This is a genomic window from Lachnospira rogosae (ex Hitch et al. 2025) (genome assembly GCF_040096455.1).
GTDB classification, from domain to species: domain Bacteria; phylum Bacillota; class Clostridia; order Lachnospirales; family Lachnospiraceae; genus Lachnospira; species Lachnospira rogosae.
The window spans coordinates 1-48,558 of sequence record NZ_JBBMER010000012.1 but is presented as its reverse complement, the minus strand read 5'-3'; the positions used below and the strand labels follow the sequence as shown (position 1 = coordinate 48,558).

Below are 48,558 nucleotides of genomic sequence, written 5' to 3'. Positions count from 1 at the left end.
TGTTAGTGATGTATAGTGTTACACGAAGTAACTATCTTAATAAAAATAAGATTGATAATTAATTAACAATCATTATGGCCACACTTTAACACTTATATATGCGGATGTCAATAAATTATTGCCGTTTTATAGAAAGTTTAGAAGTTAATAATTTATCAGTTCCCAATTTAGATATGGATAATCAGGTATTTGAAGTCTGAAGGCTGAAAATATAAGTTGACAGTGCAAAAATTGATGTTACAATAGTTGCAGATACAACAATTGGAGGTGCATTTTAATGCTTAAAAGAATATTTTCTTATATGAAACAGTATAAGAAATATGCCTGTCTGGCACTTTTATGTATTGCTGTTGAGGCAGTGCTTGAACTTATGGTGCCTATGATTATGGCTGATTTAATTGATAATGGTGTTGCTAATGGCGACACAGCTTATATTTATACTAAGGGCTTGCAGATGGCAGGCTGTGCGGTTCTGGCACTTATCCTTGGCATTGGAAGTGCAAGATTTTCAGCACTTGCAGGACAGGGACTTGGTGCTAATATAAGGCAGGCAGAATATGAGAAATTACAATCATATTCATTTGCCAATATCGACCATTTCAGGGTTTCTTCGTTGGTTACACGTCTGACAAGTGATGTTACGAATATACAGAATTCGGTATCAACAGGTATGAGACCATTTGGCAGAAGCCCGGTTATGCTTATATTTGCATCATCAGTGGCATTTACAATTAACAGAACGCTTGCACTTGTATTCTTTGTGGCACTGCCTATACTTGCCGTTCTTCTCATAATTATTATTATGAATGTCCGTCCACTTTATGGACGTATGCAGAATGCAATAGATTTAGTCAACAGAAGCATTCAGGAAAATCTTACTGCGATAAGAGTAGTTAAAGCATATGTAAGAGGTGATTACGAGGTTTCTAAGTTTGAGGAAGTTAATGCTAATCTTAAGAAAGAGTCAGAGAAAGCATTCGGTATAGCAGTTCTTAATATGCCAGCTATGCAGTTTGTTATGTATGGAACGATTATATCAATTCTCTTTATCGGCGGACATCTTATTAATGCAGGACAGTTAAAGATTGGTGAGCTTACAAGCTTTTTAAGTTATGTTCTTCTTATACTTAATTCACTTATGATGATGTCAAATGTATTTCTTATGATGACACGTTCTTTAGCCTCAGCTTCAAGAATTGTCGAAGTTCTTGATGAAAAAATAGACATAACAGATGAACAGGCAGAGGATATAAGTGTTAAAAAGGGTTCAATTGAGTTTGACCACGTATGGTTTAAATACAAGAAAGAGGCAAAAGAATATGTTCTTTCTGATGTTTCATTTAATATAGAAGCAGGACAGACTATTGGAATAATAGGACAGACGGGTTCAGCCAAGACAACGCTTGTATCACTTATTCCAAGATTATACGATGCAACCAAAGGAACGGTGAGAATAGACGGAATAGATGTAAAAAAATATCCTATGAGACATTTAAGGGATGCTATTGCAGTTGTATTGCAGAAGAACACTTTATTCTCAGGCTCACTGCTTTCTAACCTCTACTGGGGTAATGAGAATGCTTCTATGGAGGAGATAAATGAAGCCTGCCATATTGCCTGTGTAGATGAATTCTTAGACAGACTTCCACAGGGGTATGATACTGATATGGGACAGGGCGGTGTCAATGTATCAGGTGGACAGAAGCAGAGAATATGTATTGCGAGAGCTATATTAAAAAAGCCAAAGGTGCTTATTCTTGATGACTCAACAAGTGCGGTAGATACAGCGACAGAAGCTAAGATAAGAGAGGAACTTGCTAATAAGCTTCCAGATATGACCAAGATTGTAATAGCACAGAGAATATCTTCGGTAAAGCACGCTGACCAGATTATCATACTGGACAGGGGAAAGGTAGCTGCGATAGGCACACACGAAACACTTCTTGCCAATAACAGGATTTATCAGGAAATATATGAATCACAGAAGGAAGGGGTGGATTTATAATGGCTAAATATGTTGGATATAAAAGACCTAAAGATACCAAGAAGACATTGAAACAGTTATTCGTATATCTTGGACATTATAAATGGATGCTTATATTAGTAGCATTTCTTGTATTCATAAGTGCAGGAGCTAATGTTACAGGAACTTATCTTATTAAGCCTGTTGTCAATAGATTTATTGTTCCGGGCAATATGACAGGGCTTTTAAAGGCTGTTATAGCAATGGGTGTGATGTATGCGTGCGGAGCGTTGTCAACACTTGGATATAACCGCATTATGGTGAAAATGTCACAGAAGGTTATACAGGATATAAGAAATGATTTATTTAAGCATACACAGAAGCTTCCATTAAAATATTTTGATGCACATACACACGGCGAACTTATGAGCCGTTTTACTAATGATGTTGATACAGTTCAGGAAGCTATGAATAACAGTTTTGCTATGATAATACAGAGTTTTATTATGCTGTTTGGTACACTTACGATGATGATGGTATTAAGCATACGTCTTTCTATGATAGTTGTCGTATTTCTTATTATAATGTTCTTCTTTATCAAATTTAACAGTAAGCACAGTAAGAAATATTTTAACAGACAGCAGGAAGAGCTTGGTAAAATCAATGGATTCGTTCAGGAGATGATGGCTGGACAGAAGGTTGAGAAGGTATTTAACCACGAGGAAAAGGATTACGGGAAATTCTGTGAAATGAATGAGAATTTCAGAAAAGAGTCAACTAATGCACTGGCATTTGCTGGAATGATGATTCCTACAATAGTAAGTCTTTCTTATCTTAATTATGCAATATCAGCCTGTGTTGGCGGTATATTTACATTAAAGGGACTTATGGATTTAGGTACGCTTTCAGCATATCTTGTATATGTAAGGCAGAGTGCGATGCCTCTTAACCAGTTCACACAACAGGTTAATTTCCTGCTTTCAGCCTTATCAGGTGCAGAGCGTATATTTGATATGATGAACGAAGAACCTGAGGTTGATGAAGGCAGGGTTACATTATGTAATGTTACGAAAAATGAAGCTGGTGAACTTATGGAAGCTTCAGGTAATACAGGAATATACGCCTGGAAGGTTCCAGCGACGAAAGATAAAGCAGGCTATCTTGTTGAGTTAAAGGGAGATGTGCGATTTAAAGATGTTGTGTTTGGATATGTAAAAGAAAAGACTATTCTTAATGATGTAACTTTATATGCAAAGCCGGGACAGAAGATAGCATTTGTAGGCTCAACCGGTGCAGGAAAGACAACAATAGTTAATCTTATTAACAGATTTTATGATATCCAGTCAGGAACAATAACTTATGACGGAATAGACATTAAGGATATAAGTAAAGATGATTTAAGAAGGTCAATGGCAATGGTTATACAGGAAACACATCTGTTTACAGGAACTATTGCAGACAATATACGATATGGAAAGCTTGATGCAACAGATGAGGAAGTAAGGGAGGCAGCCGTAATAGCTAATGCAGATTCATTTATAAGAAGGCTTCCAGATGGTTATGATACAATGCTTTATTCCGATGGAAGCAATCTTTCACAGGGACAGCGCCAGCTTCTTGCCATTGCGAGGGCAGCAGTAGCCAAGCCTCCTGTACTTATTCTTGATGAGGCGACAAGCTCAGTAGATACAAGAACAGAAAGACTTATCGAGAATGGTATGGATGCAATAATGGAAGGCAGAACAGTATTCGTTATTGCACACAGATTGTCAACTGTAAGAAATTCCAAGGCGATTATGGTACTTGAGAAAGGACAGATTATTGAGCGTGGAAGCCACGATGAGCTGATAGAGCAGAAAGGAAGATATTATCAGCTCTATACGGGACAATTCGAACTTGAATAAATCGGACATTAATATAGCTTGAATTATTGTAATTTGAAATAAATAAATAAAAAGAATATAATCAAAATATAAAAAAATAGTTAAAGAGGTGTTGGTATTGAATAATCTGATTGAGTTTTTGAAGCAGGAAGGTGTTTCTGCACAGCTTGTAGAAGAAGTCCGGCATTATTCAGAAGAACATACTGTAGATGAAGCATTAAAAAAACGTATTCCTGTACCACATTTTCATTATTATGGCAATAAGGTATGGGAAGAGGCTCTTGCAGTGCTTCTGTGTGGCAGAAATCTTTTGCTGGCAGGAGAGAAGGCAACGGGAAAAAATGTGCTTGCACAGAATCTTGCAGCAGTTTTTGAACGTCCGGCATGGGATATTTCCTTCCATGTTAATATGGATGCGGCTGCGCTGATAGGTTCTGATACATTTCACGATGGCAGGGTTACATTCAGACCCGGACCTGTGTACTGTTGTGCACAAAGTGGCGGCTTTGGGATTCTCGATGAAATCAATATGGCAAGGAATGAAGCACTTGCAGTCTTACATTCTGTACTTGATTTCAGACGTGTAATTGATGTTCCAGGATATGACAGGATAGAGGTTGCAGATGATACACGTTTTATTGCTACGATGAATTATAATTATGCAGGTACAAGGGAATTAAATGAGGCACTTGCCTCAAGATTTGTAGTTATACAGATGCCGCCACTGGCAAAGGAAGATCTTGAGAGACTGTTAAAGGATCAGTTTCCTTCACTTGTTACTAAGTATAACAAACAGTTTGCACTTTTATTTAATGAACTTCAGAAAAAATGTGAAAATGGTGAACTTACAGAGAAAGCTTTGGATCTGCGTGGATTAATTGATGCTATAAGTCTTATAAAAAAGGGTATTCCAATCAGGGATGCATTGGATCTTGGAATTACCAATAAGATATTTGACAGCTATGAAAAAGAGCTTATACGTGATGTAATAGCTTCAAGGTTTCCCTTAAAGCTGCATAATACGGAGGTGTTTGAATAATGCGTACCATTTCTTATACTGCTAAGGAAAGACGGGCTGCTAATCAGGTATGGAATGCGGCGGAACGCTATAATTTTGATCCATTGTTTCTGGCTGTTGAAACAGGGGATTTAGATTCAGATTTATATATGAATCTTATAATTGGACTGGCATATAAGTATTATGGTGAAAAGGCAATCAGCACTTTATTTGGTTATTGGAACGGAGATATCAGTCAGGCTATGCTGGATGATCTGACATGGCTTTATCTGGAACATGTACTGTATACAGAGGAAGCATTAAAACGTCCGTCTATGACTGATTTACGGGTTTATTATGGAAAGGCTTTTTTTGCAGGTGAATATAAGCTGTCGAGGCAGGAGTGGATGAGTAAAAACCGGCTTGTATATAATATGCAGTCAGCCAGATGGAGCAGTGTGTCAGGGAAAAAGAAGGTTCTGCTGACACCAAATGAACAAAAGCTGTATGCAGAACTGACACCACAGATAATGCCTGAAACAGACCGGTTGATAGATGCTGTGCTGGCAATTTATCGCAAATTTAATCTTTTTGATGGCGTAAAACATGAAAAAAAAGCGTTGCGACTGCATTTTACAGGGGCATTTGCCCGGATAATGACAAGAATAATGCCTGTCAGCTCTGTAAGAAATAATCATGTAATGGTTATGCGTTCTTCTGCGGCGGACAATATGACTGGTGAAGCAGCTTACAGTAAAAAGAAAGATAATATAACATATAAGAAAGAAAATGATGACTGCTCTTATATTGAGAATTGTTTTGGAAGATCTGTTATATCAGAGCAGACTCTTATTAAAATAGAAAAAGAACTGTGTACAGGCAGTCATACAGGATGCCATTTATGGTTTACAGATGGAAAATATATAACAAAGAAAAATATACCGAAGGAATTTCTTCATTTAAGAGAACAGTCACAGCTGCAGGTTGAAAGAAATCATTCATATTATAATAAAAATGTACGGCTTTATGATAGTCTTATTGCACATATAGTCGAACAAATCCGTAATAGCGAATATATAAGTCAGAAGACAGATGTAATATCAGGTCAGAGAGGAAGGCTTGATACAACCAAAGTATGGCGTGCAGAATATATAGAAGATAACAGGATTTTTCACACATATGAAGATGATAATCAACCGTCCTTTACAGTGGATCTGCTTCTTGATGCATCTGCTTCAAGGCTTCAGTATCAGGAAATGCTTGCTGCGCAGGGAGTAATTATTTCCAAAAGCCTCGTGAAATGTAATATACCGGTCAGGGTAACAAGATTTTGCAGTGTTAGAGGATATACAGTTTTTCATATATTGAAGTCTTTTAGGGATAAGAAGTGCGACAATATTTTCAATTATTATGCTGCCGGTTGGAATCGTGATGGTCTTGCTTTTCGGGGAATTGGTAAAATCCTTGATATGAACCCGGGGGTGGCTGACAGGCATCTTGTGATTATTTTAACAGATGCTGCGCCTAATGACAGCCAGCGTATTCTGCCATCACAGGACAGCCCGTTTGGACATGATTATAGCGACGATATTTCTGTTAATGATGCAGCCGAAGAGGTACGTGCACTGCGTGCTAAAGGAATACATGTATCAGCCGTTTTTATGGGAAATGATGCGGCGGCCAATAGCGCAGAAAAGATTTATGGAAAAGAATTTACAAGAATACGTCGTATTGATGAGCTGGCAAAGGCGGCAGGAAGACTTATACAAAAAGAGATTCAGTCGTTGACAAGATAATTGCAAATGTGTATGTGATTAGGAATGGAGATAATAGGGTGTTGGTATTTTATATTTTTATATAATTGTGAAAATGTATATATACATAAAATGACAACTAATATAAAATAAAAAAACAAAAGAAATGGAGAATGTAATGTACTGTAAAAATTGCGGAATGAAACTGGAGAATGGGACTAAGTTCTGCGGCGGATGTGGAATGCCAGTCGATAATGAGATTTTTGAATGAAAAAATACTTGATTATATGGAGAGGACAATAATTAAGAAAAGAGGGTCATTATGAAAAGTAAGCAGAATGTAAGACATTACCTGTTTGACGTGGAAATGCTAAGACGAAGATTATTAAGACCATATTTTATAGAACTTGGACTGACAGTTGGACAGGGGCAGCCACGCATATTATATGAGTTAAGAAAATGTGATGGAATGAGCCAGAAAGAATTGTCAGATGCCTGCCTTATAGAGGTGACTACGATGTCAAGAACGCTTGACAGATTAGAGAGTATGGGACTTATTAAAAGACAGAATAATCCAGAGTGTAGGCGTTCGTGGATTATATCTTTAACAGAAGAAGGAAAGGAAAAAGCTGACAGGGTATCTGATATATTTGATATGGCTGAGGAAGTGTTCCGCAAAGGTATAGGCGAAGAAGAGCTTAACAGTATGTGTGCAACGCTTGAAAAGATAGAGAATAATCTTAATGAAGCTATAGAGGAGCAAAGCACGGAGGGGAATAATTAACAGGTAATAGTATCTGATAATAGTATTCAATTATATTATTTTCAAATTATATTGCAAAGTAGTATTATTTGTATTACAATAACTAATACAAATAATACTACTTTTTTATTTGCCTTATTAATAAGATTGTGAAAAGGTTATATTTGTTTAATGTAAGGTTCATAAGATATCGGTTAGGTCAATTCTATGTTGTGAATATTGTGTCAGGAAAGGAGTTAATACAATGATTATTGAATTAGATATGAATAGCAGTACACCTATATATGTCCAGCTTCGTAATCAGATTGTAATGGGAATTGGACGTGGTGAATTAAAGCTTGGCGAGAGCCTGCCAACGGTAAGACAGCTTGCACAGGATATTGGAGTTAATACAATGACAGTGAATAAAGCGTACCAGATATTAAAGACAGAAGGATATATTAAAATAGACCGCAGGCACGGAGCAATAGTATCAGATAATATTGATATGGATATTGTATTCAGGGAAAAGCTTGAAAATGAACTTGAATTATTATTAGCAGAAGCAGCTATTAATGGAATGGATAAGAGAGATTTTCTAAGTATGTGTAATGAAATATATTCAAAAATCAAAGTGTCAGGTGACAGTGAACCAAAGACAACATAAATACAAAAGTAAAAGCATTTTGGTGACTGGACGGGGAGGATAATATTATGGGAATAGCATTGTTTGTGATAGCATTGGTAAGCAATATATTTACAATTTTAATTGTGAGATTTGGATTTATAGGCAATTATGAATATAAGCAGGGAATGATTCTTGGTGTTCATATACCACAGGAGAATATTGGTGATGAAGAGGTTGCAGGTCTTATTGAAAAGACAAAGCATAATTATAAAATATTCCAGAATGTTAATGCTTTTTTGGGTATAGCAATATGTTTTGTGAATTTTCTTAATATGATAATATTTGTGCTTATCTGGTGTGTGTGGCTTATTGGTTATGCTGTAGGTATAGAATTATTGATGATTATACCACATAGAAAAATGTATGATATAAAGGTTAAGAATAAATGGGTTATAGAGAGCCAGAAAAGGATATATGCAGATACTTCCCTGTCAGCAGTCAGAGGAGAAGTTAAGTTGTATTATCATTTAATACCGATAGGTGCTGAGATTGTTACAGGTATTATTCTGTGGGTAGTAAGTGGCAGAACAAAAGATTTTAATCAGGCACTTATATTATTACTTATTACATTGCAGGTATCGCTGATATCATTTGTATTTAATGTGGCATTTAATAAAAGAGAAAGAAATGTATACAGTAAAGATACGGCTGTTAATCAGGCAGTCAATAATACTGTTAAAAAATATATATTTAAAGGAATGTTAATAACTAACATAATCAATGCTTTATCGTGGCTTTATATATTTATTGAATATATCGGACATAGCAGAATAACAGATGCAGACTATTATGTGTATATGGGAATTCAATTTATGTATACACTTGTTATTTTATGGATGATTATTATTATTGGAAAGAAGAAAGAGGAGATACTTAACAGAGATAACGAGCCGTTATATGTAGATGATGATGAGTATTGGAAAACTGGATTCTATAATAACCCTGCTGATCCTAAAGTATTAGTCAAGAACAGACTGAGTGATACGAATTATTCATTCAATCTTGGCAATAAAGCTGGAAAAGCAATAATGTGGTCGCTTGAGGCTGTCGTTGCCGGATTTATTATATGGTTTGTGGCTATTATGATACCATATATTAATGTCCATATAGATACAGAAATTAAAGATAATTACTTCACAGTAAAAGCGGTGGGATATAAATTCTCAATTAATATTGATAATATTGAGGAAGTACAGCTTATGGATAAAATGCCTAAAGACAGCTTTACAAGGACTAATGGCGGGGCGACAGAGGAGTATAACATAGGTAATTATAAAGGTAATACATATGGAAAATGTATGCTTTTTATATGGAATGGCTATGGACCTGTGGTTATGATAAAGGGAGATAACAAGACAGTATTTGTTAATTATAAGGAAGATGGGGAAGCATTAAAGCTTTATGAGCAGTTGTCTGGTGCAGATAAAATATGACTACTTCGTAGTCACTTAGAAGTTTCTTCGAAACTTTATATGTGCTGAAAAGCTGCAAAAAAAATAAGATATAATATGACTACTTCGTAGTCACTTAGAAGTTTCTTCGAAACTTCGTATGCGTGGAAAAGCTGCGCAAAAAATAAGATATAATGAGCATATCAAAATTGCATTTTACATTTAATGATAAAAGATGTATAATCTCTATTAATGAAAACCTAATTAATAAATATCGCGATAGATTAGATTTCACTATTTATATTTATAAGGGAGGAATCTGATATGTTATTTAAGAAGGATATTAACAAAAAAATCGAACATCTTGTAAAGAAAAATGATTTCTATGCAGTTGCAGATTATGTGTATGGAACTAAGGAAGAGAAGCTTGACCTGGCTAAAGCCTTAGGAACTAACGATAATAACAGCAGTGTTGATTTATTGTTAAGACTTGTTGATGATAAAGATGATGATGTTGTATATGCAGCTTGTGAGGCATTAAGAAATGTCGGATCAGAACACAATACTGCGGATTTACTTGAGAAGCTTAATAATCTTCCAAAAGAAAAAGAGCATTTAAGAGAAGAAATCAGCAGGACTGTACAGGAATTACATCATAGAAATTAATATAAACGATATATAAGACTTATTGAAATATATCAGAAAGATAAAATATATGTAAACTGTATAAAAGTGTATGGTGGTTGTATAATGAAGTTTATAGATAGCTGATAACGTTATAATAAAAAGAAAGGGTACTGGAATTATGTTTTCAGTACCCTTTTTTGAGTTTGGTAATTGATACCCTTTATTAGTTATTGTTGGTTATGGACGCTGTCCAAGTCCACCCTCAAGTGTGAGAGTTTCACCTGTCATATACTTAAAGTCTGGAGATGCAAGCTGTACGCATACACGTCCGATTTCAAGCTCAGCATCACCGAAATGGCCTGCTGGTGGAGTATGAACATTTTTATCAAATGCCTCTGGATAAGCGTTTTTGAACTGCTCAAGCTGTGATGTCCACGCAAGAGGGCATATAATATTAACATTAATTCCATCTTTAGCCCATTCAGTTGCAGCAACTCTTGTAAGACCTCTTATACCTTCTTTAGCGGCGGCATAGGCACACTGTCCAAAGTTACCAAAAAGCCCAGCACCAGAAGCAAAGTTAATTACAGAGCCCTTACTTTCCTTAAGATAAGGATAGCAGGCTTTCATATAATAAAATGCGGCATAAAGACCTGAATACATAGCAAGATTGAACTGCTCTGTAGTATGTTCAGCAAGTGGAACGCCGGAAGCAGAGGCCTGTGCGTTATTGATAAGCACATCAATATGTCCAAATGTATCAATTGTCTGCTTAACGACATTAGCTACAACAGCTTCATTATCAGCAGAGGCATTAACATCTGCCTGAATTGTAAGAACCTTGATATTGTAAAGCTTTTCTAATTCTTCTTTAGCGGCGGCAAGCTTGCTTTCATTACGTCCTGTAATGACAATATTAGCACCCTCCTTAGCATAAGCTGTAGCAATTCCATATCCGATAGAACCACATCTTCCGTCACTTAATACGGCACGGCCAGCCCCTGTTATAATGGCGGTTTTACCTGTTAAAAATCCCATAAATCTAATCTCCCTGTCTGTGATATTTACGATAATCAGGAATAAGTTAAAGCACACAATGTACTTTCGATAAATTCCAGTCGTGGATTTATAATAACATAGTCAGACTAAACAAACAATATAATTATGCGAAAATTATTATCAAAAAGAAGAAAAATACTAAAAACTATTTAAAATAACAGCAATGTTAAAAAAATATCAAAATTATATCACAAAATACTGTTAATTGATAATTTGTTAACAAAAAGTAGTTCAGCACAAAACAATGTGCAAGATACAGTAATTAGCAGAGCTGATAGAGGAGTTACCTGATATTAATAATGTGTATACATAAAAATTAATGTTGAATTAATAAAGAGGATATTAAAGAAGTCAAGAATTGAATAATATAATTAAATGGCAGAATAATGAGGTAAAATAATTAATTGGTTTACTGAACACCGGATAATATTATGTGATTCATTAGATTTATGGAAAAGAGGATAATTTTAACAAAGATGGTGAATTCTTTTTGTTTTTGACACTTATATCATATTAATGTAGAATAAAATGGTTTATTATGATAATATCTTGTATACACTATTGTTGTATAATATTCCACGGAAGCTTCATACCGGCGCGCATAGGGTATGAATGATTATGGACAGAGGATATGCGCAGAAATGAGGATTATTATGTCAGATATAAAAGGAAGAATTCATTCAGTAGAAAGTTTTGGTTCAGTTGACGGACCTGGTGTAAGATATATAGTATTTCTTCAGGGGTGTCATATGAGATGTAAATATTGCCATAATCCAGAGACCTGGAAGTTAGAGGATGGCGAACTCCAGACACCACAGGAAGTATTTGATAAGGCTTACAGATACCATAACTACTGGAAAGATAATGGAGGCATAACTGTGAGTGGTGGAGAAGCACTTCTTCAGATTGAATTTGTTACAGAGCTTTTTAAGATAGCCAAGAAAGAAGGAGTTCATACAACTCTTGATACATCAGGCAATCCATTTACATTTGAAGAACCATTTATAAGCAAGTTCAATGAGCTTATGGCAGTTACAGATCTTTTTATGCTCGATATTAAGCATATTGACGATGAAAAGCATAAGAAACTTACAGGCTGGACTAATAAGAATATATTAGATATGGCAAAATATCTTTCGGATAATAACAAGGATATGTGGATACGTCACGTACTTGTGCCAAAGGTTACAGATGATAAGGAAGATTTACAGGCACTTTCAGATTTCGTTAAGTCATTAAAGACAGTTAAGAGATTTGAAATTCTTCCATATCATACACTTGGTGTATTTAAGTGGCACGATCTTGGTGTGAAATATGAGCTTGAAGATATTATGCCTCCAACTAAGGAAGAAATACAGAGAGCTGATGATATACTTCATACAGGTGATTACAAGGGATATCTTGAAAAATGAGGAAAATGCCGTGAACAAAGAGGAACTTAACAATTTATTGGAAAATGTTGCCTCTGGTGCTATTTCTCCGAAAGAGGCGGCAGATAGTATTAAATTAGAATCATTTAAGGATTTAGGCTTTGCCAAGGTTGATACCAACAGGGAATTAAGACAGGGAATGTCGGAAGTTATATATGGCAAAAGCAAGACTAAAGAGCAGATTGCCGGTATAGTTGGTGCAATGCTTGAAGAAAAAGAAAAGACAATCCTTATAACCAGAATGAGCAGGGAAGCCGCTGATTATGTGGCACAGCAATATAACCTGAATTATGATGAATTATCGCAGATTGGAATAATTGGCGATATGCCAGAAAAGAATGGCAAGGGCAGGATTGTTGTAGCAACAGGCGGAACAAGTGATATACCAGTTGCCGAGGAAGCAGCCAGGACAGCAGAAGTATATGGCAATGAAGTTGTAAGGCTGTATGATGTTGGCGTTGCAGGAATGCACAGGCTTATGAACCATATTGATGCTATAATGAATGCAAGAGTTATAATTGCAATTGCTGGTATGGAAGGTGCACTTGCAAGTGTCATAGGAGGTATGGCTGACTGCCCTGTTATAGCTGTTCCAACAAGTGTTGGTTATGGAGCTAATTTTGGCGGTTTGTCAGCACTGCTTTCAATGCTTAATTCCTGTGCAAGCGGTGTAAGCGTTGTTAATATTGACAATGGCTTTGGTGCGGGATATCTGGCGAGTATGATAAATCATATGTGATGTGGATTATACAATGTAGATTATATGTGATGGCAAGTGGTATCGGTCGGTGCCGGTGTGATTGCAGGTAGTATTATATATTATTTTTGTAATTAATTATAATGCATATCATATAGTGAAACCGAGTTATATATTATATATAAGACATAATAACCCCCAAGCAGATTATGAAAATGTTTATTCATAATTTACTTGGGGGTTGTTTGATGAAAATACTAATATTTATGCTTCAGAGTTTCTTCTGCTTTATTAAATATAAGCTAGATGACCTCCGGGTCAACATCATCAGACTGATACTGAGAATAAATAGCTTCTATATTTTCTTTGTAAATGTTCTGGGTAATATTAAATAGATTTCTTACATCATCATTATAAAATGTATATTTGTCGGAATCAAGTATCTGAATAAGATCTGGGAATTAAAACAATCATAAGTGTTCATACTAATTCAATTAAATAGTATAATTCCACATAAAATCCTAATAATAAATCTTATATATGTACAATCTGCACAAAAAAGAATATGAATGTTTGTGAATGATAATAATTGATTATGAATGAATATGGAGTTATTATAATGATAACAAAAGGAACGTGACCAGAAGGGAGGGATATAAAGTGATATATACCGTAACATTTAATCCATCACTTGATTATATTGTATCTGTTAAAGATTTCAGACCAGGTATGACTAACAGGACGAGCAGTGAGTTAATGCTTGCCGGAGGTAAAGGAATTAATGTATCTATAGTTCTTGGCAATCTTGGAATAAAGAGTACAGCGTTAGGTTTTATTGCTGGATTTACTGGAGATGAGATTGTAAGAAGACTGCATAATGGTGGCATTAATTCAGAATTTATCAAAATTAATGACGGAATTTCAAGAATTAATATTAAGTTAAAGTCGATTGATGGAACGGAGATTAATGGACAAGGACCACATATAGATAGTTCTCATATTGAACAGCTTATGAACAGATTAAGAAGACTTGAAAGCGGTGATGTTCTTGTTCTTGCGGGTAGCATACCGGCAGGCATATCAGATAATATATATAAAGACATTATGGATATGTTAAAGGACAAAGGTGTTCAGATTGTGGTTGATGCAACAAGCAGGCTGTTGACTAATGTATTGGAATATAATCCATTTTTTATAAAGCCTAACCAGCACGAGCTTGGAGATATATTTAATGTGACACTTAATACACAGGAAGAAGTTATTCCGTATGCTTTGGAATTAAAGAAAATGGGTGCTGTTAATGTATGTGTATCAATGGGTGGAAAAGGTGCAATACTTGTAGCAGATGATGGCAATGTGTATAAAGCAAAGGCTCCGGACGGGATACTTAAGAATTCAGTGGGGGCAGGAGATTCACTTGTAGCGGGCTTCCTTTCAGGCTGGATTGAAAAGAAAGATTATGAGTATGCGTTCAGGAAAGGTGTTGCAACAGGAAGTGCCAGTGCATTTTCGGAAAGATTGGCAACTAACGGAGAAGTTAATGATCTTATAGGTAAAGTTACTATAATCAGATAATTATTACAGAGTGTTTAAACTTATTATAAATATGGAGGTATGTATATGAGGATTACCGATTTATTAAGTGCTTCAAGTATAGATCTTAATGCAAAGCCTTTAAATAAAAAAGAGGCAATAGAGCAGGCTGTGAAGCTTATGGCGGCCAGCGGTAATATTACAGATATTGAAGCGTATACGAAGCAGGTTATTGCAAGAGAAGAAGAAAGCACAACTGGTGTTGGAGAGGGAATTGCCATACCACACGGCAAATGCAGTGCGGTAAGCAGACCGGGACTTGCAGCTATGATTATAAGGGATGGAGTTGATTATGATTCATTAGATGGTGAACCTGTTAATGTATTGTTTCTTATAGCAGCTCCGGATAGTGAGGATAATGTTCATCTAGATGTATTAAGCAAGCTTTCGGTGCTTCTAATGGATGAAGAATTTATCAGAAAGTTAAAAGCAGCTAAGGATATTGGGGGATTTCTTGAAGTTATCGATAATGCAGACAGTGAAAGCAAGAGCATTGATGAAAGATTGCAGGATACAGGCACATATAATGCTGGCAATAGTGATACGAATCCGGCTAACAGGTATATAGTGGCTGTAACTTCGTGTCCTACAGGTATTGCACATACGTATATGGCAGCTGAGGGTCTGGAAAAAGCAGCTAAAAAGGCAGGCTGTACAATTAAGATAGAGACAAGAGGTTCAGCAGGTGCTAAAAATGTGCTTACAGATGAAGATATAGAAAAAGCGGAATGTATAATAGTTGCGGCAGATGCCAAAGTGCCAATGGCAAGGTTTGAAGGACATAAGGTTATAGAATGTCAGGTATCAGACGGAATTAATAAAGCTGATGAATTAATAAGTCAGGCACTTAGCGGTGATGTTCCCGAATATCAGGTACATGGGATGGGCAGATCTTCTGATGATAGTCAGGCAGCTGCGGTTAAGAAGAATAAATCAGGCGGAGTTGGACATCAGATATATACACAGCTTATGAATGGTGTTTCGCATATGCTTCCATTTGTAGTTGGCGGTGGTATTCTGATTGCCATAGCATTTCTTATTGATGGAATTAATGTTGATATGAACAGTCTTTCTGAAGCTGAAAGAGCTAATTTTGGTACTATAACACCAGTTGCAGCTTTGTTTAAGAATATAGGTGGAGCAGCATTTGGATTTATGCTTCCTGTGCTTGCAGGATATATTGCAATGGCAATAGGTGACAGACCGGCACTGGCACTGGGTTTTGTCGGAGGATATATTGCAGCTAATGGAAAGTCTGGATTTTTAGGTGCTTTAGTTGCAGGCTTTGCGGCTGGATACATTATTTTAGGTTTAAGAAAATTGTGTGACAAGCTTCCAGAAGCACTTGAAAAGATTGCACCTGTGCTTATATATCCGGTTGTGGGAATTCTTGTTATAGGACTTGGAATGAACTATGTAATAGAGCCTGTTATGGGGGCGATTAATACAGGGCTTAATTCATTCCTTGTTGGAATGGGAAGTTCAAGCCGTATAATTCTTGGATTTGTGCTTGCAGCAATGATGGCAATTGATATGGGTGGTCCATTTAATAAAGCAGCATATGTATTTGGAACAGCTTCAATTGCATATGGTAATTACGATATTATGGCAGCAGTTATGATTGGTGGTATGGTTCCACCTTGTGCTATTGCACTTGCTACAATGTTATTTAAGAATAAGTTCACTAAGGAAGAAAGAGAGGCAGGACCAACCAACTTTATTATGGGACTTGCATTTATAACAGAAGGTGCCATTCCATATGCGGCGGCAGATCCGCTTCACGTTATACCAGCATGCCTTATTGGTTCTGGAATAGCAGGAGCAATAAGTATGTTATTTAAGTGCACGTTAATGGCTCCACACGGTGGAATATTCGTGTTCCCGGTTGTCGGCAACCCATTATATTATCTTTTAGCATTAGTTGTTGGAACAATCGTTTCTTGTTTCCTTCTTGGAGTATTAAAGAAGAAGGTTAATGAATAGATTAATTAATAAAATATAATTTTAAAATAAAGTATATGACTGTAGCCTGGCGTATCTGGTATGGTCCTGTTAAAAACACAATATATAAATATAAAAAACACAAAATATACCAAAACGAAACGTTTAAAATAAAAGATACGCAGAAAAGAGGTTTATTATGAAAGAATTTAATTATACAATTACAGACAAAGAAGGAATCCATATGAGACCAGCAGGTGAACTTGTAAAAGCAGCTAAGCAGTTTGAGAGTAGTATATTAATTAAGAAAGACGGAAAGACTGCTGACTGCAAGAAGGTATTTACAATAATGTCATTAGCAGTAAAATGTGGACAGGAAGTAACAGTAAATGTAGAAGGTACAGACGAAGAACAGGCAGCTGCAAAGATTGAAGAATTTATGAAAGCTAATATGTAAATTAAAGTGCCAGGGTTAAAGTATATAAATTAAAATACCTAATTAAAGGGCTGAAATTAAAGAAAGGAGGGGCTGTTATGTATGAATATAAAGGAAAAAGCGTGTTTGGCGGGATAGCCATAGGCAGAATTAAAGTGTACAGTAAAGAACAACAGCAGGTTAAGCGGATGCATATTGATGATTGTGAGAGCGAGAAGCAAAGATATATTAATGCCGTTGATAAAGCAGTTGAACAGTTAGGTATGCTTTATGATAAGGCTTTAAAGGAAGTCGGTGAAGCCAATGCGGCAATATTTGAAATGCACCAGATAATGCTTGAAGATGACGATTATAAAGAGTCGGTTCTTAATATAATTGATAATCAGAATGTTAATGCTGAATATGCAGTTGCACAGACCTCGGATAACTTTTCATCAATGTTTGCGGCTATGGACGATGAATATATGAGAGGCAGGGCTTTAGATGTAAGAGATATTTCTGAAAGACTTATAACTATTCTTAGTGGTGGTAAAAGCAGTACAATAGAATCTGATGAGCCGTCAATAATCATTGCAGAAGATTTGGCACCATCGGAAACTGTACAGATGGATAAAGAAAAGATATTATCATTTGTAAGTGTTAAGGGTTCGGTTAATTCACATACAGCTATACTTGCAAGGACAATGGGGATACCAGCCCTTATAGGAACAAAAGGTGTTCTTGATGAAGATATAGACGGCTTAACAGGCATTGTTGACGGCTTTAATGGAGTTGTGTATATCAATCCTGATAGCGAGACACTTGACCGCTACAAGAAAGAACAGGCGAAGTATATAGAACAGAAGGAACTTTTAAACAGACTTAAGGGAAAAGAAGATGTAACGCTTGATGGAACAAAGATAAAGTTGTATGCTAATATTGGTAATGTTAAGGATATAGCGTTAGTTCTTGCTAATGATGCGGCAGGAATAGGATTGTTCAGGAGTGAATTCATCTATCTTGAGAGAACTGATTTTCCGACAGAAGAGGAACAGTTTAATATATATAAGACTGTTGCGGAAAATATGGCTGGAAAGCCGGCTATAATAAGAACACTTGATATAGGTGCAGACAAGCAGTGTGACTATTTTAATCTTGATAAAGAGGACAATCCGGCATTAGGTGTGAGAGCTATCAGAATATGCCTTACAAGAACGGATATATTTAAGACACAGTTAAGAGCTTTATACAGGGCGAGTGCATATGGCAATATTCATATTATGTATCCGATGATTGCTAATATGTGGGAGATAGACCGCATAAAAGAGATTGAAAATGAGGTGAAGGCTGAGCTTGCGGCTCAGGAGATTAAGATAGGAAGCCCAAAGACAGGAATAATGATAGAGACACCGGCGGCTGCAATGATTAGCGATGAGCTTGCAAAAAAGGTTGATTTCTTTAGTATTGGAACTAATGATTTGACACAGTACACATTGGCTGTTGACAGGCAGAATCCTAAGCTGGATACATTTTTTGATGCACATCACCCAGCAGTGCTAAAGATGATTAAAATGGTTGTCGATAATGCACATAGAGCCGGGATATGGGCAGGAATATGTGGAGAGCTTGGAGCTGATACAAGCCTTACACAGAAGTTTCTTGAAATGGGTGTTGATGAATTGTCGGTTTCGCCGGGGAGAATTCTTCCAATCAGAAAGATTATCCGTGACACTGATGTATCTGAATTATAATTGGTATATTGGAAAAGGTGATTGTTATGCTTGCAGAGAAAAGACACGAATATATACTTCAGGAGTTGAAACGCAAGGGAAGTATAACTGTCAATGAGATTAAAGAAGAACTTGGAATTTCAGAATCTACAATTAGAAGAGATTTGAATTTGCTTGATGAAGAAGGCAAGCTTGTCAAGGTATTTGGAGGTGCAGTATCAGCAGGTTTTGAAGTTTCAGGCAGTGAACCAAGCGTTACGCAGAAGCGTGAAATAAATATTAATGGCAAGAAGCTTATTGCAAAATATGCGGCAGGACTTATAGAACCTGATGATTTTGTATATATGGATGCAGGCACTACAACAGGTTGTATGATTGATTATATAACAGAAAAGCGGGCGGTATATGTGACTAATGCTGTTACACACGCAAGAAATCTTGCGGCGTTAGGTTTCAGGGTTATACTTATAGGTGGTGAGCTTAAGGGTTCAACAGAAGCAGTAGTAGGTGCTAATGCTATTGAAATGTTAAGAAATTATAATTTCAACAAAGGATTTTTTGGTACAAATGGCATAAGTATTAAATGTGGATTTACAACGCCTGATATTAATGAGGCAGAAGTTAAGAAAATGGCGATGTGCCATTGCAATCACAAAATAATTCTTGCAGACAGCACCAAATTCGATAATGTAAGTTCAGTGACATTTGCAAGGATTGATACAGCTAAGATAATAACTGATGAAGAAGTGCCTGCTGGTTATAGGGATTATAATATTTATAAGGTGAATGGATGATGTTATAATTAAAAAATGAACAATATTAAAAGGGACTTTTTAAGTCCCTTTTTTAGTAAGTTATTTCTGTCTGTTGCTAAGCTGTTCAGATATAGCCTGTTTAATGGCATTGAAAGACTCTTTGCTTATATCGTGTTCGATACGGCACGCATCCTCCTCGGCAGTCTGCTTATTGACACCAAGCTGTATTAACCAAGAAGAAAGTATCTGATGTCTTTCATAAATCATCTCGGCAATTTCCCTGCCAGAGTCTGTAAGGTATATATAACCTTCTTTAGTTACGCGTATATGTTCTGATTCACGAAGATTCTTCATAGCAATGCTGACGCTTGACTTCTTATAGCCCATTTCGTTGGCAATATCAATTGAACGCACAACAGGCAGTTTCTTGCTAAGCATAAGTATTGTTTCTAAATAATCTTCAGCTGATTCGTGGATGACCATAATTATTCCCCCTGACTAACATTTATGTGAATTAATAAATAATTGTAGATTATAAAGCAATTAATAAATAATTAATGTAAATATAATACTAATAAGTATAATAAGTATAACATAAACCTGGCAAATAATCAAACTTATAGTTAGTGCGAATTATCTATGCCTTTCAAAGCTGTATAAATATGTGCTATAATAAAGCTGTACATAGTGGGAGATTTGAAAAAAGCTAGAGCTGCCCTTACAAGGCACCAGATTGATATGCGTAAAATGTACGCAGAAAAGAGGATTATTATGAATATTAATATAGATAAATTACACTGCCTTATAGATTTACACGTTCACCTTGATGGTTCAGTCAGTATTCCAATGGCTAAGAGGCTGGCTCTTATTAATGGTATTGAACTTAATGAAAGTGAAGAAGACCTGAAAGAAAGATTACAGGTGTCCAAAGACTGCAGGGATTTGAATGAATATCTGGAAAAATTTGAATTTCCACTGACACTTTTGCAGAAAGCTGAAGCTATTACTGAATGTGTGAGAATGTTAATAGCTGGGCAGGATAGTCAGGGGATAATGTACAGTGAGATAAGATTTGCACCACAGCTTCATATGCAGAAGGGGTTGACACAGGAAGAGGTTGTGCAGGCGGCAATAAAAGGACTCGGTAATTCAGATTATCACAAGCTTATATTATGCTGCATGAGGGGAAGTGATAATGAGGAGCTTAATAAAGAAACGATAAGGATTGCCCATACATATCTTGGACGTGGAGTTGTGGCACTAGATCTTGCCGGTGCAGAAAAATTATATCCAACAAAGCAGTTTGTTGGAATATTTAAAGAAGCTTTGGCATATAATATTCCGTTTACAATACACGCAGGTGAAGCAGATGGAGAAGAAAGCATAAAGACGGCAATATATATGGGAGCTGAAAGAATAGGACACGGAATAAGGGCAGCCTGGTCAGAGGATATGATTAAGGAGCTGGCAGATAAGAATATTCCGTTAGAATTGTGTCCTACAAGTAACCTTAATACGAAAGTTGTTGATAATATTGCTGATTATCCAATTATGAAACTTATTAATAATGGTGTTAAAGTTACCATAAATACGGACAATATGATGGTTTCAGGCACAAGTATTAAAAATGAGCTTAAATTACTTGTGCAAACATTTCCTATAAATGGTATAATATTAAAGAATTTGCTTATTAATTCAGCAGAAGCTGCATTTGCCAAGGATAGCATTAAAGAACAGCTTAAAAGAAAGATATATGAAGAATTGGATGGGGTTACTTATGAATGAAGTTAATGAGTTATTTACAAAGGAGAATGTTGAACAGATAGTTGTTCCACAGGTTGTAAAAGATGATTTACTAAGCATTATAGAGGAAAAGCTAAAAAGAGCAGGATTTTACTACAGAATTGCATACAGGGTCAAGGCCGTTGATTCTATGGTGAATAAGCTTATATTTAAAGATTACAGACGTCCAGGTACGGAGAATGAAGATAAGAAAATGCAGGATCTTGTAGGAATAAGAATAATCCTATATTTTGTTGATGATGTAGATATATGCAGAAAGCTTTTAGATACATTATTTATATCTCCAGGAATGTGGGAGACTACGGAGAATAATGAATATGAATTCAAGGCTATGAAGGTCAATGGAATATTCAAGCTTCCAGCATATCTTAGCAAGACAATTGTCAATCCATATCTGTCAGATTATGTTGACGATACATTTGAGGTTCAGGTAAGGACGAACTCATTTGAGGGCTGGCACGAGATTGAGCACGATATGAGATATAAAGGCTCGGCGTTTGGAATAGGTAACGAAGCACTGGCAAGAAAGATGAACAGTATTCTTGCTACATTTGAACTGTGTGATGATTCGATAGCAGGGCTGCTTGAAGATTTAGGACACCAGCATTACAAAGACAAGAAATGGAATGATATGTTAAGGTGTCACTACAGGTTAAAGTTTGAGAATGAACCACTGCATCCATACATAGAGGAGCTGTTTGACTCAGACACAGAGCTTGCAAAGATATTTTATAAGGCACCAAGACAAGGGGCTATTGAACAGTTATGGCTTGATACTTCAGAGAATGGAATAGAGCTTACACTTAATAATATAGTAAAGATTGTCAATCAGATAGGCCCTGATGATGAAAGGCTTAACGAGGCATTTAGAAAGATAGAGCAGGAGCATAAGAATAAACAGGAATTCGAGGCTGGCGGTAAAAGACGCCGCTTTGAGCCGTTTAAACCGCTTGGCAATTATAAGGTATTCCAGTCACATTCCTGCATTGATCTTACTAATCTTTCTATGGAGGACGCATTTAAAAAGGCAGTTAATTACATATATTCGTGGGTACATTCAAGATTTAATGAAGTATTTGATGATATGCCGGGCAGTGTGGATACATATGATAATGAAAGACCGGGGTATAAGGTATCGCTTGAATATGATAATGAGAATTTATATTTCAAGGAGATTACAACGCACCTTGATTCTAAGGTCGCTAACAGGCTGTGGATATCGATTGCTACTATTAAGAAAGATGGTGACAGGCTTTTATTTGACGTAAGTAATGAATATGCTGAGCCAGCAGATAAGTACAGAGATAATGAAAATGTATTGTTCAGCCGTCCTAACTTCTATGGAGAGATAGCAGATAATATTGGAATCTGTGATGTGGAGAGGTTAAGACAGAATGTAAGGGGTATTGATAATGAAGAAGAATACAATACATTAAAGGATCTTATTAAAGATGATAATAGGCAGTTCCCTGTAGTTGTATTTGTGGCATCAGATGATTATTGGATAGAAAAGTTTGATGTGGACTATTTTGCATATCTTGTGGGGTATTATGCACATATTAAGAGGATTACAACAGATGAACTTTCTGAGCAATTTGCTAAAGATTATGATTTGGACGAAGACGAGTTTAGGGATTCAATCACTGTATTTTATCCAGGCAGAGAACCTAACACAAGTTATAAGTCGCATATCTTAAATACTACATTTGAGGTTATAAAGATAGAGAAAAGAAAATACTGGAATGAGAATGGGTGTAGGGCGTTCAGGCGACAACTTGTTTCAGATATAAGAGAGAATAATGTCATTATGTAGATAACAGAGGGGTAGAAAGTTATGAGTAGAGGGAATAATAAAAGCAGTATTGCCGCAGAAGGAACACAATGGTATGGAAATATTGTATCAAGCACGCTTCAGGCATATTACGAGGTGTACTATGTCAATCTTTCAGATAATACCTGCAAAAGAATATATCCGTGGTATATCGAGGATAATGAGTTTATAGATTATACTAACGAGGTCAACCGCAGAATATCAGGTAATATCATATGTAATAATTCGGAGGAAGATGTGTCAACGCTTCTTGCAGTTGATAATCTTAAATGTGAATTAAAACATAAAGATAAGACAGAGTACAGATACAAAAGACAGGTAACCAATGGAGTATTCAGGTGGTGTCTTGTAAGTGTTGTCGTTGAGAAGCGGAAAAATGGTGAGCCTGTAAGTGTTATTCTTATGATAAGGGACATTGAAGATGTTATAAAGAAAGAGATTGAACAGCAGCTTCTTATAGAAGAAGCACTTGCACAGGCTGAAAGTGCTAGCAGGGCAAAGGGAAAGTTCCTTTCTGATATGTCGCACGAAATCAGGACACCTATGAATGTGATTCTTGGATATGCCTCAATTGCACAGAATAATATGGATAATCGGGATCAGGATAAGGTTAAGGATTGCCTTGAAAAGATTAAAGAAGCTGGAAATCATCTGATTGGTATTATTAATGATGTGCTTGAGGTGTCAAGGATAGAGCAGGGAAAGATTAATATAGAAAATGAAAAAAGCGACATTTATGAGCTTATGACAGATTTCTATAATCTTGTAGAAATTCAGGCGGCAGTAAAGAAACAAAAGATGACAATTGATCTAGAGGGTATAACTGATAAATATGTGTATATGGATTGGACGAGAATAAGCCAGGTGCTTATTAATCTTATTAACAATGCAATCAAATATACGCCGGTTGGCGGACATATAGATGTTATTGTGAAAGAAGACTGTAATAATAATATAGGGGATAATATACATAATTATATTATTATAGTGAAGGATAATGGCAGGGGAATAGATGAAAAAGATATGCCATCATTATTTGATTTGTATACAAGGGGAGCATACGATAATGATATATCAGTAGAGGGAACAGGGCTTGGACTGTCTATATCCAAGCAGATAATTGAACTTATGAATGGAACAATAGATGTTGACAGTAAGTTAGGCGAAGGTACAACATTTACAGTAAAGTTACCGCTTCAATATGTTGTCAGGACACAGGCCGATAAAAATGTGACTGACAACGGGACAGATAATAATATAATAAAGAATAATCAGAGCCTGTCAGATATAAAGGTAATGGTTGTTGATGATAATCAGTATAACAGGGAAATTGCCTGCGAGCTTTTACGGGAAAATGGTGCTCATATAATTGAGTGTGCCAGTGGAAGTGAAGCTGTAGATTATATAAAATATAAAAAAGGTATTGTGGATATTATTCTTATGGACGTGTGTATGCCAGATATGGATGGTTTTGAGGCTACACGTTTAATAAGACAGTTAGAAAAAGACAGATGGCAGGATATTCCGATTGTAGCAATGACAGCTAATGCATTTGATGAGGACAGGAAGAAGGCACTGGAGCACGGAATGAATGGACATATAGCCAAACCATTCGATATAGATACATTTGCAGAAACAGTATTAGAATATGTAAAATATTAAGTTGACATAAGTGCATAAGTAGGGTACGATTTAGTGTATTAAAGTAATAAAATATTCACGTATTAGAGAAGTGAATTGCAAGAACAGAATGGAGATTAATATGAGGAACTGTACCAACACGCAATTATTAAGGAAAATGCTTATTGTACTTTTATTATGCTCTTTTATAGCAGGTACATTTACTGCCTGTTCAGATAAGAAGCAGTCAGACGGCAAGACAACATTTACAGTGGGTTTTGATGCGGAATTTCCACCTTATGGTTACAAAGATGAGAGTGGAGAATATGTTGGATTTGACTTATCTTTAGCAGAAGAAGTATGCAGACGTAATGGCTGGGAACTTGTCAAACAGCCAATCGACTGGGATTCTAAAGATATGGAACTTTCATCTGGAAGCATAGATTGTATATGGAATGGATTTACTATGGACGGAAGGGAGTCCGATTATACATGGACAACTCCATATATTGATAATTCACAGGTTGTAATAGTAAAGTCAGATTCAAGCATTAATTCATTATCAGACTTAGCAGGAAAAGTTGTTGTTGTGCAGTCAGACTCATCTGCACTTGCAGCATTTACCGGTGAAGATGCAGAACCGGAAAATGTTGCACTTGCTAAAAGCTTTGCCTCATTACAGCAGGTTGGTGATTATAATGGTGCATTTATGAATCTTGAGGCTGGTTCAGTTGATGCGATATGTATGGATATGGGTGTTGCCAATTATGAACTTAATGCAAGAGGCGGCAGATTCAGAATGTTGTCACAGCATGTATCTAATGAACAGTATGGAATAGGCTTTAAACTTGGCAATACAGAATTAAGAGATAAAGTACAATCAACACTTCTTGATATGCTTGATGATGGAACATTTCTTTCGATAGCTGAAGAATGGGGACTTGAGGAAAGCATATGCTTAAGTGCTGATAATGTTGTAAATGATAGTGATTTAGCTGTTGATAAAGGTAATTTCTTTGTTGAACTTGGAAGCGTTGTATCCAAGCTTGCAGAAGGTATGCTTGCATCACTTGCAATATTTGTACTTACACTTGTATTCTCACTTCCACTAGGACTTTTACTTATGTTTGTAAGATTGTCAAAGGTAAATGTAATAAGATGGATTGCAAAGATATACATATCAATAATGAGAGGAACACCCCTTATGTTACAGCTTTTAGTTGTGTTCTTTGGTCCATATTATGTATTTGGAATTTCGCTTTCTTACAGTTATAGATTTTATGCGGTAATTATAGGATTTGCACTTAATTATGCGGCATATTTTGCAGAGATATTCAGATCGGGAATTCAGGCGATACCAGCAGGACAGAGTGAAGCTGCAACAGTTCTTGGTTACACAAGGGCACAGACATTTGTAAGAATTATACTTCCACAGATGACAAGAATTGTGCTTCCACCAGTTACTAATGAAGTAATAACTCTTGTAAAAGATACATCTTTAGCATTTGCACTTGCGTATACAGAAATGTTCACGCTCGCTAAGCAGATTGCGGCGGCAAGTGCAAGCATAATGCCATTATTTATTGCAGGAGCATTTTATTATATATTCAACTTTATAGTTGCCTGGATAATGGAATATATAGAAAAGAAAATGCGTTATTAAACAGATGGAGGCAGTATGAGCAGTACAAGTTTACTTGAAATGAAACATGTAAAAAAGACATTTGGAAGTCTTGAAGTGTTAAAGGATATATCAATAGAAGTTAATGAGGGAGAGGTTGTTGCAATAATCGGACCATCAGGTTCTGGTAAATCAACATTTTTAAGATGTGCAACTCTTCTAGAGAATATGGATGAGGGAACATTGTCATATTGTGGTGACAGTGCAACGATTAATGAGTCAGGTGCAGCACAGTATGTAGACAAGAAGAAGTTACACAGCATAAGAAATGATTTTGGACTTGTATTCCAGAATTTCAACCTTTTCCCACATTTTTCAGTTCTTAAAAATGTAATTGATGCACCAATTAATGTGCAGAAACGTGATAAAGCTGAGGTGACTGCCGAGGCACGCGAGCTTTTAAAGAAGGTTGGACTTGAGAATAAAGAAGACAGCTACCCAGGCCAGTTATCAGGCGGACAACAGCAGAGAGTTGCTATTGCGAGGGCACTTGCTATGAATCCAAAGATGCTGTTCTTTGATGAGCCAACATCTGCACTTGACCCAGAGATAACAGCAGGAATTCTTAAGCTTTTAAGAGAACTTGCCAATGAAAAGATGACAATGGTTATAGTTACACACGAGATAGATTTTGCCAGAAATGTAGCTGACAGAGTTATATTTATGGATGGTGGCGTAATAGTCGAAGAGGGTAAGCCGCAAGACGTTATAGATAACCCTAAGAGTGAAAGAACTAAAGCCTTCCTTCAGAAAATGGCATAAAAGGAATGGTATAAAAAGAATAGCATAATATGGAGATTAAGGTATGACATTAAACCAGTTAAAATATGCGATAATTGTTGCAGAGTCAGAGTCTTTTAATGAAGCAGCCAAGAAGCTTTTTATATCACAGCCAAGTCTTTCAACTTCAATACATTCCTTAGAGGAGGAGATTGGAGTACAGATATTCAGACGTTCACAGAATGGTATTGCAGTAACACCTGAGGGCAAGGAATTTATCGGTTATGCAAGACAGGTTATGGAGCAGTATGAGCTTTTAGATGCAAGATACATTACTAAATCAGAAGTCAAGAAAAGATTCAGTGTGTCAATGCAGCATTATTCTTTTGCGGTTAATGCTTTTGTGCATATGGTTAAGCAGTATGGTATGGACGAATATGAGTTTGCTGTACACGAAACCAAGACACATGAGGTTATAGAAGATGTGAAGAATGGCAAAAGTGAAATTGGCATACTGTACATTAACAGCTTTAATAAAAATGTGCTTGAGAAAATCTTCAATGATAATTATCTTGAGTTCCATAAATTGTTAGAATGTGAAATATATGTATATATGTACAAGGGACACCCGCTTGCTGGTAAAAAGCTTATTAAGCTTGAGGAGTTAAAAGATTATCCGTGTCTTTCATTTGACCAGGGGGATTATAATTCATTTTATTATGCAGAAGAAGTATTAAGCACATATGAATATAAGCAGCTTATTAAGGCTAATGACAGGGCAACTATGCTTAATCTTATGGTTGGACTTAATGGATATACGCTGTGTTCAGGAATTATATGTGAGGAGCTTAATGGTGATGAATATTGTGCAGTAAAGCTTGATGCTAAGGAAGTTATGGATATTGGTTATATTTCAAGAAAAGGAATTGCGTTAAGTACGATAGGGCAGCAGTATCTTGAAGAAATATCCAAGTATAAAGCGTTGTAAATATAGGGCTTCGTGAATGTAAGAACTGGTAATTATAAAGTTTATATAAGCTTTGTAATAGTTTGATTGACAGATGATATGTATATTTTATATAATAAAATATAAGAACGTATGGTTGGAAAGTGAGCGGGTTTTATATGAGAAAGATGAGTGAAGAACCTGTATGTACAGGTTTTACAGATATACATAATCATATTTTATTTGGAGTTGATGATGGTTCGCCGGATATAAAGACAAGTATGGAAATGTTGCAAATGGCGTATGAAGATGGTATAAGAGATGTCATATTGACACCACATTTTCATCCTAAGAGAGGTATGGCACATTACAGCAAGATAGTAGAGCATTATGAGATACTTGCTGACGAGGCGGCTAAGACATTTCCTGATATGGGAGTGTATCTTGGCAGGGAAGTGTATTTCAGGTCAGAGATATTAGACGATTTGGATAAGCTTGATGAAAAGACAATGTGCGGAACTGACACAATTCTTATAGAGTTCTCCTCAGGAGTTGAGCAGGACAAGGTAAGAGGAGCTGTACTTGATGTTATAATGGCTGGCTATCACCCAATTGTGGCACACGTTGAAAGATATGTGTGTACTGTTAAGGATTGGGACTATATATATGAGTTAAAGAGAATGGGTGCTGACATACAGATTAACGCAGACTCAGTTACCGGCGATAATGGCTGGGCAGTACAGAGATGTACTAAGGCACTTCTTAAAGACCATATTGTAGATTATATTGCATCTGATGCACACGATTTGAAGTCAAGAACACCTCAGTTATCAAAGTGCTATAAGTATGTTGTGAAAAAATATGGCGTGGAATATGCTGACAAGATAATGAAGGCAGATGTAACGAAGAAATTCGGTTGATATATATGATATATATTAATAAGTTATATAAAGATAATAAGATAGAAGTCTGGAATACGGCAATGTTATTAAATTAATGACACTGGCTGTGGTACAGGCTTCTTTTTAATTTAATTATTATGGATATATGGAAGGATAATACGGGGCATAATAAAAATTATAAGAATTTAAAAATTAATGGTTGACAGATTACTAATCAAAGGATATAATGCAATCATAAAACACATTAAACATATAGGTTTATAGGAAAACAATAATAAAACATTTTCAGGAGGATTAATAATATGAGTAATTATGTAGAGAGTGCAGCAGAATTAGTAGGAAAGACACCATTACTTAAGCTTAATGGATATTCTAAGAAGGCAGGGGTTACAGAGGCTAACATATTTGGTAAGCTTGAATATCTCAACCCAGCAGGTTCTGTAAAGGACAGAATTGCATTAGCAATGATTAAGGATGCAGAAGATAAGGGCTTATTAAAGCCTGGTGCAACAATCATCGAGCCAACAAGTGGTAATACAGGTATTGGTATTGCCTCAGTTGCAGCAGCTAAGGGCTATAGAGCAATTCTTACACTTCCAGATACAATGTCAGTAGAAAGAAGGAATCTTTTAAAGGCTTATGGTGCTGAACTTGTTCTTACAGAAGGTGCTAAGGGTATGAAGGGTGCTATTGCAAAGGCAGAAGAACTTAACAAGGAAATCGAAGGTTCTATCATCTTAGGACAGTTTGATAATCCAGCTAACCCAGCAGCTCACAAGGCTACAACAGGTCCAGAAATCTGGGAACAGCTTGATGGTAAGGTAGATATATTCGTAGCTGGTGTTGGTACAGGCGGAACAGTTACAGGTGTTGGTGAATACCTTAAGTCACAGAATCCAGATGTTAAGATTGTGGCAGTTGAGCCAGCAACAAGTCCGGTTCTTTCAAAGGGAACAGCAGGTGCTCATAAGATTCAGGGTATCGGTGCAGGATTTGTTCCTACAGTTCTTGATACAAAGATATATGACGAAATAATTGCAATTGATAATGATGATGCATTTGCAGAAGGCAGAGCATTCGCAGTAAGTGAAGGTGTACTTGTTGGTATTTCTTCAGGTGCAGCTTTAAAGGCAGCTACAATTCTTGCACAAAGACCAGAGAACAAGGGTAAGAATATCGTTGCATTACTCCCAGACTCAGGTGATAGATATTTATCAACAGCATTATTTGCTAATAACTAATCGCTTGTTGTGTGATGTGAATAACAGGACTAGTGGCTGGTATTCACATCATCATAATAATATACATTTCTCCTTATAAATTTTAATACCGGTGTCAGTTAATATAACATAATTCAGATTGGGGATAAGAGCAACCGCATAAGCAGGTCTTTTGATATATTTATAACGATAACAATATTTTCTAATATTATAGTGACATTTTTGCAGACCTTTGATGAGCTTGCATTTATGGGTGGATTTTTTAAATGGGTTGAGTATATAACTTTATTTATATTCTGCGTGGAATATATTCTTAGGATATGGACAGCGGATCTGCTTTATCCTGGATGTAAAGGAGTAACTGCAAGGTTTAAGTTGGAAGAATTATGGCGATATGCATAGCCTATCTTGGAGTTGATGCGGTGGCTATACCAACAGGTATTATTAGTGCAGGTTTTGTTGAACAGTATCAGAGAAAAAGCAGCATTTCTGATATTAAAAATGCAGATATAAAAGAGATAGCAGAGATAAAGATTGATAAGACACAGGCAGGAAAGACAGTAGAGGAGATTGAAGAAACAGATTTTGTGTCAATATATCTTATATTTAGAGATGATTTATCGATTCTTCCACAGAAGGATACTATGCTTAAGCTGAATGATATAATTATAATTCGCGATGGGAATTAGGAATATTTTCTAAACATATTGTTATGCGTGCCGATATATAAAATATGGATATCCACGGAGGGAATTATATATCCTGGTGCGATTGCACGGAAAGGAAGATAAAGTGAATATTTCTACACAATCTACTACTCTTCTTGATATGTTAAATAGTAGTAGTTCAACAGGCAAGTCAAAGAGTGCCGCAGATTCTTATATTGATGTTCTTATCCAGAATAACAACTTAAGATATCAGCAGAAGATGAAAGAAGTTCTTGGATATGATACATCAAGTTCTTCTAAGGATGCACAGTATGAGAAGGTTGCATCTTCAGCATCTAATCTTAACAGTGTAATAAGTTCATTATCTAACGAATCGCTCTGGAATGAAGATTCAAGTGATTATTCTAAAGATAAGGTATATGATACTGTTAATAATTTTGTAAGTGCTTATAATACACTTATTACTAACATTAATACAGTTGGAAGCACAATTGAGAATACTTACAAGACTAAGCTTGATAAGCTTGTAACAGACAATAAGGAGGCACTTGCGGCAGTAGGTATTACTGTTGATGATAATGGCAAGCTTTCAGTTGACACTGATAAGTTAAAGAGTGCAGATATGTCTGAATTAAAGAAGATGTTAGGAAGTGAGTCTGAATTAATGAAGGGAATTAAAGAACAATCAGGTTCAGTTAATAATATTGTATCAGAAGCATTAAGCATACAGAAAAGCCTGTCAGGTCTTTATAATTCTTCATCTTCAAGTGTTGATGTGTCAGATTTATTATATGGAACATCTTACGATTCGAAGGGGTAATATAAAGTTAATATTTTTGAGGTGAGTGTTGGAAATAGAGCAGCATAATCTCAGAATATGAATTAATTGAAATTAGAATACTATTCTTAATAAAGCAGGACTGCTATGTATATGTCACCTTACTGTTAAGTAGGGGGCATATATATGGCAGTCCTGCTGTTTTATGGTAAGCACTTACGTTTTATGACTATTGGTTTTATATTAATTATGTATTAATTATATAAATTTATGTCTGATTTAGTCAATTAATAGTATTACTATAACATTAATCAGCCACAGATGTATCATCTTTAGCTACAAAATATTTCTTATAAGCTACTATGAATAATACTATAGATAAAGCTGTTGCAATATAGTCAGTTATAGGCTGTGTCATAGCAAGGTTAACAGGCGTGTTGTTCACAATGCTTGTTGTAATCAGTATCGGAAAATAGATTATTCCCTGACGGCTTACTGAAAGTATAAGCGATGGTATCGCAGCACCCATTGACTGTATTGCATTGATGAATACGAATAGTATTCCAAGCACAGGCCCAGACATTATGTATATTCTTGAAAATGCAAATGCATATCCAAATGCTTCCTCATCATCAAGAAATGCTTTTGCAAGAGGAGCTGCACCAAGATAACATATGAGTGTCATTATAATACTTAAGCATATTGCAAAACATAAAGAGAATTTTAAAACTGAGCGGTAACGCTTGCTATTTCCAGCACCGAAACAGTAGCCGAGCAGAGGCTGGATACCAGTTCCAACACCAATAAGAAGCATAACTGCAATCATATTAACTTTCATAGCAACACCAAGACCGGCAAGTTGTAAATCACCATGTTTTGCCATAAATGAATTGATCATAATATTGGAGAAGCTCATAAGTATGCTGTTAAGTGAAGCTGGAATTCCGATTGAAAGCACACCGAGAGTAATTATCTTTTTAGCGGAATAATCTTTAGGTTTAATCGATAATATCGACCGCTTGGAAGTAAGGTGGATAATATAAAATACGGTTGAGAAAATGTTACCAAGAACTGTGGCAACAGCTGCACCTGCAACATACCATTTAAAACCAATAATCATAACAGGGTCAAGTACAATGTTAATCATATTACCGATAATCATTCCAGTCATAGCAACTGTAGCATGACCTTCTGAACGAATGATATTACTAAAGGAGTTACTTACAATAAGAAATGGTATTCCAATGGCAACGATTGAAAGATATTGTGAAGCGTATCCTATTGTAGCATCACTTGCACCGATAAGACGGCATACGGGAACTGAAAATATTGTCATAATTATCATAGCTATAACGCCAATTGCTGCACCTGTCCAAAAACAGAATGCTGAAATATGTTTGGCCATATCACGCTTTCCTTCGCCAAGCATTCGGCTTATCATAGAAGTACCACCAATTCCAAATAACATACCGACAGCCATGAATATAATAAATGCTGGTGTAGCAATGGAAACAGCAGCAACCATAAGTGGGTCTTTAGTCTGACCAATAAAAAATGTATCCGCAAGATTGTATACAAGAACCATAAGCATACTTATTATAGATGGAATTACGTTAGTAAGTACGGCTTTAGGTACTGGAGCATCGCGGAAAATCTGTTGTGTTTTATCTTGCATAAGTAGGGTCCTTTCTTTACATAATATTTTTAAAAGGGGGATAAATAACAATGTTATAGACATGGACGATTGGGGTGGGCTGATATAAGCAACGAAGACCCGTTTGCACTGAGTGTCGCTCGCAGCGGTACTAAGCTGCCAGTTGGCACTGCCAGCTAAGGACCGGCGGCTCCCCATCGTCTTCTTATGCTTATATCAGCCCACACCAATCTGACAGTGGCACTTGGTTGCGATGGGGTAACCTTGGTGATATCATTAAAGGTAGCGGTGCGGTATTGTGAGATATGCACAGTTGTGGCGATGAGCTTTGTGGGTGGTGCTATATCGACCTTTATTATTTATAAAATGGTATTTATCGACCTTTTTGGTGGGTGATTTTTGGGTTAAATCGGTCTGGAGGACTGATTTAATTGGGGGTTTTTAATAGATTTGATATAACTTATGTAACTTTATTATGATATACTTAAATATAGTTGTAGTCAAGAGCAGCGTTGTGAGTGGAGAGGAAAGATACGGGGGATATGTTAGGAAAGGGATTTGGACTATGGAATTAGAAGTTGATGAAATGTTAGTGGAGCTTAGGCAAAATGCGGAGTACACAGATAATTACGATATAGCTAGTGACAACCATTTAGTATAGATAGGTATGTCTAAAATCGAAAGCAGTAACAGAAACTACTGTCGAAAATATATAGTGAAAATAACAGATATGTGCTATCATTTAAACATATAAAACTGACACAAATTTATAGAACACCAGTTGTGTGAGGGCTTAATATTGCAAGCTGGGTACTTTTGAAACCGCCGGCACTTAGCGGCTGTATTTTAGCCGCTTACGTGTCCGCTGCGGTTTCAAGTAGCGAAAGCGTGCCCAGCGGTAATATTAAGCCCTCACACAATGTCCGTGCGACAAAATCTATGAAGATATGCAACAAAGTCCAGAACATATGCAACTAAAATTTATGAAAATACAAGTGAAATCTGCAAAGATACTCCCATAAACAGTCAGTTCAATTAAACAAGCATAAATATTAAGTTGCATAAGTCGTGTAAAGCAATTACAAAGAGGAAGAAAGGCAGAATTATGAATATTTATTTAGCCGGCGATTCAATCGTCCAGAATTACACAGAAGAAGAATTTATAGCAGGTTGGGGACAATACCTTAAATATTATGTAACTCCTGATACTAAAGTATTTAATTGCGCCAAGGGAGGCAGAAGTTCAAGGTTATTTCTCAATGAAGGAAGATTTGATAAAATAGATGAAAGTATACAGGCAGGAGATTACCTTTTGATAGAATTCTGCCACAATGATGATAGTTCTAAAGGTTACAGCACTATGTTTAACCGTATGACAGAGCTTGGAATACCTGATGAGGACGGAAGATATCCGGTTATACCGGGCGAGAGAGTGCCTAAAGATTATATTCCTAAAGAATATATAGATGCTTTAATGAAAGATGACTCAATAGCTGATAAGGGAGCAGTGCTTGCAAGCGTTAAGGCATTTAATAACACTTACCCTAATGATACATATTATCCATATTCACCTAATGGTGAGAAGGGCAGCTTCAAATGGTTCATAAAGCAGTATATTGATATGGCAAGAGAACATAATGCTGTTCCAGTGCTTGTAACAGCACCGGCAAGAACAGCATTTAACAAGGACGGAACAATTAAAGATGGTCCGGGACTTCACGGCGGTGATAATTTCTGCTATATAAGGGCAATGAAGCAGATAGGAGAGGAAACACATACTCCCGTGATAGATTTATTTAGTTATACGGTAAAGCTTTTTGAGAGTATAGGCGAAGCTGATATTCACAAGTATACATCTATCAAAAAGGGTATCAATAAGGGCAAGTGGCCAGAGGATTTTGTTAATGAACTTGCTAAGAAAGACACTGTATCAGAGAATACACATTTTAATAAATATGGTGCGTGGCTTATAACAAAGGGTCTTGTCAATTTAATAAAAGAGTGTGATAATGAGCAGGTTACAGCATTAAAAAATGTTATTGTGAATTCAGATTATAAAGTTGCATCTCCATTAATATAATGATAACAGGAGGACATATGAGAAAGAAAAGATTAACAAGAAAACAGAGGATTATGAGAAAAAGAATTACAATTGCCGCGTGTATAGCCGTAGTAGTTGTTGTGATTATTGTAGCAGTAGTATTGTTATTAAATGCTAACAGGAAAAAGTCAACGGATACTAATGATAATACAATAGTTACAACAAGCGATAGCAGTAATAACACAGAGTCTAAGGCAGGTGATAGTATTAATTCATCTAATAACAGCACAGATACAGCGAGTAAATCTGATGCTTCAAATGTTAATAGTTCAGATGATAAGAGCACAGAGAGCCAGCAGACAGATGATAAAAAAGGGTCATCAACAGGAGATGGCGTAACTAAGACATCTAAGGGATTTACTATTGATAACAGAAATGGAGCAACATATATAGATGGTTACTTAATAGCCAATAAGACATATGCACTTCCAAGTACATTTATTCCAGAAAATCCAGAAGTACCTGTAACAGAGGCAAGAAGTAATAAGAGCCTTGACAAGGATTTAATGACGGCTTTCAGAAAAATGCAGGCAGATGCGACAGCAAAAGGACTTAATATCTATATTGCGAGTGGTTACCGTTCATATGATTATCAGGTGGGTCTTTACAATAGATATGTAGCCAACGATGGAAAAGCTGCGGCAGATACTTATTCATCAAGACCGGGTAATTCAGAACATCAGACAGGTCTATGCTTTGATTTGAATTCGATTGAAGACAGCTTTCAGTATACAAGCGAAGGTAAATGGGTTAATGATAACTGTTATAAATATGGTTTCTGCATAAGATTTCCAAATGGAAAGGATGCTTATACAGGTTACCAGTATGAATCATGGCATTTAAGATATGTTGGAACTGAATTAGCAGAGAAGCTTTATAATAATGGTGACTGGATTTCATTAGAAGAATATTTCGGAATAACAAGCGAATATCCTGATTAATAAATATAAAATAATAAGAGAGCCATAGTTTAAATGAAACTGTGGCTCTTATTGTTATTTTTATATTATATTGTACTATGGCAATGAATAACTATTATACATATTCTTTGCACAGATTAATAAACTGTTTGATAGATGGAGTCAAAAATTTATCTTTATGGTAAATAATATAGAAATTTCTACTGAAAATTAAATCCTGTACATTTACTGTAGAAATTAATCCTTGTTTTAATGATGGAATAATCATTCTATTTGGTAAAACAGAAATACCTAGTCCGTTGATCGTGGCGTTGATTAGTGCTGTTGTACTCATAGCTTCCCATACTGGAATAATATGAATGCCAGCTTGTGTAGTAACACGATCAAAAACTTCACGTGTTCCGCTTCCTTTTTCACGTAATAGAAAACGCTGCTTTTGAAATACTTCTATGGGTATATTCTGCCCATCTTTCCATCCTTTATTAGTATCGCAAATAACACTTAAATAGTCTTGCATATAGGCTTCAGATACGATGTTAGAATTATGCGATATACCTTCAATTAACGCACAATCTAACTCGTTTGCAAGTATTTTTTGCTCCAGTCGTTCAGATTGTTCGATAGTTACTCTTACATCTATTTCTGGACATACTTCATAGAAAGACTTTACATAATTTGGTAAAAATTGAGAGCCAATTGTTATGCTTGCTCCTATGCGAATGATGCCTTTGGAATCCCAGTCGCGAAATCCAGTTTCCATATCTGAAAATAAGTCGGATATGTGTATTGCATATTGAAGAAAATGTTGTCCAGCACTAGTGATTTGGAGTCTTCGCCCTATGCGGTCAAAAAGCTGTACCCCATAATATTGTTCTATTTCTTTGATGGCAAGGCTTACAGCTGGCTGTGTTATATGTAAAGCAGATGCAGCTTTTGTAGAATTATATCCATTTTCACATACAGCACGAAAAATTATCATATGTCGTAGTGTCATTATAAACTCCTTATATCAAATTACTTATTATTTATGTAAGATTATATTATTTCAATTATTAGGAATCAAGTGATATAGTATTAAAAAATAGGAAGGATGGAATTCTAGAGATGAGCATCTGGTATAAGTATAGAAAATTGTTTTTATCAACTTTTGAATTAAGTGCGTGTACATTTGGAGGAGGATTTGTAATAATTCCTTTAATGAGGAAAAAGTTTGTTGAGGAACTAGGCTGGATAGAGGAAGAAGAGATGCTGGATTTAACAGCAATTGCACAAGCTTCGCCAGGTGCGATAGCAGTAAATGCTTCAATTATGTTGGGGTATCATATAGCAGGCATTCCAGGAGCTATACTTGCGGTATTGGGAACAGTATTGCCCCCATTAATAATCATTTCAATAATTTCGATGTTCTATCAGGCATTTCGTAATAATGTTATTGTTAGTATGGCAATGAGAGGGATGCTTTGCGGAGTTGCTGCTGTGATTTGCGATGTTGTAATAAATATGGCAAAGAGTATATTTCAAAAAAAACGACCGCTACCAATTATAATAATGTTGGCTTCATTTATAGCTGTACGTTACTTATCTATAAATATCATTATAGTTATTTTTGTCTGTGGTTGTATTGGAACATTAGATATATGGATTAAAAATATGAAACGGAAAGCAGGTAATAAGCAATGATATATCTTGAATTGTTCTGGAGCTTTTTTAAAATTGGATTGTTAAGTATTGGTGGTGGGTATGCTGCTATGCCAATAATACAAAATCAGGTGATTGATATTCACCATTGGCTTACAATGACACAGTTTACTGATATTATAACTATTGCTGAAATGACACCAGGTCCAATAGCAATTAACTCTGCTTCATTTGTGGGAATTCAGGTCGCTGGATTTTGTGGTGCTGTTATTGCAACTGTTGGCTGTGTATTTCCATCCTGCGTCATTGTAATGGTGCTTGCTTACATGTATTATCGTTATCGTGGACTCGATATGGTACAGGGCATTCTTTCAGGGCTACGACCGGCTGTAATAGCAATGATTGCATCAGCAGGTATTTCATTGTTAATTATGGCGTTTTATGGACAAAGCACGCTTCCTAATAATCTTACATCTTTGGATGTTGTAGCTTTGATAATTTTTGCTATTGATATTTTTATCTTAAGAAAATGGAAGTCTAATCCTCTTTGGGTTATGTTATGCTCTGGCATCGTAGGAATTGTTCTATATTTACTTGTTTAATAGATAAATTAATTAATTGAAATCTCTTCAATAGTTGTTATTGGTGCAGTTGTAGGTATTCTGTAAAGTGTTGACTGATCTTCATAATATGAGAAGAAGGTATACTTGGAAGTACAGTGAATACCTGATATTTCGCCAACGGCTACATATTCTAACTGAGTCCCGTCAACATTCATTCTGTAAAGACCGGCATTGTCACCGCCCTCAACGTGGAAGAATATTTTATTACCATATACGTTGTAGTTAATTACTTTGCCATTTTCAGGTGCATATAAAAGTTCGAGTGTCTTATTTGACATATTAAGTCTTACAAGTGAATACTGTTTGTCAAGGTCTATATAATAAGCGTAATTATTATCAATCAATGTAAGGTAAGAATTGCTGTCGTAGTAATTAACAATCTGACAGGTCTTAGTATCCATAGAAAGTATATGGTGACGTCCGTTAGGGTCTGAGAAGTAAAGCTTTCCATTATATATACTTGTTGGAGAATAAGGCGTGTCAGATATTATAGAATTATTCTTGCCATCAATGTCTACTTTATAAAATGTAAGGGCTGTTGTGTCATCATAATGCTGGTAAAATACAGTGTTACCACTAAGACTTGCTGCACCGGAACGGTCATTATATAAAATTTTTGAATGGCTTCCGTCTAAATCACATCTGTAAAGACCAAAAAGCTGGCCTCTGAATACCATTCCGATAGTACTTTTATTAAAATTATTCTTTACATAGTATATGTAATTGCCACATACGTTAAGGTAGGCAACGCTGTCATCATTTATTTTGGAAATGTTCGTACAGTCAGAATTCATAACATATAATTTGTTGTAATCGTCAGGGTTGGCAAAATATATTTTGTCATTATATTCGCAGAATAGCCCTCCATTGATAAGATTGCCTGCTGTGTTGCCAATAGCATTGTCGTTGTTATGTACTGTCTGGTTCTTCTTAAAATAAAAAAATCCGCCAACACCAGCAGCTGCAATTACTAAGACAACAATAATTATTGTAATGGTCTTTTTCATATTGTAATCTCCATTCTGTAGTATTTTATATAATTAATCAGTATTATTAATAGTTGTTAATTATTTACTTACATATTACAAAAAATATGATACAATATCAATGGTTTAAAGCAATAAAGATTACGAGGTTGAAAAATGTTAGATTTGAATGTAATAAGAGAGCAGATTGACGGTATTGATAAACAGCTTGTCGATTTGTTTGAACAGAGAATGAAGCTTACAAAGGAAGTTGCAGAGTACAAAATCCAGACAGGAAAGAAAGTTCTTGATACACAGAGAGAACGTGCGAAGATTGAAGCTGTTACAAAGCTTGTTAAAAATGAGGCTAATGTCCATGCCATTGATGACTTATTTTCACAGATTATGGCTAATTCAAGAAAAGGACAGTATCAGCTTCTTGAAGCTATGGGTCAGACTTTAAGAGAACCTTATGAGGCTATAGAAAGCATTAATAAAGAGGGTGTTAAGATTGTATATCAGGGAGTTCCGGGTGCATACACACAGGAAGCTGCCTGCAATTTCTTTGGGGAGGACTGTGATAATTATGGTGTTCCTACCTGGAGAGACGTTATGGAAGCAGTTAAGAATAAGGAAGCTGATTATGGTGTGCTTCCAATTGAGAATTCTACAACGGGAAGTGTTGTAGGTGTATATGATTTATTACAGGAATATGATAACTACATAATTGCTGAGACATTTGTTAATATAGATCACGTTCTTGTAGGACTTAAGGGAACAGATATTAATAAGGTTACAACTGTATATTCGCACCCACAGGGAATTATGCAGTGCGACCATTTCCTTAATACACACAAGGATTGGCAGAGAATTCATCAGGCTAATACAGCTATGGCGGCTAAGATGCTATTATCAGAAAATGATCACACGCACGTTGCAATATCTAGTAAGAAAGCTGCACAGATATATGGTCTTGAAGTATTAGAAACAGGTATTGCTGACTTATCTAACAATACAACCAGATTTGTAATAATAACTAATGCAAGACGTTTCTTAAAAAATGCTAACAAGACAAGTATAGTATTCGAGACAGCCAATGAGGCAGGAACACTTTATAATCTTTTAAGCCACATAATATATAATGGGCTTAATATGTATAAAATCGAGTCAAGACCAGCAGATAAGCAGTGGGATTATAAGTTCTTTGTGGATTTCGAGGGTAATATTGATGATCCCCGCGTTATGAATGCGTTAAGAGGAATACAGGAAGAAGCTAAGTCAATCAAGCTTCTGGGTAACTACTAAAAATATCTGTAGTGTAATAATAATATTAATTGTTATAGCATAAAAACTATATTTAAAATAATGTTGAAAAATGCCACAACTTAGTGTATCTTAAAACTATGAGCTGTACGACTGGCGGAAAGCATATTATACAGAGCTTTTAATTGGTTAAAGTTATGGAATATGTGTGGGATTACCCACAGGGAGTACAGTATATATATGATTATCAGCCGACCGCCTGGGCAGCCACTTAAAAGGTTACCCAGATAAGGTCGGCTTTTTTGTATAAATTATACAAAAGGCACTTTGTGCCGATTATGCACACTTGCACGAAGATGTAGCTTGCCAAAGGCGACTGCACATAGTGCGGTATGTGCTTTGTACATTTTTTACAGACTGTATGAAAAACAGAAATGGAGGATTATTATGCAGATTACAACACTTGAAAAGGAATTATCGGGTTGTTCTTATCCGGGAAGAGGAATTGTTATCGGAAGATCAGCAGACGGAACAAAGGCTGTTACAGCATATTTTATTATGGGAAGAAGTGCTAACAGCCGTAACAGAGTATTCGTTGAGGACAAGGAAGGAATAAGAACAGAGGCGTTTGACCCAAGTAAGCTTGAAGATCCAAGCCTTATAATATATGCTCCAGTACGTGTTCTTGGAAAGAAGACAATCGTTACTAATGGTGACCAGACAGATACGGTATATGACCTTATGAGTACAGGAAAGACATTTGAAGAATCATTAAGAACAAGGGAATTTGAACCAGATGCTCCTAACTTTACTCCTAGAATATCAGGTCTTATGACAGTCGATAACGGTGAATATGATTATGCAATGTCAATATTAAAGAGCCACAACGGCAATCCTAACCAGTGTGACAGATTTACATTTACATATGATGCACCAATTGCAGGAGAGGGACATTTTATTCATACATATATGAATGATGGTTCACCACTTCCAAGCTTTGAGGGAGAACCTGTATTAGTCAGAATAGAAGGCAATATTGATACATTTACTAATATGGTATGGGAAAATCTTAATGAAGATAATAAAGTATCACTTTTTGTAAGATTTATTGATATCAAGACAGGTGAATATGAAACAAGAATTATCAATAAGAATAAATAATAAATAATAAGAACTACTAACTAAGAACTATTAATATAATAAATAATTAAGAATTAATAATAGGAATTAATAAATGAATGGAGAATAGTTATGAACGAATTTCAGTTAAAATATGGCTGCAACCCTAATCAGAAGCCATCAAGAATATTTATGGAAGACGGAAGCGGGCTTCCAGTAGAAATCCTTAACGGAAGACCAGGTTATATCAATTTCTTAGATGCATTCAATGGCTATCAGCTTGTTAAGGAATTAAAGGAAGCAACAGGACTTCCAGCTGCAACTTCATTTAAGCATGTATCACCAGCAGGTGCGGCAGTAGGACTTCCTCTTAGTGAAGTAGAGAAGAAAATATACTGGGTAGATGAGAGTATCGGAGAGCTTTCACCACTCGCCTGTGCTTATGCAAGAGCAAGAGGTGCAGACAGAATGTCATCATTTGGTGATTTCATATCATTATCAGATGAGTGTGATGCTTCAACAGCAAAGCTTATCCAGCACGAAGTATCAGATGGTATTATCGCTCCTGGTTTCACAGATGAAGCTTTAGAGATACTTAAGGGCAAGAAGAAGGGTAATTACAATATAATTAAGATTGACCCTTCATACCGTCCAGCACCAGTTGAGAGAAAGCAGGTATATGGTGTTACATTTGAGCAGGGACGTAATGAATTCAAGATTAATGAAGAGCTTCTTGAAAATGTTGTTACAGAGAATAAAGAAATTCCAAAGCAGGCAAAGATTGATTTAATAATTGCCCTTATTACATTAAAGTATACACAGTCTAACTCAGTATGCTATGCAAAGAATGGACAGGCAATCGGTATCGGAGCTGGACAGCAGTCAAGAATTCACTGTACAAGACTTGCAGGACAGAAGGCTGATAACTGGTATCTTCGTCAGAACCCTAAGGTATTAGAACTTCCATTTAAGGAAGGTGTAGGCAGAGCTGACAGAGATAATGCAATTGATCTTTACATTGGTGATGAATATATGGATATTCTTGAAGATGGAGCATGGGAGAGAGTATTTACAGAGAAGCCAGAAGCGTTTACTAAGGAAGAAAAGAGAGTATGGCTTGATGGCAACACAAATGTTGCACTCGGTTCAGATGCGTTCTTCCCATTTGGCGATAATATTGAGAGAGCATATAAGAGCGGTGTTAAGTATATTGCACAGCCAGGTGGTTCAATAAGAGATGATAATGTTATTGAAACCTGCAACAAGAGAGGCATTGCAATGTGCTTTACAGGAATGAGATTATTCCACCACTAATTAAAAGTATTTTTGATAAAAGATATCCGCGATATAAAATGAGCAATTAATTATTTTCTGGAATTAGTTTATTCCATTTTCTGGAATATTTAATAAAAATTTAAAGAGTATATAATTGGTACTTTATTTTTTCAATTTAATGTGATAAAATACTAAAGATTAAAAGAGGTGACAGCTGTCATTGAAGTTGTCATCTCTATTTTTTTTGATGATTTATTGTATTATATCGTCTGGCAATAATTCATCAATGATTTTTATACTTTTAGGAGGTTTTTTATGAAAGACGAGCAGTTTAAGCCGTATATACCTGCGGATAAGATTACTCCAGAATTCACAGTAACATCTGTTATTATGGGTATGCTTCTTGCTGTAGTATTCGGTGCTGCTAATGCTTACCTTGGTTTAAGGGTAGGTATGACTGTTTCAGCATCAATCCCAGCAGCCGTTATTTCTATGGGTGTTATACGTGTCATCATGAAAAAAGATTCTATCCTTGAGAGCAATATGGTTCAGACAATTGGCTCTGCGGGTGAATCATTAGCAGCAGGTGCTATTTTTACATTGCCTGTATTATTCTTATGGGCTAAAGATGGAATTATGGATTCTCCATCACTTCTTACAATAATGTTAATATCTCTTTGCGGTGGTATTCTTGGTGTTCTCTTTATGGTTCCACTTAGAAATGCACTTATCGTTAAAGAACACGGAACACTTCCTTATCCAGAAGGAACAGCTTGTGCTGAAGTATTACTTGCTGGTGAAGAAGGTGGAGCAAGTGCCAAGTCTGTATTTGCAGGTATGGGATTTGCAGCATTATTTAAGTTCATTACTGATGGAATTAAGGTTATTCCTAGTGTTATTACAGCACCTATTAAGTCGCTTAAGACAGAACTTTCAGCAGAAGTATATCCGGCATTACTTGGTGTAGGTTACATATGTGGACCTAAGATTGCATCATATATGTTTGCTGGTGGTATATTAGGCTGGTTCGTACTTATTCCGGCTATTGTAACATTTGGTGGTTCAACAATACTTTATCCAGGTACAATCTCTATTGCTGATTTATATGCAACAAAGGGAGCAAGTGCAATCTGGAGTAATTACATCAAATATATCGGTGCTGGTGCCGTCGCAACAGGTGGTATTATAAGTCTTATTAAGTCATTACCACTTATTGTAAAAACATTCTCAGATGCTATCAAGGGAATGAAAGGTGATAAGAACACAGGTAAGCTTCGTACAGAACAGGATATTGATATGAAGGCTATTGCAATTGGTATTGTTGTTGTTACAATTGCTATCTGGCTTATTCCAGATATTCCTGTTACAATTCTTGGTGCTATTCTTATAGTAATATTTGGTTTCTTCTTCGCAACAGTATCTTCTCGTATGGTTGGTATTGTAGGAAGCAGTAACAACCCTGTATCAGGTATGGCTATTGCTACACTTTTATTTGCTACATTATGCCTTAAGGTTACAGGTGATGTAGGTGTTCATGGTATGAAGGGTGCTATCGGTATCGGTTCTGTAATCTGTATTATCGCAGCTATGGCTGGTGATACATCACAGGATTTAAAGACTGGTTATATCCTTGGTGCTACACCTAAGAAGCAGCAGATTGGTGAACTTTTAGGTGCAGTTATTGCAGCATTAACAATCGGTGGCGTTCTTGTTCTTCTTGACAGTGCATGGGGCTTTGGTACAACAGAACTTGCAGCTCCTCAGGCTACTCTTATGAAGACAATCGTAGAAGGTGTTATGCAAGGAAATCTTCCTTGGGCACTTGTGTTCATCGGTGTATTTATTGCATTAGTAATTGAAATACTTGGTATTTCAGTTCTTCCAGTAGCAATTGGTTTATACCTTCCATTAGAGCTTTCAGCAACAATTATGATTGGTGGACTTATCCGTCACTTTGTTGACAAGAAGTCTAAAGATAAGGATAAGGACAACGAAGCAAGTGGTGGAATTCTTTTCTGCTCAGGACTTATTGCTGGTGAAGGTCTTGTAGGTATTCTTCTTGCTATATTTGCAGTAGTTGGACTTGCAGATCCAATTGATTTATCAGGAAGCATTTCACTTGGAACAATCGGTTCTATTGTGTTAATGGTTATTATGGTTCTTTTAATATTAAAGAATGCAGTATGGACTAAGAGCAAAGAAAAGTAGAGTGTGAACGAATATGAAGACAAAATCTAAGAAGGCAAAGGCAGAAAGTGCTAATTACCTTGATTATGTGCCAATGCATAATGAGGATAAATATCCTTTTCAAACAGACGATAATGGTGCAGTAACAATAATGGTTGAGAATAAAGGTGTGTTTAATAAAATAGCACAGGTTGTATTCAGAAAGCCAAGAATATCAAAGATTCATCTTGATGAAATGGGTAATTTCATATGGCCATATATAGATGGTGCAAGAACGATATATGATATATCTGAGCTTGTGCACGAGCATTTTGGTGATAAAGCTGAGCCTTTGTATAAAAGACTTGTACAATATTTTAAGACACTTGAAAGTTATGGTTTTATAACATTCAATAAGTAAATACTTAGTTTAGATAAAAGGGCGTAGCAGCGGATGGCTGTTACGTCTTTTTTTAGTGCTTTTATTGTGTATAAGCATATATCTTTTATCAGTTTTACTGGAATATTACAAAATTTACCGAAAAACTTTACAACTGTCTTGTCAGCTGTAAAGTTTTGTAGTATACTTTGTGAAATTATAACGATTTCTGGAGGAATACATATGTCTATCGTAAGCGATATTGAAAAGTTAAAGAAAGAGAAGAACGCAGTAATACTTGCACATTATTATGTTGATGAAGATGTTCAGGACGTTGCAGATTATATAGGTGACTCGTTTTATTTAAGCAAGGTGGCTACTAAGGTGAGTCAGGACAGAATTATATTTGCTGGTGTTGAATTTATGGGAGAAAGTGCGAAAATCCTTAATCCTAAGAAAAGAGTGTTTATGCCGGATATGAATGCAGACTGTCCTATGGCACACATGGCTGACAAAGATGAGATACTTGCTTTAAGAGAAAAGTATGATGACCTTGCGGTTGTCTGTTATATTAATTCAACTGCTGAATTAAAGAAATATTCAGATGTATGTGTAACATCATCTAATGCAGTTAAGATTGTTAAAAATCTTCCTAATAAAAATATATTTTTTATACCAGACAGAAATCTGGGAAGCTATGTTGCGAAGCAATGTCCAGATAAGAATTTTATATTTAATAATGGCTGCTGCCCAAGACACGTTGTCATTACTAAAGATATGGTGTTAAAGGCTAAAGAATTACACCCAGAGGCTAGATTTGCAGCCCATCCTGAATGTACAGAAGATGTACTGGCATTTGCAGATTATGTTGGAAGCACATCAGGAATTATTGATTATGTTGTTGATACTGATGCAGATGAATATATTATCGGAACAGTTGATGGTGTGTTCAATGAGATAAGAAAGAAGGCACCAGACAAGAAGCTTTATACAGTTAAGCCTGACCAGGTATGCGTGAATATGAAAAAAGTTACGCTGGATAAGGTATTAGATGTTCTTGAAAATGATACTAATGAGGTATTTGTTGATGAAGAACTTGCACAGTGTGCATTAAAGCCACTTAATAAAATGCTTGAGCTGGCAGCAAAATAATATGATTAATATTAAAATACATTGCAGATAAATGGTATATAACAAACTGGTATAATTAAAGAAATGGAGTAAAATTATGGAAACAGATGTATTAATAGTAGGCTGCGGCTGTTCAGGTCTTTATTGTGCACTCAATCTTCCGAGAGATAAGCGAATTCTTATGATAACAAGCAGTGATGCAGAAAGCAGTGATTCATATCTTGCACAGGGTGGAATGTGTATGTTAAAGGATGATAGTGATTATGACAGTTATTTTGAGGATACACTTAAAGCAGGACATTATGAGAATGATAAGAAATCAGTAGAGATAATGATTCGTTCGTCAAGAGATGTTGTCAAGGATTTAATTGAGACAGGTGCTGATTTTAAGAAAGATGAGCAGGGCAATCTTACATACACTAAAGAGGGAGCACACAGCAGTAACAGAATAATATTCCATGAGGACGTTACAGGAAAAGAGATAACAAGTCATCTGCTTGAAAGAGTAAGGGAGCTTCCTAATGTAACTTTATTAGAGAATACAAGGATGTTAGACATTATAAGCTATAATAATGAATGTCTTGGTGCGGTTATAAGAAAATCAGATAACAGCCTTATGACAGTTAAGGCAGATGTCACTGTTCTTGCAACAGGCGGAATAGGTGGTCTTTATAGACATTCAACTAATTTCAGACATCTTACAGGGGACTCGATTGCAATTGCTGTTAAGCATAATGTTGAATTAAAGGATATTAACTATGTCCAGATTCATCCAACAACATTTTATTCTAAAGATGAGAAGGACAGAAGCTTTCTTATATCTGAGTCAGTAAGAGGCGAGGGTGCAAAGCTTTATGACAAGAATGGCGACAGATTTGTTAATGAACTTCTGCCAAGGGATTTACTTACACAGGCTATATATGAGCAGATGAAAAAGGACGGAACAGATTACGTCTGGGAAGATTTAAGGACGATTCCAGAAGCTGAGCTGAAATCGCATTTTCCTAATATAGTTGAGCATTGCAGACAGCAGGGTTATGATGTCACTAAAGAATGTATACCGGTTGTACCAGCACAGCATTATTTTATGGGTGGCATAAAGGTTGATTATGAGAGCAGGACATCTATGGACAGATTATATGCAGTAGGTGAAACAGCCTGCAATGGTGTTCACGGAAGAAACAGGCTTGCGAGCAATTCACTTCTTGAAAGCCTTGTATTTGCCAAGAGAGCAGCTCATAATATGATAGATAGCGAATTAGCTGATAAACTTAATGCATCGGCCGATGCCTATGTTGCTAATATGAAGCTTACGGATTATGAAGATGAAAATGCCTTGAATGAATTATATGCAAAGCTTGTAAAAGATAAAATAGATGAAGCAGATGCAGGAAAGCAGACAGCATAAAAAGAAAAATATGGTATAATATGACTACTTCGTAGTCACTTAGAAGTTTCTTCGAAACTTCGGATGCGTGGAAAAGCAACGC

43 protein-coding genes, 2 pseudogenes and 1 riboswitch are annotated in these 48,558 nt (G+C 36.0%); of the genes and pseudogenes, 40 read left to right on the top strand and 5 right to left on the bottom strand.

All coding sequences use genetic code 11. The features are described 5' to 3' along the window. The first annotated feature begins 277 nt into the window (after nt 1-277). From WMO14_RS12640 to WMO14_RS12600, 9 genes are all read left to right on the top strand, one after another. Complete coding sequence (locus WMO14_RS12640; RefSeq protein WP_349153931.1) at nt 278-2,005, top strand: ABC transporter ATP-binding protein; 1,728 nt, start codon at nt 278-280, stop codon at nt 2,003-2,005. After that, the gene (locus WMO14_RS12635; RefSeq protein ID WP_022502929.1) at nt 2,005-3,867 is read left to right on the top strand and encodes an ABC transporter ATP-binding protein; all 1,863 of its coding nucleotides are present in this window, start codon (nt 2,005-2,007) and stop codon (nt 3,865-3,867) included. The genes WMO14_RS12640 and WMO14_RS12635 overlap by 1 nt, the downstream gene beginning before the upstream one ends. A 97-nt stretch (nt 3,868-3,964) precedes the next feature. After that, entirely contained in the window at nt 3,965-4,885 is a 921-nt protein-coding gene (locus WMO14_RS12630; protein ID WP_082421599.1) for an AAA family ATPase, read from the top strand. After that, a complete protein-coding gene (locus tag WMO14_RS12625) occupies nt 4,885-6,639 on the top strand; it encodes a vWA domain-containing protein (RefSeq protein WP_022502927.1) in 1,755 nt (584 codons plus the stop codon). The genes WMO14_RS12630 and WMO14_RS12625 overlap by 1 nt, the downstream gene beginning before the upstream one ends. 136 nt (nt 6,640-6,775) lie before the next feature. Further along, nucleotides 6,776-6,868 (top strand): zinc-ribbon domain-containing protein, encoded by a 93-nt coding sequence (locus tag WMO14_RS12620; protein WP_022502926.1) that lies wholly within the window; start codon nt 6,776-6,778, stop codon nt 6,866-6,868. Nucleotides 6,869-6,919: 51 nt separating this feature from the next. Then, nucleotides 6,920-7,381: a MarR family winged helix-turn-helix transcriptional regulator gene (locus tag WMO14_RS12615; protein WP_022502925.1), complete on the top strand. Its 462-nt coding sequence runs from the start codon at nt 6,920-6,922 to the stop codon at nt 7,379-7,381. A gap of 223 nt (nt 7,382-7,604) precedes the next feature. Then, complete coding sequence (locus tag WMO14_RS12610) at nt 7,605-8,006, top strand: GntR family transcriptional regulator (protein WP_055175593.1); 402 nt, start codon at nt 7,605-7,607, stop codon at nt 8,004-8,006. Between the two features lie 47 nt (nt 8,007-8,053). Next, nucleotides 8,054-9,460, top strand: a complete 1,407-nt coding sequence (locus WMO14_RS12605; RefSeq protein ID WP_349153930.1) for a hypothetical protein — start codon at nt 8,054-8,056, stop codon at nt 9,458-9,460. Nucleotides 9,461-9,742: 282 nt separating this feature from the next. Further along, on the top strand, nt 9,743-10,084 hold the full coding sequence (locus tag WMO14_RS12600) for a HEAT repeat domain-containing protein (protein ID WP_022502922.1): 342 nt from the start codon (nt 9,743-9,745) through the stop codon (nt 10,082-10,084). A gap of 198 nt (nt 10,085-10,282) precedes the next feature. Here the strand turns inward: WMO14_RS12600 and WMO14_RS12595 are convergent, their stop codons facing one another. Next, complete coding sequence (locus WMO14_RS12595) at nt 10,283-11,083, bottom strand: SDR family NAD(P)-dependent oxidoreductase (RefSeq protein ID WP_022502921.1); 801 nt, start codon at nt 11,081-11,083, stop codon at nt 10,283-10,285. A 674-nt stretch (nt 11,084-11,757) separates the two neighbouring features. Here WMO14_RS12595 and pflA point away from each other — a divergent pair. The 7 genes from pflA to WMO14_RS12560 all read left to right on the top strand — a co-directional run bounded on the left by pflA (nt 11,758) and on the right by WMO14_RS12560 (nt 19,704). Beyond that, nucleotides 11,758-12,516: a pyruvate formate-lyase-activating protein gene (pflA, locus tag WMO14_RS12590; protein WP_022502920.1), complete on the top strand. Its 759-nt coding sequence runs from the start codon at nt 11,758-11,760 to the stop codon at nt 12,514-12,516. 10 nt (nt 12,517-12,526) lie between these two features. After that, nucleotides 12,527-13,273, top strand: a complete 747-nt coding sequence (larB, locus tag WMO14_RS12585) for a nickel pincer cofactor biosynthesis protein LarB (RefSeq protein WP_055175578.1) — start codon at nt 12,527-12,529, stop codon at nt 13,271-13,273. Nucleotides 13,274-13,891: 618 nt separating this feature from the next. Next, nucleotides 13,892-14,806 carry a 1-phosphofructokinase gene (gene pfkB, locus WMO14_RS12580; protein WP_022502918.1) on the top strand — a complete coding sequence of 305 codons (915 nt, stop codon included), beginning with the start codon at nt 13,892-13,894 and terminating at the stop codon, nt 14,804-14,806. Between the two features lie 45 nt (nt 14,807-14,851). Beyond that, complete coding sequence (locus tag WMO14_RS12575; RefSeq protein WP_349153929.1) at nt 14,852-16,807, top strand: PTS fructose transporter subunit IIABC; 1,956 nt, start codon at nt 14,852-14,854, stop codon at nt 16,805-16,807. Between the two features lie 157 nt (nt 16,808-16,964). Beyond that, nucleotides 16,965-17,222: an HPr family phosphocarrier protein gene (locus WMO14_RS12570; RefSeq protein ID WP_022502916.1), complete on the top strand. Its 258-nt coding sequence runs from the start codon at nt 16,965-16,967 to the stop codon at nt 17,220-17,222. 77 nt (nt 17,223-17,299) lie between these two features. Continuing rightward, nucleotides 17,300-18,931, top strand: coding sequence for a phosphoenolpyruvate--protein phosphotransferase (gene ptsP / locus WMO14_RS12565; protein WP_022502915.1), 1,632 nt, complete (start codon nt 17,300-17,302; stop codon nt 18,929-18,931). A 26-nt stretch (nt 18,932-18,957) separates the two neighbouring features. Beyond that, a complete protein-coding gene (locus WMO14_RS12560; protein WP_022502914.1) occupies nt 18,958-19,704 on the top strand; it encodes a DeoR/GlpR family DNA-binding transcription regulator in 747 nt (248 codons plus the stop codon). A gap of 60 nt (nt 19,705-19,764) precedes the next feature. On the opposite strand, the gene WMO14_RS12555 is transcribed toward WMO14_RS12560, so the two are convergent. Then, nucleotides 19,765-20,148, bottom strand: coding sequence for a metal-dependent transcriptional regulator (locus WMO14_RS12555; protein WP_022502913.1), 384 nt, complete (start codon nt 20,146-20,148; stop codon nt 19,765-19,767). A 213-nt stretch (nt 20,149-20,361) separates the two neighbouring features. On the opposite strand from WMO14_RS12555, the gene add reads away from it, so the two are divergent. The 12 genes and pseudogenes from add to WMO14_RS12495 all read left to right on the top strand — a co-directional run bounded on the left by add (nt 20,362) and on the right by WMO14_RS12495 (nt 31,876). Then, entirely contained in the window at nt 20,362-21,450 is a 1,089-nt protein-coding gene (add, locus tag WMO14_RS12550) for an adenosine deaminase (protein ID WP_242854134.1), read from the top strand. Continuing rightward, complete coding sequence (locus tag WMO14_RS12545) at nt 21,377-23,281, top strand: RelA/SpoT-related domain-containing protein (RefSeq protein WP_349153928.1); 1,905 nt, start codon at nt 21,377-21,379, stop codon at nt 23,279-23,281. Before add ends, WMO14_RS12545 begins: the two co-directional genes overlap by 74 nt. A 21-nt stretch (nt 23,282-23,302) precedes the next feature. Further along, nucleotides 23,303-24,961, top strand: coding sequence for an ATP-binding protein (locus tag WMO14_RS12540; protein ID WP_349153927.1), 1,659 nt, complete (start codon nt 23,303-23,305; stop codon nt 24,959-24,961). Nucleotides 24,962-25,049: 88 nt separating this feature from the next. Then, a pseudogene (locus WMO14_RS12535) lies at nt 25,050-25,799 on the top strand (amino acid ABC transporter substrate-binding protein); the annotation flags it as partial. A gap of 153 nt (nt 25,800-25,952) precedes the next feature. Continuing rightward, nucleotides 25,953-26,582 (top strand): annotated as a pseudogene (locus WMO14_RS12530) (amino acid ABC transporter permease); the annotation flags it as partial. A 15-nt stretch (nt 26,583-26,597) separates the two neighbouring features. Continuing rightward, nucleotides 26,598-27,362, top strand: coding sequence for an amino acid ABC transporter ATP-binding protein (locus tag WMO14_RS12525; RefSeq protein ID WP_349153926.1), 765 nt, complete (start codon nt 26,598-26,600; stop codon nt 27,360-27,362). Between the two features lie 43 nt (nt 27,363-27,405). Beyond that, complete coding sequence (locus tag WMO14_RS12520) at nt 27,406-28,308, top strand: LysR family transcriptional regulator (RefSeq protein WP_022502907.1); 903 nt, start codon at nt 27,406-27,408, stop codon at nt 28,306-28,308. A gap of 137 nt (nt 28,309-28,445) precedes the next feature. After that, nucleotides 28,446-29,186, top strand: coding sequence for a CpsB/CapC family capsule biosynthesis tyrosine phosphatase (locus WMO14_RS12515; protein ID WP_349153925.1), 741 nt, complete (start codon nt 28,446-28,448; stop codon nt 29,184-29,186). A gap of 284 nt (nt 29,187-29,470) precedes the next feature. Then, nucleotides 29,471-30,409: a cysteine synthase A gene (cysK, locus tag WMO14_RS12510; RefSeq protein ID WP_022502905.1), complete on the top strand. Its 939-nt coding sequence runs from the start codon at nt 29,471-29,473 to the stop codon at nt 30,407-30,409. Nucleotides 30,410-30,601: 192 nt separating this feature from the next. After that, entirely contained in the window at nt 30,602-30,790 is a 189-nt protein-coding gene (locus tag WMO14_RS12505) for a hypothetical protein (protein ID WP_349153924.1), read from the top strand. Beyond that, the gene (locus tag WMO14_RS12500; RefSeq protein ID WP_349153923.1) at nt 30,775-31,077 is read left to right on the top strand and encodes a TrkA C-terminal domain-containing protein; all 303 of its coding nucleotides are present in this window, start codon (nt 30,775-30,777) and stop codon (nt 31,075-31,077) included. Before WMO14_RS12505 ends, WMO14_RS12500 begins: the two co-directional genes overlap by 16 nt. Nucleotides 31,078-31,180: 103 nt before the next feature. Next, the gene (locus tag WMO14_RS12495) at nt 31,181-31,876 is read left to right on the top strand and encodes a hypothetical protein (RefSeq protein WP_022502903.1); all 696 of its coding nucleotides are present in this window, start codon (nt 31,181-31,183) and stop codon (nt 31,874-31,876) included. 265 nt (nt 31,877-32,141) lie between these two features. Here WMO14_RS12495 and WMO14_RS12490 read toward each other — a convergent pair whose 3' ends face one another. After that, entirely contained in the window at nt 32,142-33,509 is a 1,368-nt protein-coding gene (locus WMO14_RS12490; RefSeq protein ID WP_055175553.1) for an MATE family efflux transporter, read from the bottom strand. A 493-nt stretch (nt 33,510-34,002) separates the two neighbouring features. Here WMO14_RS12490 and WMO14_RS12485 point away from each other — a divergent pair, with 493 nt between their 5' ends. From WMO14_RS12485 to WMO14_RS12475, 3 genes are all read left to right on the top strand, one after another. Beyond that, nucleotides 34,003-34,149, top strand: coding sequence for a hypothetical protein (locus tag WMO14_RS12485; RefSeq protein ID WP_349153922.1), 147 nt, complete (start codon nt 34,003-34,005; stop codon nt 34,147-34,149). A gap of 444 nt (nt 34,150-34,593) precedes the next feature. Next, nucleotides 34,594-35,568: an SGNH/GDSL hydrolase family protein gene (locus WMO14_RS12480; protein WP_349153921.1), complete on the top strand. Its 975-nt coding sequence runs from the start codon at nt 34,594-34,596 to the stop codon at nt 35,566-35,568. Nucleotides 35,569-35,585: 17 nt separating this feature from the next. After that, nucleotides 35,586-36,530, top strand: a complete 945-nt coding sequence (locus tag WMO14_RS12475) for a M15 family metallopeptidase (RefSeq protein WP_349153920.1) — start codon at nt 35,586-35,588, stop codon at nt 36,528-36,530. A 94-nt stretch (nt 36,531-36,624) separates the two neighbouring features. Here WMO14_RS12475 and WMO14_RS12470 read toward each other — a convergent pair whose 3' ends face one another. After that, on the bottom strand, nt 36,625-37,503 hold the full coding sequence (locus tag WMO14_RS12470; protein ID WP_070101782.1) for a LysR family transcriptional regulator: 879 nt from the start codon (nt 37,501-37,503) through the stop codon (nt 36,625-36,627). A gap of 110 nt (nt 37,504-37,613) precedes the next feature. Here WMO14_RS12470 and WMO14_RS12465 point away from each other — a divergent pair, with 110 nt between their 5' ends. Next, nucleotides 37,614-38,189 (top strand): chromate transporter, encoded by a 576-nt coding sequence (locus WMO14_RS12465; protein ID WP_022502898.1) that lies wholly within the window; start codon nt 37,614-37,616, stop codon nt 38,187-38,189. After that, entirely contained in the window at nt 38,186-38,749 is a 564-nt protein-coding gene (locus WMO14_RS12460; protein ID WP_116443641.1) for a chromate transporter, read from the top strand. Before WMO14_RS12465 ends, WMO14_RS12460 begins: the two co-directional genes overlap by 4 nt. A gap of 8 nt (nt 38,750-38,757) precedes the next feature. Here the strand turns inward: WMO14_RS12460 and WMO14_RS12455 are convergent, their stop codons facing one another. Continuing rightward, complete coding sequence (locus WMO14_RS12455) at nt 38,758-39,777, bottom strand: DUF5050 domain-containing protein (protein WP_116443642.1); 1,020 nt, start codon at nt 39,775-39,777, stop codon at nt 38,758-38,760. 135 nt (nt 39,778-39,912) lie between these two features. Here WMO14_RS12455 and pheA point away from each other — a divergent pair, with 135 nt between their 5' ends. From pheA to WMO14_RS12420, 7 genes are all read left to right on the top strand, one after another. Continuing rightward, a complete protein-coding gene (gene pheA, locus WMO14_RS12450) occupies nt 39,913-41,040 on the top strand; it encodes a prephenate dehydratase (protein ID WP_022502895.1) in 1,128 nt (375 codons plus the stop codon). A gap of 97 nt (nt 41,041-41,137) precedes the next feature. Beyond that, nucleotides 41,138-41,270: riboswitch (ZMP/ZTP riboswitch) on the top strand. Between the two features lie 175 nt (nt 41,271-41,445). Then, nucleotides 41,446-42,159, top strand: a complete 714-nt coding sequence (locus WMO14_RS12445; RefSeq protein ID WP_022502894.1) for an IMP cyclohydrolase — start codon at nt 41,446-41,448, stop codon at nt 42,157-42,159. A 90-nt stretch (nt 42,160-42,249) separates the two neighbouring features. Then, complete coding sequence (locus tag WMO14_RS12440) at nt 42,250-43,431, top strand: phosphoribosylaminoimidazolecarboxamide formyltransferase (RefSeq protein WP_349153919.1); 1,182 nt, start codon at nt 42,250-42,252, stop codon at nt 43,429-43,431. Between the two features lie 276 nt (nt 43,432-43,707). Continuing rightward, nucleotides 43,708-45,600, top strand: coding sequence for an OPT family oligopeptide transporter (locus tag WMO14_RS12435; RefSeq protein WP_022502892.1), 1,893 nt, complete (start codon nt 43,708-43,710; stop codon nt 45,598-45,600). A 13-nt stretch (nt 45,601-45,613) separates the two neighbouring features. Continuing rightward, nucleotides 45,614-45,979: a PqqD family protein gene (locus WMO14_RS12430; RefSeq protein WP_022502891.1), complete on the top strand. Its 366-nt coding sequence runs from the start codon at nt 45,614-45,616 to the stop codon at nt 45,977-45,979. Between the two features lie 201 nt (nt 45,980-46,180). Further along, nucleotides 46,181-47,089, top strand: coding sequence for a quinolinate synthase NadA (gene nadA / locus WMO14_RS12425; RefSeq protein WP_022502890.1), 909 nt, complete (start codon nt 46,181-46,183; stop codon nt 47,087-47,089). Between the two features lie 76 nt (nt 47,090-47,165). Next, nucleotides 47,166-48,476, top strand: coding sequence for an L-aspartate oxidase (locus WMO14_RS12420; protein WP_055175544.1), 1,311 nt, complete (start codon nt 47,166-47,168; stop codon nt 48,474-48,476). Nucleotides 48,477-48,558 lie beyond the last annotated feature (82 nt).

Bases quoted from the DNA above. Each gene is read 5' to 3' on its own strand.
- WMO14_RS12640 (WP_349153931.1), top strand. From the start codon at position 278: ATGCTTAAAAGAATATTTTCTTATATGAAACAGTATAAGAAATATGCC.
- WMO14_RS12635 (WP_022502929.1), top strand. From the start codon at position 2,005: ATGGCTAAATATGTTGGATATAAAAGACCTAAAGATACCAAGAAGACA.
- WMO14_RS12625 (WP_022502927.1), top strand. From the start codon at position 4,885: ATGCGTACCATTTCTTATACTGCTAAGGAAAGACGGGCTGCTAATCAG.
- WMO14_RS12620 (WP_022502926.1), top strand. From the start codon at position 6,776: ATGTACTGTAAAAATTGCGGAATGAAACTGGAGAATGGGACTAAGTTC.
- WMO14_RS12615 (WP_022502925.1), top strand. From the start codon at position 6,920: ATGAAAAGTAAGCAGAATGTAAGACATTACCTGTTTGACGTGGAAATG.
- WMO14_RS12610 (WP_055175593.1), top strand. From the start codon at position 7,605: ATGATTATTGAATTAGATATGAATAGCAGTACACCTATATATGTCCAG.
- WMO14_RS12605 (WP_349153930.1), top strand. From the start codon at position 8,054: ATGGGAATAGCATTGTTTGTGATAGCATTGGTAAGCAATATATTTACA.
- WMO14_RS12600 (WP_022502922.1), top strand. From the start codon at position 9,743: ATGTTATTTAAGAAGGATATTAACAAAAAAATCGAACATCTTGTAAAG.
- WMO14_RS12595 (WP_022502921.1), bottom strand. From the start codon at position 11,083: ATGGGATTTTTAACAGGTAAAACCGCCATTATAACAGGGGCTGGCCGT.
- pflA (WP_022502920.1), top strand. From the start codon at position 11,758: ATGTCAGATATAAAAGGAAGAATTCATTCAGTAGAAAGTTTTGGTTCA.
- WMO14_RS12575 (WP_349153929.1), top strand. From the start codon at position 14,852: ATGAGGATTACCGATTTATTAAGTGCTTCAAGTATAGATCTTAATGCA.
- WMO14_RS12570 (WP_022502916.1), top strand. From the start codon at position 16,965: ATGAAAGAATTTAATTATACAATTACAGACAAAGAAGGAATCCATATG.
- ptsP (WP_022502915.1), top strand. From the start codon at position 17,300: ATGTATGAATATAAAGGAAAAAGCGTGTTTGGCGGGATAGCCATAGGC.
- WMO14_RS12560 (WP_022502914.1), top strand. From the start codon at position 18,958: ATGCTTGCAGAGAAAAGACACGAATATATACTTCAGGAGTTGAAACGC.
- WMO14_RS12555 (WP_022502913.1), bottom strand. From the start codon at position 20,148: ATGGTCATCCACGAATCAGCTGAAGATTATTTAGAAACAATACTTATG.
- WMO14_RS12540 (WP_349153927.1), top strand. From the start codon at position 23,303: ATGAGTAGAGGGAATAATAAAAGCAGTATTGCCGCAGAAGGAACACAA.
- WMO14_RS12525 (WP_349153926.1), top strand. From the start codon at position 26,598: ATGAGCAGTACAAGTTTACTTGAAATGAAACATGTAAAAAAGACATTT.
- WMO14_RS12520 (WP_022502907.1), top strand. From the start codon at position 27,406: ATGACATTAAACCAGTTAAAATATGCGATAATTGTTGCAGAGTCAGAG.
- WMO14_RS12515 (WP_349153925.1), top strand. From the start codon at position 28,446: ATGAGAAAGATGAGTGAAGAACCTGTATGTACAGGTTTTACAGATATA.
- cysK (WP_022502905.1), top strand. From the start codon at position 29,471: ATGAGTAATTATGTAGAGAGTGCAGCAGAATTAGTAGGAAAGACACCA.
- WMO14_RS12500 (WP_349153923.1), top strand. From the start codon at position 30,775: ATGGCGATATGCATAGCCTATCTTGGAGTTGATGCGGTGGCTATACCA.
- WMO14_RS12490 (WP_055175553.1), bottom strand. From the start codon at position 33,509: ATGCAAGATAAAACACAACAGATTTTCCGCGATGCTCCAGTACCTAAA.
- WMO14_RS12480 (WP_349153921.1), top strand. From the start codon at position 34,594: ATGAATATTTATTTAGCCGGCGATTCAATCGTCCAGAATTACACAGAA.
- WMO14_RS12475 (WP_349153920.1), top strand. From the start codon at position 35,586: ATGAGAAAGAAAAGATTAACAAGAAAACAGAGGATTATGAGAAAAAGA.
- WMO14_RS12470 (WP_070101782.1), bottom strand. From the start codon at position 37,503: ATGACACTACGACATATGATAATTTTTCGTGCTGTATGTGAAAATGGA.
- WMO14_RS12465 (WP_022502898.1), top strand. From the start codon at position 37,614: ATGAGCATCTGGTATAAGTATAGAAAATTGTTTTTATCAACTTTTGAA.
- WMO14_RS12460 (WP_116443641.1), top strand. From the start codon at position 38,186: ATGATATATCTTGAATTGTTCTGGAGCTTTTTTAAAATTGGATTGTTA.
- WMO14_RS12455 (WP_116443642.1), bottom strand. From the start codon at position 39,777: ATGAAAAAGACCATTACAATAATTATTGTTGTCTTAGTAATTGCAGCT.
- pheA (WP_022502895.1), top strand. From the start codon at position 39,913: ATGTTAGATTTGAATGTAATAAGAGAGCAGATTGACGGTATTGATAAA.
- WMO14_RS12445 (WP_022502894.1), top strand. From the start codon at position 41,446: ATGCAGATTACAACACTTGAAAAGGAATTATCGGGTTGTTCTTATCCG.
- WMO14_RS12440 (WP_349153919.1), top strand. From the start codon at position 42,250: ATGAACGAATTTCAGTTAAAATATGGCTGCAACCCTAATCAGAAGCCA.
- WMO14_RS12435 (WP_022502892.1), top strand. From the start codon at position 43,708: ATGAAAGACGAGCAGTTTAAGCCGTATATACCTGCGGATAAGATTACT.
- WMO14_RS12430 (WP_022502891.1), top strand. From the start codon at position 45,614: ATGAAGACAAAATCTAAGAAGGCAAAGGCAGAAAGTGCTAATTACCTT.
- nadA (WP_022502890.1), top strand. From the start codon at position 46,181: ATGTCTATCGTAAGCGATATTGAAAAGTTAAAGAAAGAGAAGAACGCA.
- WMO14_RS12420 (WP_055175544.1), top strand. From the start codon at position 47,166: ATGGAAACAGATGTATTAATAGTAGGCTGCGGCTGTTCAGGTCTTTAT.